This is a genomic window from Niveispirillum sp. (assembly GCF_017996735.1).
Taxonomy (GTDB): Bacteria; Pseudomonadota; Alphaproteobacteria; order Azospirillales; family Azospirillaceae; genus Niveispirillum.
Genome location: NZ_JAGOGJ010000008.1, coordinates 57,672 through 106,248, shown reverse-complemented (window position 1 = coordinate 106,248; position 48,577 = coordinate 57,672). Strand labels below are relative to the sequence as shown.

40 protein-coding genes (1 of these 40 running past the window's edge) are annotated in these 48,577 nt (G+C 65.7%); 15 read left to right on the top strand and 25 right to left on the bottom strand.

Annotation, left to right across the window (positions count from 1 at the left end; genetic code table 11):
• A partial coding sequence (locus tag KBA48_RS05215; protein WP_292903943.1) for an FAD-dependent oxidoreductase occupies positions 1-516 on the top strand: 516 nt, incomplete at its 5' end.
• A 122-nt stretch (positions 517-638) separates the two neighbouring features.
• A complete protein-coding gene (locus tag KBA48_RS05210; protein WP_292903942.1) occupies positions 639-1,382 on the top strand; it encodes a carotenoid 1,2-hydratase in 744 nt (247 codons plus the stop codon).
• On the opposite strand, the gene KBA48_RS05205 is transcribed toward KBA48_RS05210, so the two are convergent.
• The 10 genes from KBA48_RS05205 to KBA48_RS05160 all read right to left on the bottom strand — a co-directional run bounded on the left by KBA48_RS05205 (position 1,379) and on the right by KBA48_RS05160 (position 10,828).
• Positions 1,379-1,522, bottom strand: a complete 144-nt coding sequence (locus KBA48_RS05205) for a hypothetical protein (RefSeq protein WP_292903941.1) — start codon at positions 1,520-1,522, stop codon at positions 1,379-1,381. The genes KBA48_RS05210 and KBA48_RS05205 overlap by 4 nt on opposite strands.
• Positions 1,515-2,705 carry a phytoene/squalene synthase family protein gene (locus tag KBA48_RS05200; protein ID WP_292903940.1) on the bottom strand — a complete coding sequence of 397 codons (1,191 nt, stop codon included), beginning with the start codon at positions 2,703-2,705 and terminating at the stop codon, positions 1,515-1,517. The genes KBA48_RS05205 and KBA48_RS05200 overlap by 8 nt, the downstream gene beginning before the upstream one ends.
• Positions 2,702-4,264 (bottom strand): phytoene desaturase family protein, encoded by a 1,563-nt coding sequence (gene crtI, locus KBA48_RS05195; RefSeq protein ID WP_292903939.1) that lies wholly within the window; start codon positions 4,262-4,264, stop codon positions 2,702-2,704. The genes KBA48_RS05200 and crtI overlap by 4 nt, the downstream gene beginning before the upstream one ends.
• The gene (gene bchO, locus KBA48_RS05190) at positions 4,261-5,169 is read right to left on the bottom strand and encodes an alpha/beta fold hydrolase BchO (protein ID WP_292903938.1); all 909 of its coding nucleotides are present in this window, start codon (positions 5,167-5,169) and stop codon (positions 4,261-4,263) included. The genes crtI and bchO overlap by 4 nt, the downstream gene beginning before the upstream one ends.
• The gene (locus KBA48_RS05185) at positions 5,166-6,977 is read right to left on the bottom strand and encodes a VWA domain-containing protein (protein WP_292903937.1); all 1,812 of its coding nucleotides are present in this window, start codon (positions 6,975-6,977) and stop codon (positions 5,166-5,168) included. The genes bchO and KBA48_RS05185 overlap by 4 nt, the downstream gene beginning before the upstream one ends.
• Positions 6,964-7,998 (bottom strand): magnesium chelatase ATPase subunit I, encoded by a 1,035-nt coding sequence (bchI, locus tag KBA48_RS05180; RefSeq protein WP_292903936.1) that lies wholly within the window; start codon positions 7,996-7,998, stop codon positions 6,964-6,966. Before bchI ends, KBA48_RS05185 begins: the two co-directional genes overlap by 14 nt.
• 151 nt (positions 7,999-8,149) lie before the next feature.
• The gene (locus KBA48_RS05175; protein ID WP_292903935.1) at positions 8,150-8,719 is read right to left on the bottom strand and encodes a DUF4166 domain-containing protein; all 570 of its coding nucleotides are present in this window, start codon (positions 8,717-8,719) and stop codon (positions 8,150-8,152) included.
• 3 nt (positions 8,720-8,722) lie between these two features.
• Positions 8,723-9,193, bottom strand: coding sequence for a DUF2269 domain-containing protein (locus KBA48_RS05170; protein WP_292903934.1), 471 nt, complete (start codon positions 9,191-9,193; stop codon positions 8,723-8,725).
• Positions 9,186-10,484 (bottom strand): SDR family oxidoreductase, encoded by a 1,299-nt coding sequence (locus KBA48_RS05165; protein WP_292903933.1) that lies wholly within the window; start codon positions 10,482-10,484, stop codon positions 9,186-9,188. The genes KBA48_RS05170 and KBA48_RS05165 overlap by 8 nt, the downstream gene beginning before the upstream one ends.
• A complete protein-coding gene (locus tag KBA48_RS05160) occupies positions 10,484-10,828 on the bottom strand; it encodes a hypothetical protein (RefSeq protein ID WP_292903932.1) in 345 nt (114 codons plus the stop codon). Before KBA48_RS05160 ends, KBA48_RS05165 begins: the two co-directional genes overlap by 1 nt.
• A 180-nt stretch (positions 10,829-11,008) precedes the next feature.
• Between KBA48_RS05160 and KBA48_RS05155 the strand changes: the two genes are divergently transcribed.
• From KBA48_RS05155 to KBA48_RS05145, 3 genes are read left to right on the top strand one after another with little or no spacing between them, the layout of a single operon-like run.
• Positions 11,009-12,841 (top strand): sensor histidine kinase, encoded by a 1,833-nt coding sequence (locus KBA48_RS05155; RefSeq protein ID WP_292903931.1) that lies wholly within the window; start codon positions 11,009-11,011, stop codon positions 12,839-12,841.
• Positions 12,838-14,208, top strand: coding sequence for a sigma-54 dependent transcriptional regulator (locus KBA48_RS05150; RefSeq protein ID WP_292903930.1), 1,371 nt, complete (start codon positions 12,838-12,840; stop codon positions 14,206-14,208). The genes KBA48_RS05155 and KBA48_RS05150 overlap by 4 nt, the downstream gene beginning before the upstream one ends.
• Positions 14,205-14,651, top strand: coding sequence for a thiol-disulfide oxidoreductase DCC family protein (locus tag KBA48_RS05145; RefSeq protein WP_292903929.1), 447 nt, complete (start codon positions 14,205-14,207; stop codon positions 14,649-14,651). Before KBA48_RS05150 ends, KBA48_RS05145 begins: the two co-directional genes overlap by 4 nt.
• Positions 14,652-14,753: 102 nt before the next feature.
• On the opposite strand, the gene KBA48_RS05140 is transcribed toward KBA48_RS05145, so the two are convergent.
• The 4 genes from KBA48_RS05140 to KBA48_RS05125 form a co-directional block, all read right to left on the bottom strand.
• Entirely contained in the window at positions 14,754-16,919 is a 2,166-nt protein-coding gene (locus KBA48_RS05140) for a TonB-dependent receptor (protein WP_292903928.1), read from the bottom strand.
• Positions 16,920-17,163: 244 nt separating this feature from the next.
• Positions 17,164-18,753 (bottom strand): class I adenylate-forming enzyme family protein, encoded by a 1,590-nt coding sequence (locus tag KBA48_RS05135; protein WP_292903927.1) that lies wholly within the window; start codon positions 18,751-18,753, stop codon positions 17,164-17,166.
• Entirely contained in the window at positions 18,750-20,066 is a 1,317-nt protein-coding gene (locus KBA48_RS05130; RefSeq protein ID WP_292903926.1) for an MFS transporter, read from the bottom strand. The genes KBA48_RS05135 and KBA48_RS05130 overlap by 4 nt, the downstream gene beginning before the upstream one ends.
• A gap of 5 nt (positions 20,067-20,071) precedes the next feature.
• Positions 20,072-20,563 (bottom strand): MaoC family dehydratase, encoded by a 492-nt coding sequence (locus KBA48_RS05125; RefSeq protein ID WP_292903925.1) that lies wholly within the window; start codon positions 20,561-20,563, stop codon positions 20,072-20,074.
• Between the two features lie 100 nt (positions 20,564-20,663).
• Between KBA48_RS05125 and KBA48_RS05120 the strand changes: the two genes are divergently transcribed.
• From KBA48_RS05120 to KBA48_RS05110, 3 genes are read left to right on the top strand one after another with little or no spacing between them, the layout of a single operon-like run.
• A complete protein-coding gene (locus tag KBA48_RS05120; RefSeq protein WP_292903924.1) occupies positions 20,664-21,401 on the top strand; it encodes a TetR/AcrR family transcriptional regulator in 738 nt (245 codons plus the stop codon).
• Positions 21,398-22,228 (top strand): M55 family metallopeptidase, encoded by an 831-nt coding sequence (locus tag KBA48_RS05115; protein WP_292903923.1) that lies wholly within the window; start codon positions 21,398-21,400, stop codon positions 22,226-22,228. Before KBA48_RS05120 ends, KBA48_RS05115 begins: the two co-directional genes overlap by 4 nt.
• On the top strand, positions 22,225-23,364 hold the full coding sequence (locus KBA48_RS05110) for a DSD1 family PLP-dependent enzyme (protein ID WP_292903922.1): 1,140 nt from the start codon (positions 22,225-22,227) through the stop codon (positions 23,362-23,364). Before KBA48_RS05115 ends, KBA48_RS05110 begins: the two co-directional genes overlap by 4 nt.
• A 158-nt stretch (positions 23,365-23,522) precedes the next feature.
• Here KBA48_RS05110 and KBA48_RS05105 read toward each other — a convergent pair whose 3' ends face one another.
• Positions 23,523-24,983, bottom strand: a complete 1,461-nt coding sequence (locus tag KBA48_RS05105; protein ID WP_292903921.1) for a serine hydrolase — start codon at positions 24,981-24,983, stop codon at positions 23,523-23,525.
• Between the two features lie 151 nt (positions 24,984-25,134).
• Between KBA48_RS05105 and KBA48_RS05100 the strand changes: the two genes are divergently transcribed.
• The 5 genes from KBA48_RS05100 to KBA48_RS05080 all read left to right on the top strand — a co-directional run bounded on the left by KBA48_RS05100 (position 25,135) and on the right by KBA48_RS05080 (position 32,182).
• The gene (locus tag KBA48_RS05100; RefSeq protein ID WP_292903920.1) at positions 25,135-26,238 is read left to right on the top strand and encodes an FAD-binding oxidoreductase; all 1,104 of its coding nucleotides are present in this window, start codon (positions 25,135-25,137) and stop codon (positions 26,236-26,238) included.
• A 556-nt stretch (positions 26,239-26,794) separates the two neighbouring features.
• On the top strand, positions 26,795-29,194 hold the full coding sequence (locus KBA48_RS05095; RefSeq protein WP_292903919.1) for a TonB-dependent receptor: 2,400 nt from the start codon (positions 26,795-26,797) through the stop codon (positions 29,192-29,194).
• Positions 29,195-29,215: 21 nt separating this feature from the next.
• Positions 29,216-29,881, top strand: a complete 666-nt coding sequence (locus tag KBA48_RS05090) for a response regulator transcription factor (protein ID WP_292903918.1) — start codon at positions 29,216-29,218, stop codon at positions 29,879-29,881.
• A gap of 7 nt (positions 29,882-29,888) precedes the next feature.
• Positions 29,889-31,241, top strand: a complete 1,353-nt coding sequence (locus KBA48_RS05085) for an ATP-binding protein (RefSeq protein WP_292903917.1) — start codon at positions 29,889-29,891, stop codon at positions 31,239-31,241.
• 47 nt (positions 31,242-31,288) lie between these two features.
• Positions 31,289-32,182: a formyl transferase gene (locus KBA48_RS05080; protein ID WP_292903916.1), complete on the top strand. Its 894-nt coding sequence runs from the start codon at positions 31,289-31,291 to the stop codon at positions 32,180-32,182.
• On the opposite strand, the gene KBA48_RS05075 is transcribed toward KBA48_RS05080, so the two are convergent.
• The 5 genes from KBA48_RS05075 to KBA48_RS05055 all read right to left on the bottom strand — a co-directional run bounded on the left by KBA48_RS05075 (position 32,151) and on the right by KBA48_RS05055 (position 37,861).
• Entirely contained in the window at positions 32,151-33,239 is a 1,089-nt protein-coding gene (locus KBA48_RS05075; RefSeq protein ID WP_292903944.1) for a glycosyltransferase, read from the bottom strand. The two genes, KBA48_RS05080 and KBA48_RS05075, sit on opposite strands and share 32 nt — an antisense overlap.
• 5 nt (positions 33,240-33,244) lie before the next feature.
• The gene (locus tag KBA48_RS05070) at positions 33,245-34,555 is read right to left on the bottom strand and encodes a lipopolysaccharide biosynthesis protein (RefSeq protein WP_292903915.1); all 1,311 of its coding nucleotides are present in this window, start codon (positions 34,553-34,555) and stop codon (positions 33,245-33,247) included.
• Positions 34,552-34,680, bottom strand: a complete 129-nt coding sequence (locus tag KBA48_RS05065) for a hypothetical protein (protein ID WP_292903914.1) — start codon at positions 34,678-34,680, stop codon at positions 34,552-34,554. The genes KBA48_RS05070 and KBA48_RS05065 overlap by 4 nt, the downstream gene beginning before the upstream one ends.
• Complete coding sequence (locus KBA48_RS05060) at positions 34,677-35,870, bottom strand: CDP-glycerol glycerophosphotransferase family protein (protein ID WP_292903913.1); 1,194 nt, start codon at positions 35,868-35,870, stop codon at positions 34,677-34,679. Before KBA48_RS05060 ends, KBA48_RS05065 begins: the two co-directional genes overlap by 4 nt.
• A gap of 500 nt (positions 35,871-36,370) precedes the next feature.
• Positions 36,371-37,861 (bottom strand): M81 family metallopeptidase, encoded by a 1,491-nt coding sequence (locus tag KBA48_RS05055; protein ID WP_292903912.1) that lies wholly within the window; start codon positions 37,859-37,861, stop codon positions 36,371-36,373.
• Between the two features lie 110 nt (positions 37,862-37,971).
• Between KBA48_RS05055 and KBA48_RS05050 the strand changes: the two genes are divergently transcribed.
• Positions 37,972-39,840, top strand: coding sequence for a CocE/NonD family hydrolase (locus KBA48_RS05050; protein ID WP_292903911.1), 1,869 nt, complete (start codon positions 37,972-37,974; stop codon positions 39,838-39,840).
• Complete coding sequence (locus KBA48_RS05045; protein ID WP_292903910.1) at positions 39,840-41,177, top strand: MFS transporter; 1,338 nt, start codon at positions 39,840-39,842, stop codon at positions 41,175-41,177. Before KBA48_RS05050 ends, KBA48_RS05045 begins: the two co-directional genes overlap by 1 nt.
• A 51-nt stretch (positions 41,178-41,228) precedes the next feature.
• Here the strand turns inward: KBA48_RS05045 and atzF are convergent, their stop codons facing one another.
• The 5 genes in view from atzF to KBA48_RS05020 are tightly spaced (at most 20 nt apart) and all read right to left on the bottom strand, a layout consistent with a single transcriptional unit that may run on beyond the window.
• Positions 41,229-42,983 carry an allophanate hydrolase gene (atzF, locus tag KBA48_RS05040; RefSeq protein ID WP_292903909.1) on the bottom strand — a complete coding sequence of 585 codons (1,755 nt, stop codon included), beginning with the start codon at positions 42,981-42,983 and terminating at the stop codon, positions 41,229-41,231.
• Positions 42,983-46,507, bottom strand: coding sequence for an urea carboxylase (gene uca / locus KBA48_RS05035; protein WP_292903908.1), 3,525 nt, complete (start codon positions 46,505-46,507; stop codon positions 42,983-42,985). The genes atzF and uca overlap by 1 nt, the downstream gene beginning before the upstream one ends.
• Positions 46,508-46,527: 20 nt before the next feature.
• Positions 46,528-47,178 (bottom strand): urea amidolyase associated protein UAAP2, encoded by a 651-nt coding sequence (locus KBA48_RS05030; RefSeq protein WP_292903907.1) that lies wholly within the window; start codon positions 47,176-47,178, stop codon positions 46,528-46,530.
• 18 nt (positions 47,179-47,196) lie between these two features.
• Entirely contained in the window at positions 47,197-48,012 is an 816-nt protein-coding gene (locus KBA48_RS05025) for an urea amidolyase associated protein UAAP1 (protein ID WP_292903906.1), read from the bottom strand.
• A 12-nt stretch (positions 48,013-48,024) separates the two neighbouring features.
• Positions 48,025-48,577, bottom strand: partial view of an ABC transporter ATP-binding protein gene (locus KBA48_RS05020; RefSeq protein WP_292903905.1) — the 3' portion only. 278 nt of this gene lie beyond the right edge of the window; the window shows 553 of its 831 coding nt (coding positions 279-831); its start codon lies beyond the right edge, outside the window; it ends in the stop codon at positions 48,025-48,027.

Here is a 48,577-nt window from a genome sequence, read left to right as displayed (position 1 = left end):
GTTTATATCTGTGCCCAGGACCGGACCGATACTGGGGCAATGCGCGATCCGTGCGGTGATGGCGCGGGCGAACGGCTGTACAGCCTGATGAACATGCCGGCGGATGGCGACAGCCACGTCTATACGCAAAGCGAGATCGACCGATGCCTGTCCGCGATGGAACGCCGCGTTGCCCGGAACGGGCTGACGCTGACCTACGACCGGCGGGCCCTGTCGGTGACGACACCGGACTGGTTCCACCGGCTGTATCCCGGAACGGGTGGCGCCCTGTATGGGATGGCGTCCCACGGCGCGATGGCATCCTTCCGACGGCCGGCGGCGTCAGGCCCGATCCGGGGGCTGTATCTGGCGGGCGGCAGCGTGCATCCGGGGCCGGGAGTGCCGATGGCGGCCTTGTCGGGGAAGATTGCGGCGGAAAGGTTGATGGCGGACCGGGCTTCGATCGGCCGGTCCCATCCGGCGGTTATCACTGGTGGTATGCCGATGCGGTCAGTGACTGCGGACAATTCGCGCTGACCATCATCGCCTTCATCGGCTCCGTCTTCTCGCCCTATTATCACTGGTCGGGGCGGGGCCGGCCGGATGATCATGTAGCGTTCAACGTCGCGCTTTATTCACCATCGGGTTCCTTCTGGTGCATGACCGAGCGGGGCAGCACCAGCTTGCGGCGCGACGCGCATGGCCTTCGGATCGGGCGGAGCAGCCTGTCGATGCGCGCCGACCGGCTGCTGATCGACTTTTCCGAAACGGCCTTGCCCTGGCCGGGTCAGCGTCTGTGGCCCAAGGCGGTGTCGGGCCGGGTGGAAGTGATCCCCGATATCTGCGCTGACCGGCTGTTCTCGCTCGACCCTGCGGGACGGCATGTCTGGTCACCCCGCATGCCCCGCGCCAGGGCTACAATCACCTGTGACGCGCTGCCCGGTGGGGGATGGCAGGGCCGGGCCTATCACGACATGAATTACGGCGACCGCGCCCTTGAACAAGATTTTATCGGCTGGGACTGGGCCAGGGGCCATGAAGGTGTCGATGGCGATACCGTGATCCTGTATGACGCGCTTGCTTGCCAGGGAACCCGCCGCCGCCTTGCCCTGCGCTATGATGGCCGGCAGGGGCCGCAACCGCTGCACATGCCCGACCGCCAGGGTTTGCCGCGTGGCTTCTGGGGGGTGCGTGCCGGTATCGCCTGTGACCCTGCAACCACCCCGCGGCTGCTGCATCGACTGGAGGATTCGCCCTTCTACACGCGGTCGCGGGTGGAGACGGTTCTTGATGGCCGGCGGTTCGACATGATGCAGGAAACGTTGGACTGCCGGCGGCTGTCCCATCCGCTGGTGCGGCTGATGCTGCCCTTTCGCATGCCGCGCCGGGCGCTCCGGGGTTAGTCCTGGCCGTCGTCCGGCTTTTTCCGTTCGCGGTCCTGTCTCTCATACCGGCGCAGGTCCAGCCTTTGCCAGATGTAGAAGCCGACAGCCAGGGCAAAGACAAAGCCGGCTTCGATCAGGCCGAAATAATCCTCAAACAACGCGCCCCACCTTCTGCCACCGTTCCTGCCGTTGGGCCTGTCTTTCCGCCCGGTGGCGAAGCTGCAGGCGCAGCATGATCGAGGCCACATTTTCCAGGCTCGAGGATGGATAAGGATGCGGTGCCGCTGCCCGTGCCTGTTGGAAGGAAGCTGCCGCCGCCGTCACCAGACGCAGCACCGCGGGATCGGCCGGCGCGGTTTCCGCCGCGCGGGCGATATCGGCCGGCAGCAAGGCGGGCTGCACGGCCCGCACCACCAGGGCCAGCTTGCGGGGCAGGGTGGTGTGGGCGCGATGATTGACACTGTCAAACCCGTTACGCGCGATGCTGCGGCCAATATCCTGATAGGTCAGGGCGGCGGTACGGATGGCATGGTGGCAATTGGCGGGAAGCCGCGCGATCCCGGCATGGCCAAGCTGGTAATGATGGTCGGCGGCGGTCAGCAGACGCTGGACGACATGGCCAAGGGCGGGCGAAAAACGGGGGGCGGCCAGGAACGCCTCGGCGTCGATCCCCGCTTCCCGCAACCAGTCCAGCGGCAGGTAAAGCCTGCCATTGCGCGCATCCTCGCCAACGTCGCGGGCGATATTGGTCAATTGCATGGCCAGCCCCAGGTCGGCAGCCCGCGCCAGTGTCCAGGCGTCGCCTTCGTTCATGACCAGCGACATCATCAATCCCACGCTGGACGCCACCCGCGCGGCATAATCCTTCACCTCGCCGATCGTGTGGAACCGCCGCCCCTCCATGTCCATGGCGAACCCGTCGAGCAGGGCCAGCGGAATGGCCTTGGCGATGGCGTGTTTCTGCACGATCCGGGCAAAGGCCCGGTCACAGGCATAATCGCACGGTGCCCCGTCATAAAGCCGGTCCAGCCGATGGCGAAGCCTGTCCAGCGCGTCGGGACGCCGCGCCTGATCGTCGATCAGATCGTCGGAATGCCGGCAGAACGCATACAGCGCGTGCGCCGCCTGCCGGGTATGGCGGGGCAGCAGAAGCGAAGCGATGTGAAATGATTTCGACCCGCGCCGAATGGACGCGGTACAACTGTCCAGGTCGATCCCGGCGCCGGTGAACCCATAATTGAGGTCGATGGACCGCCCCGGCAGGGGCCGCGCCAGATGATATCCCTCGGGCGGTTCCCTGTTTGCCGCCCCGCCATCCGTTGCCGGCATCCATTCCGTCATGGTGGCGTGCTCCCCCTTTTGCGGCCGGCAAAGTCTCTGGCGTTGGGCACCAGGCCTGCGACGATGCGGGCCGATGACAGGACACCGGGCAGGCCCGCGCCGGGATGGGTGCCCGCCCCGCACAGGAACAGGTTGTCCAGTTCCTCGCTGCGGTTATGGGGCCGGAACCAGGCGCTTTGCAGCAGTTTCGGTTCCAGGGCGAAGGCGGCACCTTGCCATGACAGCAGCCGGTCACGGAAATCCAGCGGCGTCGCCAGGTGTGAGACGGTGATATGCCGCTCCAGATCGGGCAGGATGGTGCGCGACAGATGGGCCGCGATGCGCTGGCGATAGGTTTCCGCCATCTCCTGCCAATCCACGGACCCGCCCAGATTGGGAACCGGGCTCAGCACATAGAAGGCATCGCAACCATCGGGGGCCACGCCGGGGTCGACGGCACTGGGCCGGTGCAGATACAGGCTGAAATCATCGGCCAGCCGCTGCCGGTGGAATATATCGTCCAACAGGCCACGGTAACGCGGCCCGAACAGCATCGTATGGTGATGGACATCCTCATACCGACGGTTGGTCCCGAAATACCAGACGAACAGCCCCATGGAATAATCGCCCCGGGCGATCTTTGCGTCGGTCCAGCGCCGCCTTGGATGGTGGCGCAGCAGGCGTCCATAGGTGGTGGCCGGATCACCGTTTGAAATCACGATGTCGGCCGCGATCGTCTCGCCACTGGCAAGGCGCACGCCCGTGGCCCGTCGCCCCTGCGTCATGATCGTGTCGACCGTTTCGCCCAGACGGATCGTGCCGCCATTGCGGCGCACCAGATTGGCGATGCCCTGGACCAGGGCATTGGTCCCGCCCATGGCGTAATGCACGCCATACCGGCTCTCCAGATGGGCGATCAGACAGTAGAAGGAGGTGGCGGAATAGGGGTTGCCGCCGATCAGCAGCGGGTGGAAGGAAAAGATGGTGCGCAGCCGATCATTACGGAAATGCTTTGAAACGACCGAATGGACGGAGCGATAGCCGCCAAGCCGCGCCAGCGAGACCAGGGTGCGGGCGGTGAAGGTCAGGCTGTGAAAGGGGCGATGGGCCAGTTGCTCGAACGCGACCTCATAGATGCGCCGGCTTTCATCCATGAAACTGCGATATCCCCGCATATCGGCGGGGTCGAACCGCGCGACCTCCGCTTCCATCGCGGCCGGATCGCCCGAATAGTCGAACCAGGCCCCGTCATCGAAACGGATGCGGTAGAACGGGGAGCAGGGCCGCAGTTCCACATCATCCGACAGCCGCCCCCCGCAATCCCGCCATAATTCCTCGAACATCCAGGGCGCGGTGATGATGGTGGGGCCCGCATCGAAAACATACCCGTCCAGCCGGTGGGCGTAAGCTCGCCCGCCCGGTGCGTCCAGCGGGTCGATGATGGTCACGCCATAGCCGCGTGCGGCCAGAAGGGCGCCCGTGGACAGCCCCCCGACACCAGCCCCGATTACGATGGCCTGCGGTCGGGAAGGATCGGGGACCTGTGCCTCGGCCCTGGGGCGGGGGTGGATCATGTTCATGCGGCGTCCACCCTGCTGGATGGGCACGCGGCGACGGCGTCGGTGACCAGATTGCTGACCAGATCGGCCCGGCATTCATGCAGCAGGTGACCGCCGCGATCCGCCAGCGACAGGCGCGCCCCTGTGGTGCATTCCGCCGCGTGGCGGGAATCCCCGCATGGCACCATCGGGTCATCCTTCGCGGCGATCAGGGTCGGTGGGAGCGGCAGGGCGGCCAGCATCCGGTCGAACCGGCTCAGGTCCCAGGCGGCCATCATCCCGAGTGTACCTTGCACATGCCCCGCCGATGTCAGCAGCCGCCGATACAGTGCCGCACCCTTTTCATCAATGGCGGACCCGGTGGCGGTCAGCAGATTGTCCCCGAACCACCGCCCCCGCGCCGCCAGGGAGAAAATCTTCGCGGTAACAGGGGCGGCGAACAGCATCTTGGCCAGGGGAGAGAACAGCCTGTCACCCCGGATCGGCCGAAAGGCGCCGTTGATGGCGATGACCAGCGGACCCGTCTGTCGTCCGCTGGCGGCGGCCAGACTGACCGCCACGGCCGCCCCGGCGGAATGGCCGATGATGGCGGCCGGCGTCAGGCCCAGGATGGTGATCAGGGCCTGCACCGACCGGGTCATGCCGGTCAGCGACAGGTCCACGGGCCGGCGTGGCCGGCTGAAACCTTGACAGGGCAGGTCCAGGGCGACGACACGGTGCGCGCCGGCAAGGGGGGGCATCAGGTGCCGCCAGGAATGGCAGGATGCCCCCGCTCCATGCAGCAGCAACAGCAAGGGCGCCCCTTCCGGCCCCATTTCCTGAATATGCCAGCGCAGGTCGGCCGTATCGACAAAGCGGCTGGCCGCCCGATGGGGCCAGTCCTGTCCATCCCGATCCCAATCCAGCCAGGCCCTGCCCATCATCATGGCGGCGCCCTGTGCATCGTGGTCCGCACGATCTGCGACATGCGTGCGGCATCGGCCTGGCGCAGCAGGTGCAGTTCAGCCCCCAGCATCCCGGCCAGGCTTGTCACGCTGTCGCGTGGTCGTCGCGCAATGTCGATGCAGATGCAGGTCAGGCCATGTTCCCGGTACAGTCTGGCGATCCGTTCGGTCTGGCGTCCGGCCAGGGCCCGATCGGCGGTGCCATCCAGCGCGATATTGCCGCTGCCATCGGTCATCACCACCACGATGGGTGTGCTGCCCCGCCGGCGGGCGGACAGGGCCATCTCCAGCCCGCGCTCCAGCCCGGAGGCCAGCGGTGTGGGGCCGCCGCCGGGCATAGCCGACAGCCTCCGTTTGGCCGATACCAGCGACCGGGTTGGTGGCATCAGGATTTCCGCCGCCTTTCCGCGAAAGGCGATCAGCGAAACCTCGTCACGCCGGACATAACAATCGGCCAGCAATTGCTCGATCGCGCCCTTGGTTTCACCCAGCCGTTCCAGGGCCGTCGATCCCGACGCATCCACGATGAAGATGGCCGTGGAAGGTTGTTCATGCCGGCGCCGCCGATAGCGGAAATCCTCCTTATGGATACGCAGCCTTGCTGCATCGCCCGAACCACCCCGCAGCCGGGCGCGAAACCGCTGCCACGGGATGGCTGCCCGCAATGTCTCCAGCAGATCGGGTCGCGCGTCGAGGAAGGGCGGGCTGCTGCTGGTGGCGAAGGGTCGGCCCCGACGGGCGTTGCGTGCCGCGGCCCCGCCCTTGCCACTCTTCCGGCCGTGACGGGCGGCGCGTTCAACGCTGGCCAGCGAGAGCCCGTCGATACGGCCCTGTTCGACGGCGGCCAGCAATTCAGTCAGGCTGTCCAGTGCCTGTTCTGCCCCGTCCTCCCCCTCCTGCGGACCGGGGGGTGATGGCGCCCGGTTCTCTGCGGGTGGGGGCGGCGGTGCCGCCTGCTGGTCCGGTTTCGGCTGGGCCTGGGGTGGTTCGACGCCAATGCATAGTCGAAGCGCCGCAACCGCGTCCTCTGCCCCGACCGCGTCGCGCCCCGAGATCGCAGCATGGATGCGGGCGACCCGTGACAGGTGGTGCAGCGTGCGCAGCGACCGGTGACCGGCAGCCGTCGCGATGGCGCAGAGTGGCTCCAGCACTCCATCCGCAATTCCCACGGATTGCCAGTCGTCATGGGTCTGCGGCGGGACCGGCGGCACGACGCTGCTCCCCAGCGCCACGCCGTCCAGGTTGATATGCAGACCCAGCCGATCGGCCAAGGCCGTTGGCAGCGCCTCCTCCTGATCGGCGGCCTCATCCAAGGCGACGACGGTGAAGCGGCAGGGAACGCGCGTTACCGTTCTATCCGGGCCGGGTCGCAGGCTGGGGCAGACCTGTGTATCCATCGCCTCGGCAATCACCGCCGCCGCTCCCGGCTCCAGCCGTTCTGCCATCGGGATGACCAGCATGCCGCCATCGGCGGTGGCCAGGATGCCGCTGTCCCAGGCCATCCTGCCCTCGGCCAGCGATCGCGCAATATCCAGATGACCGCCCAATGTCGCCGCCGTGACCCCCGGCGGCAGCCGCACGCTGGGGCCTGAAAGCGTCAGTGACCGAAGATGCGCCAGAAAGCGGTCGCGTACGCCCGACGCGCGGGCGGTCAACCACAGGCCGCCGACCGCCGGCCCACCCGTCGCCAGGATCCGGGCCGCCGTCAAGGCCAGGTGCCACCGCTCCTCGCTCTGACGGTGCATGCTGTTGCACATCCCGTCGATATCGTCCGCCTCATGCATGGCCATGTCCGCCATCCAGGGCGGCCAGTGCCCGTTCAATGCGCGGCGTCGTTCCCGCCTCGTCCATCGGGTCGCGGCGCAGCCGGTGGCACAGCACCATGGGCGCAATCTCTTCGATATCCGTCCAGGTCACCGTCATGCGTCCGGCCAGCGCCGCCGCCGCGCGCCCGGCCCGCAGCAATGTCAGTTCGCCGCGCATGCCATCGATGCCCAGCCGCATGCAAAGCTGGGACATGCGGAACAGGATGGCGTCCGGCACCTCCACCTTTTTCACGATCTTGCGGGCGGCGACGACATTGTTGCGGATGGCGGCCTCATCCTTGGCCCGGTCGGCGACGAAACCATCCGGATTGGCTTCATAGGCATCCCGGCGGCGGATCACCTCGATCCGCATTTTCAGATCCATGATCGTGCGCACCTCGACCGACAGGCCGAAGCGGTCCAGCAACTGGGGTCTAAGGTCGCCTTCCTCGGGATTGCCACTGCCGACCAGCACGAAACGTGCGGCATGCCGGATGCTCAGCCCCTCACGCTCCACGACATTCACACCGGACGCCGCCGCGTCCAGCAGCAGGTCGACCAGATGATCCTCCAGCAGGTTGACCTCGTCTATGTAGAGGAAGCCACGATTGGCGGTGGCCAGCAGCCCCGGCTCAAACGCCCTTTCCCCCGCCACCAGCGCCTTTTCAATGTCAAGCGACCCGCACACCCGATCCTCGGTCACACCCAGGGGCAGGTCCACCATCGGCGTCCGGATCTTCACCGTTGCGGGCTTGGCCGCACCGGTTGCGCGGCAATTGGCGCAGGCGGGTTGGGGATCGCCCGGCAGGCAGTTATAGCGACAGCCGGCGCGCGTCTCGATCTTCGGTAAAAGCTCTGCCAGGGCGCGCACGGCAGTGGATTTTCCCGTGCCCCGGTCGCCCATGACCAGCACCCCGCCCAGCAACGGTTCCACCGCAGCCATCAGCAGTGCCTTCTTCATATCCTCCTGGCCGACGATGGCAGAGAACGGAAATGGGCTGGGCATGGGGTCTGTTCCGCTGTGGGAATGTGTCAACAAATATTGACACTATTTTGCGGCCAGATGAAGGGGAAATTGACACCTGGGTGATTGCGGGGTGAAGCGTCATGCGGACGAAGCGGTGGAATCTTACCGGCTTGTTGGGGGTCCCAATCGGTCAGGTTTTATCCGGCCCGGTTTCGTGCTTGCGCATGCGGCCCCGGTAATGGATCAGGCGGCCCAGCCAGGGCAGATCAATCGGAATATCGAACGTGAAATCCTGATCCGCCGCCCGCTCCACCGCTGCGCAACGCGGGGCCAGCCATTCCGGCATGGGCAGGCCCAGGAACCTGCAGCGTACCAATGTCAGATGCAGGGCGTCGGGTGTGGCATCAATGCGGAAGATATTGGTGATGATGCCCATCCGTTCGACCAGCAGGCCGGTATCCCGTCCTGAGCCCGGCATAAGGCTGCTGGCATAGCGGCGGTTGCCGAAGCGGCGACGCCAATGCTCCCACATAGGCGTACGATCGAAGATGACGGTCACCGGCACCTCGCGGCCGGGCTCGGGTAGGCCCATCAGGGTACAGATCAGCCGGGGCAGCAGGCCCGGCATCATATCGATCTGCGCCAGTCCCGACAGTTCCAGGCAGCCATGCCCGTCATGGACATGGCGGACGGCATCGGGCAGCAGGTCGATGGCAGGACCCAGCAAGTACCGAAAAAGGGGGGTGCCCTGTGTCGTCATGGCTCAGAACTCCGGTTTGGCAATCATCAGATAGAAGATGACCAACACGCCGATAAAGGCGGGCCAGCCCAGTGCGAACCAGATGGCGGCATAGCGGTGATAGAGGGGCGGCAGTGCCGTCCCTTCGGCCAGCGCCGCCTCGGCCATGCGCCGCATCCGGATCTGCAACCAGACCACCGGCAGCCAGCAGGCCCCCACGAGGAGATAGAGCAGGATGGCGGCCAGCAGCCAGCCGCTATCCATCGGATATCCCGTGATGCGCGACAGCCAGACGCCCGTAACCGGCTGTGCAATCACGGCCGGCGTCGTGAACAGCCAGTCGGCCCACACCACATTGCGGTTGACCACGGCGGCGGCGGACAGGTTGCCCGACCGGTTGGCCATCCAGCCATGGAAAGCCGTGCCCAGCCCCGTGCCGAACAGCAGCGTCGAACTGATGATATGGACATATTTCAGCAGGATGTAGTCATCCATTATCCGCCTCCATCGCCATCATGGCCAGCGTGGCGCCCGCGACGGCCAGATTCTTGGTGATCGCTCCGAACGGGTGCAGCCACAGGTCCGGCAGGTAAAGACTGATCAGGATTGTGTACCCCGTCATCAGGACCAGTTGTGCGGCCCCAACTGCCACCGGTCGCCAGCGGCACAGCAGGGCCAGCCCCAGCAACAGGTCCAGCACGGCGCCCGTGTAGAGCGCGATGGTGGCCGACAACCCCGTCAGGCCCAGTGGTGCCAGCAAGGCATAGCTGTCCGCTACGGGATAGAGACCCATCGACACGGTGCCGGTCCAGATCCAGATGGCTGCCAGCAGCAGGCGCAGCGGCATGGTCAGCGGCAACAACCGCGCCCGCCAGCGGTCCCCCGCCATGGCGGGATGCCGCGCCAGGGCGGCCGGCAAGGCGCGGGCCGGGCGACCCAGGATCGCGCGCATGGGACCATCATCGCCGACATTGCCGGCAGCCAGCATGGACAGGCTGTCGCGCGATGCCGGTCCCAGCCCGAACCGGTCCCCCAGTACTGCACCCAGGGTCAGCAAGGCATGCGGCAGGGGCAGGAATTGGGCGGGGCGCAGACCCAGCCAAGCGCGCAGAGTTTGCGTGACCCCATCCGTCGTCATCGGCTCCGGCCCCATCAGGTCCAGCCGGCGGGCAAAGGGCGGTGTATGGTGCAGCAGGCGGATGATCACGTCGATGACATCATCGATATGGATCGGTTGCACCCGCCAGATGCCAGGGCCGAGACGCAGGGGCAGGGGTGCGGCGGCCAGGGCGCATAGCATCTCCGTACTGGCCCCGCCGCGTCCGATGATCAGCGACGGGCGCAGGATGGCCCAGTCCAAGCGCTGGCCGGTAGGGTCCAGGGCAGCCAGATGATCGTCCGCCGCCTTCTTGCTTCGATGATAGCGGCTGGTTCCCGTTTCATCGGCACCCAGGGCCGAAAGCTGGATGACACGGCGGACGCCGACGGCCAGGCAGGCATCGAACAAGGCCTGGGCACCGCGTTCATGCACGGCCTCAAAAGCGCCGGCCCCATCGCGGATCAGGCCCGCCAGATTGACGACGGCGTCAATGCCGGTCAGCCTTGGCCGCCAATCTTCTGCGGTATCACGGGCCATGTCGCAGGTCAGGAAATCCATACCGGGAAACAGGCGTTGCAGCCGGCGGGGATCGCGACCGGCGGCGACGGGCGTGTCGCCCCCCTCGGTCAGCCGGGGCAGCAGGTGCCGGCCGACAAAGCCGCCGGCACCCACGATCAGAATGCGCATCACATCACCTCCCGTCGTGCCGGCAGATCGTTTGCACGCGGCGTGCGCGTCCAGATGGCATAGCCCATGCCCAGCAGCGCCGTCACGATGCCGCCCACGGAATAGAACACCACGCCGCGCAGGACCTGCACCACGTCGCCGTTCAGGTTGACAGCCGACACTGCCAGCATCGGCACCAGGATCACCATCGCCACGGACCAGATGGTCCAGAAGCGCGACCGCTGTTCAGTGCCGCACAGATCACCCAGTAGCACCAGCAACGGCCGCCACAAGGCCGCGGCGGCGATGGAGGAAAGGGCCAGCGTGATGAACCAGCCCACCAGGGTCAGGGAAAGCGAGGCCATGGCAAATCTCCGTTCCGTCGGTTTCGGCGCGCCCGGAAGGGTCACCCGGATACCATCAATGCGATTGGCATGCCATGTGCGTGACCCGCGCCGTGAAGGCCGGAATTCGGCGCGTTTGGCTTCAAATGGGAAGCAGCGGCGTTAACGGTGTGAACAGTTCCTGCTAGGATGCTGTCAACGATGTTTACAGAAACCATGCCCCCCGTTCTGTTCTATGTCGGCGCACTGGCGCTGTCGGCGCTGGCTGGCGTCGGACTGGCCCTGTTGTTGCTGTTGAAGGCTGCACCGGTGCCCGGCGCGCGGCTGCTGGCCTTGTTCCTGATCGGCGTGGCGGCATGGAGCGGCGGGCAGGCGCTGCCGCCGCTGGTTGGGCCGGCCAGCGATGGGATGGTCGGCGTGCTGCTGGCGCTGGCCCCGCTGCCGTCGGCCGTTTTCGTGCATCTGGTACTGTCCTTCGTCCGGTGCGGCGCCACGGGGCCATCGGCATGCGTTGCCTATGGGCTGGCGGTGGCGACGAGCGTGCTGGGCCTTGTCAGTGATCCGGGGCAGGTGGTTGCGTGGCGCGATTTTCGCGGTGTCTTCATCCCGAATGCCACGGGTTGGGCAGTGGCCGGTGTCTGCGGTCTGTTATCCGTGGTGGGCCATCTGCGGTTGGCCAAGGGCTGGCTGGAACTGACCGGGCAGAGGCGCCGGCAGGCGGCGGCCATCTGTGCCGCCAGCCTGATCGGACTGGCCAGCCTGACGGGCTTTGCGTTCCCGGCGCTGGGCATTGACGCCTTTCCCTGGCCGGTACTGGGTTTGCCGCTTTATTCGCTGGCGCTGGTCTATGGCATCCTGCGCTACCAGTTGATGGATGTGAACCTGTGGGCGCGGCGGATGCTGGTCTGGCTGGGTCTGATGGGGTTGATGGCGGCGGCCACCACGCTTGTGATGGCCTTTCCGCTGGCGGCCGGCACTGCGTTCGCAGGGGTTGAGATCTGGCTGCTGATGACGGGCATGACCTTCGCGGCGCTGGCGATCTTGACGCCGCTGCGCAAGGTGGCCGACCGGCTGGTCTTTCCCGGCGGGGAGGTTTCGGCGGCGGACCTGGAAACCTGGCGCGAAGATCTGGCGCAGCCTGCCGATTGGCGGGGATTGCTGGATTGCGCCTCCCGGTTGATCAGCTTGCATCTGGGCTTGCCCGTCGCGGTGCGGCTGGAGATGGCGGATGGCCCTGTCCCAGCCCTGCTTCTGTCGCGGGATGCGCGGGGGTGGCGATGCCACCTTGCGGGCTGGGACCACGCCCCGCCCGGGCCCCGCCACGCCGCCGGCCTGTTCGCGGGTTGTCTGGCCGATGCGGCGGGTCGGCTGGATCGGGCCGAGGCCTTGGCCCGGGCGGAGCGGGAGCGCCAGCAGGAGGCGCGGCTGGCCGAACTGGGCCAACTGGCGGCCACCGTGGCGCATGACCTGCGCAATCCGTTGAACATCATCGCCATGGCGGCCACGGGCGCGCCGCCGGCGGTGCGGGCAGAGATCGCGGAGCAGGTCGGCCGCATGGAGATGCTGGTCCGCGACGTGATGGACTATGCCGGCAGCACCCGGTTGGAACCGCAGACCCTCTCGGTGGCGGACGCGGTTGCACTGGCCTTGTCCGGTCTGCCGGGTGTGAAGGTGGAGGCTGAGATCGATCCAGCCTTGTCCATCCGGGCCGACCCGCGCCGCCTGCGGCAGGTGCTGGTCAATCTGCTGGAGAATGCCGCCGCCCATGGCCAGCGTCTGGCTGTGATGGCCGAACGGGTGGCGGACGGGGTGCGCATCCATGTCTGTGATGATGGGCCGGGCATACCGGCGGAAATCGGCGACCGGCTGTTCCAGCCCTTCGTGTCGCGCCGGCCGGGCGGCACGGGTCTGGGACTGGCCATTGTCGCCCGCATCATGGACGCCCATGGCGGATCAGTGGCGTTGGGCGCCTGGCCGGGCTGGTCCACCTGCCTGACCCTGACTTTTCCCGACCGCCTGGAGAACCGGATATGACCCCGTCACGCATCCTTCTGGTTGATGATGAACCGGCCTTCCAGCGCCTGGGTGCCGCCTGGCTGCGCGATGCGGGGCATGAGGTGGAGGTGGCGGGCGATGCGGCGGCGGCGGAAGCCGCCTTCCGACGGCAACCTGCAGATCTGGTCCTGCTGGACCTGTCCATGCCGCCGTATCACGATCCTGTGGCGGGCCTGGAACTGATCTCCCGCTTTGCCCCCGCGCCCGTGGTGGTGACCACCGGCCATGCCGACCATGCGATGGCTCTTAAGGCGGTGGAGCGTGGGGCCTGGGATTTCCTGGGCAAACCGCTGGACCCCGACCTGCTGCGCGTCGTGGTTGACCGGGGGCTGGAGCGCGGGCGGCTGCTGGCGGAATTGCGGCGCCTGCGCGCGGCGACGGGGGGCACGGACGATCTGGGCCTCGTCGGCGCCAGTGTCGCGCTTGCCCGTCTGCGCGATCTGGTTCGGCGCATCGCGCCGACCCAGCTTCCGGTTCTGGTGCTGGGCCCCAGCGGGACCGGCAAGGAACTGGTGGCCCGTGCCCTGCACGATAGCGGCCCGCGTCGCGATCAGCCCTTTGTCACCGTGCATTGCGGTGCCATTCCCGCCGAACTGCTGGAAAGCGAGCTGTTCGGCCATCTGAAGGGCAGCTTTACCGGCGCCCATGCCGACCGTCCCGGTCTGGTGGAAACGGCCCATCGCGGCACCCTGTTCCTGGATGAGGTGGGGGAGATGCCACCGGCCATGCAGGTGAAGCTGCTGCGCTTTTTGCAGGAAGGCACCTATCAGCCGGTGGGGGGGCGCGAACAGCGCAAGGCCGATGTCCGCACCGTCGCCGCCACCCATCGCGACCTGGAGGCGATGGTGCAGGAAGGGACGTTCCGCGAGGACCTTTATTACCGGCTGAAAGGCATGGTGCTGCGCACCCCGCCCTTGTCGGAACGGCCGGAGGATGTGCCCGTGCTGGCCACCCTGTTCCTGCGCCGGGTATCGGGGCGGGGTGCCCGCTTTACGCCGGATGCGCTGGACTGGCTGGGCGGTCGCGACTGGCGCGGCAATGTGCGGGAGTTGCGGGCCCTGGTCGAATGCGCCGCCGCCCTGGCGGGGCCGGCAACGGCGGATGAGCTTTTGCTCGACGCAGCGGATCTGGGTTTCGCCGCCGGGGAGGAGGCCGAGGCCCCGGCCATGGATGCCGCCGCGCCGGCCAGCCGCCGCACGCTGGATCAGGAGGTGGTGGCGCTGGAACGCCGGCTGATCACCCAGGCGCTGGAAGAGGTGGGGCACAATCACACCCACGCGGCCCGGCTTTTGGGCCTGTCGCGCGTGGGTCTGTTGAAGAAGATGGACAGGATGGGCCTGCGATGAACGATGTGAACCATGACACACCCGACCCTGCCATTCTGGAACGGCTGCTGCGCGGGCCGACCTGCCTGTTCGACGGCGTGTGCAACCTGTGCAACGGTTCGGTGCGCTTCATCCTGGCGACAGAGGCGGACCATGAAATCCTGTTCGCGGCGGTACAGTCGGTGGCGGGCAGGGCCGTGCTGGCGGCCATTGGCATGCCGCACCTCACCAACAGCTTCGTCTATATCGATGATGGCGTGGCCTCCCTGCGGTCGACGGCCGCTTTCCGTCTGGCCCGCCGATTGCGGGCACCATGGTCATGGACCAGACTGTTCGGGGTTCTCCCGATAGGGCTGACGGATTGGCTTTATGATCGGCTTGCCGACAATCGTTACCGCCTGTTCGGCAAGCGCGACCTGTGCCTGGTGCCGTCACCGGACCAGTCCCGGCGTTTCCTCAATTGAACCTGTCGTCCATCCCGCACCCTCTGTTTCCGGCGGCACGGGATGGACAATTTACAAGACAGACTGATTTCGACCGTTGGTGTGATCGTGATCGGGTCCTTGTCAGAACTGGAACGACAGTTCCATCCCGTAGGTCCGGGGTGTGCCCAATGCGTGCACGACCTGACCGGCCAGGACGGCGCCTTCGAACCGGTTGATGGCGTAGGTCTCCTTGGTCAGGTTGCGGCCCCACAGGGTCAGCCGCCAGTCACCCGTCTCCGGCCCGATGCCGACGCGGGCGTTCAGCAAGGTCAGGGACGGGTCGCCGAACCGGTTGTTCGATGCGAAATAGATGCGGCTGCGATGGCTGACCTCGCCCCGCAGATAAAGTTCCAGATCACCCGACAGCGGCTGCGTCCATTCCGCCGCCGCGCTGAACGTATGGGCCGGAGCCAGGGCCAGATGGTTGCCGGTATAATCGGCCCCCGTCGCCGTGGCATTGGGGTAGGAGGTGAAGGTGGCATCCACATAGCCATAATTGGCCGTCACCTGCAGTTCCGGCAGGGGAATGGCGGTCAGTTCCAGTTCCACGCCCTTGCTTTCCACCTTGGCGGCATTGGCCGTCTGGAAGCGGGAAATGCCGCCCGGCGTGGTGACAAGCTGGTTCTGTTGCAGGTCACGGTAATCCATGAAGAAGACCGAGGCGTTGAAGCGCAGACGCCGGTTCAGGAACTCGCTTTTGACGCCGATCTCATAATTGTCCACATTTTCCGGGCGATAGCCCGCATCGTCCGTGGCCGTGATCGAATAGATGTTGAAGCCGCCCGACTTGTAGCCCTGGCTGTAGCCGGCATAGGTCAGCAGATCATCCTGGGGCCGCCATTCCAGGGTCAGCGAGGGGGAGATCTTGTCTTCATCCCCCTTGATCAGTCGGCGCGGGATCGATCCGGCCACGGCGCCGAACGGATCGCCATCCTGCCGGAAATCGACCTTCTTCTCTTCATAGGTGTAACGCAGGCCGCCGGCGATATTGACGCTGTCGGCCAGGCGCCAGGTGGCGCGGCCGAAGGCGGCGTAGCTCCTGGTGTTGACATCGGCATAGATCGAAATGGGCTGCCGTGTCGGATAGATGCCGAGATCGGTGCCCACCTGCACCTTGGAAAGGGTGTCAAGCTGCTGGTCGAAATAGAAGGCGCCGACCACATAGCTGAACCGTTCCGCCGCATCGCTGGCAAAGCGCACTTCCTGGGAGAACTGGCTCTGCTTCTCCTTGATGCCCGTGTCCAGCATGTCGAGAACGGTGTAATCGTTCTCCTGGATATTGTCCCATTTATAGCCGCGACCGGCCGTGATGGCGGTCAGCGTCCCGGCTTCGGCCCGCCAGTTCAGTTCCGCCGACGCCCCATAAACGTCGCGCCGCTGGGTGGTGTCGGTGGATTGGTTGACCAGGCGGTCATAGGGATCGGCATCGGCCAGTGGCGTGCCGGCCATGACGCCGTTGCTCAGCACGTCATAGGCGCCGGCATTGGTGCGGTCGCGCGACGCATCGGCGCGCAGCGTCAGGTCAAAATCCCCGCCCTGGTCATAGACCAGGGTCAGGCGCCCGCCGATGCCATTGACATCGTCCAGGTCGGTGCCGGTGGCAAGGTTCTCCACCAGACCGTCGCGCTTGTCCATCGACGCGGAGATGGAGGCGAACAGCGTATCGGTCAGCGCGCCGGAGGTGACGGCATTGGCGCGTACCGCACTGTAATTGCCGAACGACAGGCTGCCCGCCGTGCGTGGCGTCGCCGTCGGCTTGCGCGTGATGAAGTTGACGGCGCCGGCCACGGTGTTACGGCCGTACAGCGTCCCCTGCGGGCCGCGCAGCGCCTCGATCCGGTCCAGATCGAACAGGTTGGAATTGATGGTGGCGGCGCGGCCCATATAGACGCCGTCGACATAGACGCCCACGCTCTGGTCCAGGCCGGGATTGTTCAGATCGGCCGAAATGCCGCGAATGGTGATGGAGGTGGTGCGCAGGTCACGCGGCCCGATATAGATGTTGGGCAGGGCGCTGGACACATCCTCCAGCCGGCCGATGCCGGCATCCTTCAGGTCGCTGCCCGTCAGGGCGCTGATCGACACGGCGGTGTCCTGGATGCTTTCGGCCCGGCGCTGGGCCGTGACCACGATCTCCTCCAGCACGATGCCCGTCATTTCCGTCTGCTGTGCAGCCGCCGGCAGGGCGGCATGGAAGGCAATGGCCGCGCAGGACAGGCCGATGCCGCGCATCACTCGTCTGTTCATCTGTGATCCCCCAGGAATAGGTGAAGCTCCCGACAGCGCATGTCCGCCGGCACGGGGCCGGGCGGTGATGGTTGTTCCATCCGCGCCGTTGCCTTGATCGAATGCCGAACCGCGTTCTCAGTCAAGAAAAAATGAGTGTGATCTCATTTTTGTAAATTTGGTGTGAAAAACCCGCCTTGATGAAGGCGTGCCAAAGCATCCGGCGCGTGATTGGTGCGCGCCGGATGCTTTTCAGGGCTGGTGTTCAACCGCTGGCGGACATGGTCAGCGCCTGCTGTTTCAGCGCCGCCTTGTCGATCTTGCCGATGGGCAGCAGCGGCATCGCGTCCAGCGGAATGATTCGTTTCGGCAGCTTGTAATTGGCCAGCCGGTCACGCAGGAATGCCTGCATCGCCGTCAGGTCCATAGGGGTGGACAGGGTGATATAGGCGATGCCCACCTCCTGCCAGACCGGGTCCGGAATGGCGACGATGGCGGCCTCCGTCACGCCGGGACAGGCAAGCAGCACGGCCTCCACCTCCCGTGGATAGACATTGTAGCCGCCTGATTTGTACATCTCCTTGATGCGTCCCACGATGCGGTAGCGCCCATCGGGACGCCGCACCGCCAGATCGCCGGTGCGAAAGAAACCATCGGCGGTGAATGCCTCTGCCGTGGCCTCCGGCCGTCGCCAGTAACCCAGGAAGTTCAGGGGTGACCGCGTCTGCACCTCCCCCGGTTCGCCATCCGGCACAGGCTGGCCATCGGTATTGGCAAGCCGGATCTCCACCCCTTCAAAGGCGTGCCCGACGCAGTTGGCCAGCAAGTCGGCATCGGTGACGGGGCCCAGGGCGGTTACGGCGCTGGTCGTTTCTGTCATGCCGTAATTGGTGGCCATTCGAGGCTGCACATTGGCCAGCCGGGCGATGGTGGCAGCATCCATGGCCGCCCCGCCCCAGACGATAAGCTCGACGCAAGACAGGTCGGTTCTGGCAAAGTCCGGATGGTCCAGCAGCATGGGAAAGGTGCTGGGCACCGATCCCCACAGTGTGATGCGCTCCGCCTGCATCAGGCGCAGGCATTCGCCCGTATCAAACTTCTCCATGAAGACCAGGGTACCACCGGCCACCAGGCAGGGCAGGGTACAGTCGGCCACGCAGCCGACATGGTTGATGGGGAAATAATTGATGACGCGCAGCGGGTCCAGCGGCCAAAGCCGGTTCTGACCCAGGCTGAAGCGGGCCAGCCCCTCATGATGCAGCAGCGCACCCTTGGGCCGACCCGTCGAACCGGATGTATAAACGATCAGGCAGGGATCGCGCCCGCCACAGCCGTCGCGCGCCCGGATCAGGGGCGCATCCGTCACCCCCTCGCCTGCGGCCAGGAAATCCGCAATGCTGACCGCGCCCGGCATCGGGCCGTCCGCGTCATGCAGGACCAGATGCGTTACGGTCGGGCAGGATGCCGTCAGCGCCATCAATTCCGTCTCGTACCGCCGCTCCCCGATGCGTTGCCGGCCCAGCAGCACGCGCGGTTCGGCGTCGGTCACGACATGCCGCAACTCATCCAACTGATAGCGCGGGTTGAGCCCGACCCAGATGGCGCCAATGGAGGCGGTGGCCAGGAAATCGACGAGAAATTGCGGATGGGGGGGGAGCAGGCTGGCGACGCGATCGCCCTTTGTAACGCCGGCCGCCAGCAGGGCGCGGGCCAGCCCTTCGACCTGTGCGGCCAGGGTGGCATAGGTGGTGGCGACGCCGTCCAGCTTCATCGCGATGGCGTCGGGCTGCTGGTTTGCCTGCCAGGTCGCGTAATCGCTGATCCGGGGCAGCAACGGGGGCAGGGGGCGGGTCATCTTGGGATTGTTCCGGTCTGGGCAGGGGATGCGTCGTCCGCGCCGGGACGCAGCAGAAAAAGCGACAGGGCGCCGAACAGGAAGGTGGCGGCCAGGATCAACGGGGCCAGCCTTCCGGCGATCTCCCCCCCGGCCAGCGACAGCAGCAGGCCCGTGACCAGTGGCGCCAGCGCCAGGCCCAGCTTTTCCGCTGCCGTCCACAGGCCCATCAGGGCGCCTTCCTCTGCTGCTCCCTGACGGGCGCGGTCATGGATCAGGTGGCTGATCATGGTGTAGGGCAGCACCTGCTGTCCCGCAAAGGCGGGACCGGCCAGGGCGAAGCCGGCCAGGATCAGCGGCCAGCCAGCCGACAGCCAGACCCCGCCGGCGATGAGGGTACTGGCCACCAGATAGGTCAGGATCGATGCGCGCAGCACAGGCCCGTCTCCCCACCGTCGCCCGGCGCGGGCCAGCAGCGGGGCGGCCAGACTGCCGGCCGCCAGCATGAGGCCCAGCGCCGTGCCGATATCCCCCTCCCCCCGCTCCAGGGGGCCGGTGATGAAATAGGGGGTGGCAGCCGACGGTAGCGACGCCGCCGTCAGCATCAGGATGTAGGCGGCCAGCAACCGGCGGAACGGCCGGTCGCGCCAGACCTGCCGGAAGGGGGGCAGGAGGGGGCCGGTTCTGGCACGTTTCCCCTGGTCCGGCCGGTCGCGTCCGCGCAGGAACAGCAGCGGGCACAGCATGAACAGGGCGCAGGCCCCGCCGATCCACAGCGCCATGCCGGCATAGCCCTGGCGCCCGCCGCCCAGATGAGCGACCAGCACCGGCGCCAGCCCGGCCCCGGCCAGCACCCCGATCATCACCACCGCCATGCGCCATCCGACCAGCCGTGCCCGTTCATCGGCGCGCGGGGCGAATTCCGCCGGCAGGGCCACATAGGGCACGGCGAAGAAGGCATAGAATGCCACCAGCAGCAGATAGGCCCCACCCACCCAGGCGATCACGCCGCCCTGTGGCAGGTCGGGCGGCGAGAACAGCCCGATAAAGGCCAGCGCCGTGCCCAGTGCGCCCAGCAGCAGGAACGGCCGCCGCCGGCCCCAGCGGCTGTTGGTGCCGTCCGACCAGCCACCCACGAACGGGTCCCAGAACAGGGCCAGCGCCTTGGGCACAAAGACCAGAAGGGCGGCCACACCCGGCGGGATCGCCAGGATCTGGGTACAGAAATAAAGCAGCAGGACGGAGGGCACGGTGGAGAAGATGCCGGTGCCCAGGGAGCCGGCGGCGTAAAGGCCGATCTCCCTACCCCGGAAACGGGTCTGTGCCGGCGACATGGGGATCATTCCTGTTCCGGACCGACATGCATCGACAGCCATTCGGCCACCAGGGCGGGCCGATCCTGCCCTTCGATTTCCACCTCGCAGGCCATGACGGTCTGCCAGCGTCCCTGCTTGTCGAAACCCGCCTCCGTCACCTTGAAATGGCCCCGAACCCGCTCGCCACAACGCACGGGGGCGACGAAACGCAGGCGGTTGAAGCCGTAATTCAGGAAATGCCCGGCCTCGCGCTGGTCCACATGCGGGGCGGTGCCCGCCGCGTCATGCAGCATATGGGTCAGCAGCGCCAATGTCAGGAACCCGAAAGCGATGGTACCGCCATAGGGGCCGTTGGCGCGGGCCCAATCCGGATCGACATGCATGGGATCGGGGTCCAGCGTGGTCCGGCCAAACTGGCTGATCATCTCCTGGGTGATGGTGATCCAGGCAGAAGGGCCCAGTTCGGCGCCCGGCATCAGGAAGCCGGGCCCGGCATTTAAGGGGGCGTCGTTCATCACGGTCTCATTGTGGCTTGAATTTTTATGAGATTGGCCTCATTTATTTCAGGTGTCAATCATGAAGGATTGCCGGAACGCGCGCCGGCAAAGAAAAATTATGACCGTATCCTATATAGAGTATCTGGAATCGGCCTATCGCGACGATCCGCCCAAGCAGAAAGGGCAGAGAACGCGAGAGAGAATCAAGATTGCCACAGCAAAGGCCCTTGAAAGGAAGGGCTATCACGCGATGCGTGTCACCGACGTCACGGAAATTGCCGAGATTGCGGAGGGTTCATTTTATATATACTTCAAGGACAAGACGGAAGTCACACTGACCGTCCTCACGGATTTGTTGAACAATTTCTTCAAGCTGGAGGCTCCGCGCGACGGGGGCAGCCGGTCTGCTTTTCAGTCGATCCAACTGGCCAACCGCCGATGGATTGCCGTCTGCCGGGCCAATGCCGGGCTGATGCGCTGTATCCTGCAGGTGGGGGACGAGGCGCCGGAATTTTCCCGCTTGTCGCAGGCGGCCAACAGCACCTGGTATCGCCGCATCGCCGAAGGCGTGCGCCGCCGACGGGGGGAGGAGACGGGTAATGCCATGCTGGCGGCGTATTTCCTGGGCGGCATGATGGACGAGCTGGTACGGCGGCTGGTGATCTATCCCGATCCGGAATTGCATGAATTGCTGACGGGTCTGGGCATGGATGATGACGCGGTGGCCGACGCGGTCAGCCTGATCTGGCTGCGCGTGCTGCACCCCGACCAGGCGCCGCGCGGCGCGTTGCCCGAGGCGGTGACGCGCTTTGCCGACTGGTTGGCCCCGGCCGCCATTGGCAGGAATCCGTCATGAGATTTTACATCTCCGCTGATATCGAAGGTATCTGCGGCGTGGTCAGCCGCGAGCATACCCGCCCCGGCGGCTTCGAGTATGAGGCCGCGCGCGACTGGATGACCCAGAGCACCATCGCGGTGTGTGAGGCAGCGCGGGAGGCGGGCGCGACCGAACTGGTGGTCAGTGACAGCCATGGCAACGGCCAGAATATCCGGATGGAGGCGCTGCCCGATTATGTCCAGCTTGTGCGGTCCTGGCCCCGGCCGCTGGGCATGATGCAGGGGATCGAGATCGGGCCCTTCGATGGCTGCTTCCTGGTGGGCTATCATGCCGGTGGCAGCAATCCCGGCGGTGTGTTGTCGCATACGATGAGCAGCGAGTTCATCCACGAAATCCGCCTGAACGGGACTGTGGCCAGCGAAGCCGTGATCAGTGCCGCCCTGGCCGGTGCTTATGGTGTGCCCGTGCTGATGGTGGCCAGCGACGATGTCGGCGTGGCGGAGATGCGGTCCGAACTGGGCGACCATCTGGCCGCAGCGACACTGAAACAGGCCTATGGCAGCTATTCGGCGCTGAACCCCTCGCTGTCCGTGGCGCTTGCCCGCCTGCGCATGGCAACGACGGAGGCGGTGGCCCTGGCGGGAAAGGTCGAACCCTACCGCATCGACGGGCCGGTGGAACTGGAGATCGACCTGCGCACCCGCTTCGTGGCCGAATGGCTGTCCTATCTGCCGGCGGTGGAAAGGCGTGGCGCCTATACGATCCGGTACCGGGCCGTCGATATCCTGGCCGTGTCGCGGTTCCTGATGTTCCTGGCCTTTGCCCGCATGGCGACCTCACCATGACCGGTTCGATCGACAGTACGCTTGTCGGGCGGCCGGGATCGCGTCGATTGTTGAGCAGCCCGGCCCTGGTCCTGGATCTGGACAGGTTGGAGGACAATATCCGGGCTATGGCTGAAATGGCGCGGTTGCAGGGTGTGGCCCTGCGTCCCCATGCCAAGACCCATAAAAGTGCCGAGATCGCGCGCCGGCAGATCGCGGCGGGTGCCGCGGGCCAATGCTGCGCCAAACTGGCGGAGGCAGAGGCCCTGGCCGATCACGGCATCGCGGGCCTGCTGCTGACCTCCCCCGTGGTGACGGAGCGGGGGATCGCACGGCTGATGGCGCTTCTGCACCGGGCGCCGGACACGATGGTCGTCGCCGACAATCCGGACAATGTCGCAGCATTGGCCGATGCCGCGGCGGCGGTCGGCCTGCGCCTGGGGGTGCTGGTCGATCTGGATGTCGGGTTGAACCGGACGGGTGTCACCTCTGTCGCGGATGGCCTGGATCTGGCCCGGCGGGTTGCCGCCGCGCCATCGCTCCATTTCCGGGGCGTTCAGGCCTATGCCGGCCATGCCATGCATGTGGCCGGACGGGTGGAGCGGCGGCGGGTGCTGGCCGATGCACTGTCCCTGACGGGTGATCTCTGCACGGAACTGACGGCGGCGGGGTTGGCGCCGGCGATCGTGACCGGTGGCGGCACCGGCAGTTTTGATCTGGACCCGTCCTTCCGGGTGCTGACGGAGCTGCAGGTCGGTTCCTACATCTTCATGGACCGTGAATATGCCGATATCTGGACACAGAAGGGGGAGCCGGTGCCGTTCCAATCCGCCCTGTTCGTGCAGACCAGTGTGATCAGCGCCAATATTCCCGGCCAATGCACCACCGATGCCGGCTGCAAGGCCTTCGCGACGGAGGCGGGGCCGCCCGTCATCATCGATGGTGCGCCCGATGGTGCCCGCTACGCCTTCTTCGGTGATGAACAGGGGCGGGTGACGTTTGCCCGGCCGGGCGATCATCTGCCCGTCGGTGCCGTGCTGACCTGTATGCCCCCGCATTGTGACCCGACGGTCAATCTTTATGACCATATGCATGTCGTGCGCGGGGACATGCTGGTCGATATCTGGCCCGTCACGGGGCGCGGCCGCTCACAATAACCGCGCGTTATGCGGCGTCCCTGTGATCGTGACCGATCACAGGGCTTCAATCGCCAGCGCCACCATCCGGCGGTTCGGCTACGCGGCACGCGCCCCTGCACGGCGGCGGCCGCCGCCGTGCAGGGGCGCGATGGCGTTCACTGCACTGCCCTGCTCCCCTACAGAATCGACGCCGTGAACACGCTGCCATAATAGAACATCTGCACCTGCCGCCGCGCACCCTTGCCCAGGAAACGGAAGCGGTGTTCGTCGTCCAGGGCGGACACGAACAGGTCCCCGCCCTGGTAGCGCAGAGGCAGCCCTTCCGCATCTTCCGCCTGGCTGCCGAACACGGCGTACAGGGCGCCATCGCGGAAGAAGAAGCGCAACTGATCGACGGCGAAGCGGATCTCCCCCACCGCGTACCGGCCGCTGAAGCGCCCGGCCTCCTTCTCCGTCAGTGTCTTGTCCGTGGTGACGGGTTGCGGCAGGCCCAGCACCGCCCGCGCCACCTTCTGCTCCACGGAGACAACGGAAAGCGGGCTGCCCTGCAGGTTGGTCAGGATGATGATGGTCACGTCATCGTCGGGATAATAGGCATATTGGGAGGAGAAGCCGAAAATATCGCCGGGATGGCCCAGCTTGCGGTGGCCTTCGAATTCCGTGACGGCCAGACAGCCAAGAGAATAGGGCAGCAGCGTGCCGCTGGACAGCCGTTCCCGCCGCAAGATCAGCTCGCGCACCACCGGCACGGTCGGCCCGTCGCCAAATACCCCGCGGCGGTAGCGCAGCATGTCATCCACCGTCGACAGCACTGCACCGGCGGCGAACGGCATCAGCGGATCATAGCGCGGGGCATTGCGCAGCCCATCCTTGCCCGGCATATAGCCATGGGCGCGCCCCTTGATCAAAGTGCTCCAGCCCGCCATGGAACTGTGCGCCATGCCGAACGGCGTGAACAGATGCCGGGCCAGATATTCCTCATAGGACAGGCTGGATGCCTTCTCGATCACCAGCCCCAGCAGGTAGATGCCGGAATTGGTGTAGCTCCAGCGCGTACCGGGCGTGAATTGCAGGGGCAGGTCCTTGAAGGCGGCCACCACCTCCTCCCGCGTGAAGGGTTTCTGGCTGTAGAGCGGGAAGCCCGGCGCCTCCAGATATCCCACCAGACCCGACCGATGGTCGGCCAGTTGCCGCAGGGGCAAGGCGGCGACCGGCGGCGGCAGGCCATCGACATAGCGCCCGACCGGGTCATCCAGCCCCAGCGTACCCGCCGCGACCAGTTGCATCAGGGCAAGGCCCGTCATGGTCTTGGTCACCGACCCGATGGGAAAGACATGGTCCGGCGTCGCGGCCACGGCGTTTTCCACATCGGCCAGACCGAAGGCCCGGCGATAGACCACCTGACCCGCCTTCTCCACCGCCACGACCATGGCGGGGAAGCCGCCCTTGCCCATGGCCGTGCCGATGATGGCGTCGATGGCGGCGGACGGGTCGGCCGACGCGGCCAACGCCGCCGGGGCGGCCTGTGCTGCGGCCGGGACAAGGCCGGCCAGGGTCGATGCCCCCGCCAGACCCAGCAGGCCACGGCGCGACAGGGAAGGGGAGAGAGGGGCGGGCGACAGCGGTTTCATCGTCATTTTCTCGACTTTTCTGGCGGCCCCGCTTCGCAAGGGGCTTGCGTGGATGAAATAACTGAGTATGAGATCATATTTAATTTATGGCTTTGTCAAGCCGCTCCTGCATGCTGCTGGAACGGTCCCCACCCTCTTCCCAGAGCAAGCGACCATCATGAGCCTTCTTACCTGCGATTTTCTGGTTATCGGTGCCGGGATGGCCGGCCTGTCGGCGGCGGCGCACCTGTCCAGCCATGGCAGCACCCTTGTGCTGGAACAGGAGGAGCATCCAGGCTACCACGCCACGGGCCGGTCGGCGGCGATCTTCGTGGACAGTTACGGGGTCGGCCCGATCCGCACCCTGACATCCCATAGCCGCCGGCTGTTCGAGAGCGGGTCTCTGCCGGGGCTGGATCTGGGCCTGCTGACCCCGCGCGGCCTGCTCTATGTCACCTTCGATGATGACCTGCATCCGGTCTTTGCCGACCTGGATTATCTGCCGCGCCTGAGCCCGGCGGAGGTGGTGGCCCTGGCCCCGATCCTGAAGCGGGAGCGGGTGTGCGGCGCCTTTTATGAGGCCACGGCCCTGGACATGGATGTCCATGGCATGCAGACCGCCTATCTGCGGCACCTGCGGCGGCAGGGCGGAACCCTGATCACCGGCGCCGGGGTTCATGCCGCGCGGCGGCTGGGCGGCGTGTGGCAGGTGGAGACAAAGGAAGGCAGCGTCCAGGCCCCCATCATCGTCAATGCCGCCGGGGCCTGGGCCGGAACCGTGGCCGGCCTGTTCGGCGCCGCCGATCCCGGTCTTGTGCCCAAGCGACGCAGTGCGGCCATCATCGACGGGCCGGCCGGGGCGGATGTCACCGGCTGGCCCATGGTGGCGGACATGGCCGGGCGCTTCTATTTCAAGCCCGAAGGCGGCAAGCTGATGCTGTCCCCGGCAGAGGCGGAGCCGACACCCCCGTCTGACGCCTATGCCGACGACATGCAGATCGCCATCGCGGCCGACCATTTCCAGACCGTGACGGGTCTGGACGTCACCCGTGTGCAACGGAACTGGGCCGGCCTGCGCACCTTCGCCCCCGACGAACAACCCGTCATCGGCTTCGACCCCACCGTGCCGGGCCTGTTCTGGCTGGCCGGCCAGGGCGGATTCGGCATCCAGACCGCCCCCGCCGCAGCGGCCCTGACGGCGGCGCTGGTGACAGGGACCGACGCGGGGTTCGAGGTTGCGGGCTGGCTGCCGTCAGTGTCGCCGGCGCGGTTCGGGGGGTGAGGGGCGGGAGAGGATTCCGGTAAGTGCCCGATCCGGTCACTGCGAATTCGGAGGAGCCCGGTGCAAGCGCCCCGAAAGGCGGCCGCCCGTGCAACCATGTGCAACATGAAACGGGTGTGTGTTTCAGAGCGCTGTCGATGGCAACTCCGAATGCGGGCTGCCGATGCAACCAAATGAAACATAATTCAGGGGTATATTTCAGAGCGGCGGTTTAGACAACTCCGAATGCGCGCGATTCCCTGGACGCGGAACGGTCGCGCCTGAGGTGAGGGTATAGCGGTGGCGTTGAGGAGTTGATTATAGCATGAGGCTCGTGGAAAGTCAGCAGATGGCTGAAAGGGTTAGTTTGCGCGCCCTGGCGCCATTCATAACGGCTGCAACGCGCCTCATGGCGGTCATTGCCGTTGCAACGGCCGCCACCCAGAAGCCGCCAGGAGCAAGGCTGAGTCTGCTGGCCTTTGCGTGACTGCGCAGCTTCTGTGTGCGTCGCAAGTTTCGCGACAGACTCGATTGTTAGATTGGCCTCCGATGACCATCACCGTCTGAGGAACCAGTTATGCTGCACAGAGCTCTGCCTCTTACCGCTCTCGTACTACAGGTATCCGTTGCGCCTCCGGCGCATGCCCAAGCGCAGCAAGAGGCCGCGGGTGCTGTTCGCGGACGCATCTTGGATTCGGTGACGGGACGGGCGGTGCCGACGGCAACTGTACGGCTCATGCGCAATCAACAGGTTCAAAGCACGGTCGAAACCGGTTCCGCCGGGGAGTTTTCATTCGATCAGGTGCCGGAAGGTGTGTATTCGGTTGAGGTGGAAGAGCAGGGCTACGTAAAGGCCGTGCAGGCGGATGTGCGGGTCGTGCTTCGCAGGGTGGCGGCCGTCGAATTCTCGCTGCTACGCGGGAGCGACCAGGTGATCGAGGAAATCGTTGTCTCGGCGCGAGCGACATCTGGCGATCCGCGGGCCACGCCAAACACCGTACTGCTGGAGCGTGAAGAGATCCGGCGCAATCCCGGCAGTGCCGGCGACGTGTTCCGGGCGCTGGACGTTCTGCCGGGCGTCGTCGCGACCGGTGAGTTCTCAAACTTCACCGTGCGCGGCAACGGGCCTCGGGACAACCTGATCCTCATCGATGGCATCCCGTTCGATAAGGTTGCGCATTTCGATGAGTCCCTCGGGGATGAAGAGATCAATGGCGGTGGGCGGTATTCGATCTTCGCGACGAACATCATCGGCAACGCCAAGTTTTCGCCGGGCGGCTGGCGGGCGTCCGAAGGCGGCAAGAATGGCTCGCTGCTCGAACTCGGGATCGCGGAGGGCAATCCTGAGAGTTCCACGACCGGCGTCCGCCTCGACATTATCGGTGTGGAGGCGGATTATGATGGGCCAAGCTACGTGTCCGATAACACAAGCCTGTTGCTATCGGCCCGCCGGTTCGATTTCAGCACCTTGTTCAAAGCGATCGGGGAGAATGACATCGGCAAGCTGCGCATGACTGATTTCATCGGAAAATCCGTCACCAAGCTGAATGACGATCATCGTCTCGAGCTGCTTGCGATTTACGCTGGCGAGGATACCAAGCGCACGGTCGAAAATGCACTTGAGTCTGAGAATTTCGAGGACGCTGATATCGGCAAGACGAAGCAACACAGCACGTTGCTCGGCGTGACCTGGCGATGGACGCCCGGTGAGGCCGGGCAGTTGCGCAATACGCTCTATTACCGTGACAGCGACCTGAAGAGCAATCAGGGTGAGGCATTTCCAGATCTCGGGGGTTCCGACCCGACACCGGCGACGACGCCTGTCCGCGAGAACATACTGAACGTCAAGGAGAGAGAGACGGAGATCGGCTGGCGCGGCGATTTCAGTACGCTGCTCAGTTCGCAGGGACTCTTCTCCGCCGGCGCGCGGGTCGCTCGCGTGGACCTCAACTTCGACCATCGCCTCTCCGGCGACTGGATACGCTATGTATATGATCAGTCGGACTTTCGTTCTGACCCGACACAGCGATATATCGTGCTGACGCCAGGAGAATTCAACTCAAAATTGAACACAACGAAAACGCAGATTGCCGCTTATACCGACTATGCCTGGACCTTCGGCGATTTCACAGCGACCCCCGGAATTCGCTATGAGCGCGATGGTTTTTCCGGAAAATCTGTCGTCGCCCCGCGCATGCTGTTGAGTTGGCAAGCGGATGCGGTCACCCGCGTTTGGACGGGAGGTGGCGTGTTTTATCAGGCGCCGCGTTATCTCGATATCGCGGCAGACCCGTCAAATCTCAAGCTGAAGCACGAACGCTCCACACAGTGGTCGGCGGGCATTTCCCGGCATCTGCGCGACGACCTGTATGTTTCGGCCGAAGGCTATTATCAGTGGCTCGACGATCTGATCGTGTTCGATGATCGGACCTTGAACGCGGCCACGAATATCGGCAAAGGCTCCGCGGCAGGCCTGGATCTGATGCTGACCAAGCGCATGAGCGAAGAGTGGAGCGCTTCAGCGACCTACTCATTATCGCGCGCCCGCCGCGATGATAAACTCGGCGAAGGGAAATATGCAGCCGATTGGGATCGGCGAAATGCGTTCGGTATCGTCGGCGCCTGGCAGCCGAGTGATCGATGGACATTCTCGGGGAAATGGAAATATGCTTCTGGCCGGCCTACCGATGCGTTTGTCGTGCACAGCAATGTGTTGGGGGGTGCCGGCCCCGTGCGCTACTCGAAGGAGCTGACGCGCACCAACACGGAGCGTCTGCCGGCCTATCATGCGCTGAGCCTGCGCGTGGATTACCAGCGTCGCTTCGGCCCGGTCAGCCTGGTTGCTTATCTCGACATTCTGAACGTCTATGGCCGCAAGAACGGCAACGCTTATGAGTGGAATGAGCGTCGCGGCGAGAATGTTATCGAAGGACTTGACGAGCCACTGCCCACGATCGGGCTCAGAATCGAATACTGACTTCAGCCGATAAGCCGACCCATGAGATTGCTCATCATCGAAGATAATCAGCGCCTCTGCCAGGCCATCACCGAGGGCCTGCGGTCGCAAGGATTCGCGGTCGATGCCGCCGGTTCAGCGTACGATGGACTGGGGGTCTGGCAGGCCGCCAGCTACGATGCCGTCGTGCTCGATCTCATGCTCTCGGATGGAAACGGCCTGAAGGTGCTGAAGGAAATGCGTGACCAGGGCAACATGACACCCGTGCTGATCCTCACCGCGCTCGGGTCGATCGAGGATCGCGTGCGCGGTCTGGATTGCGGCGCGGACGATTATCTTGTCAAACCCTTCGCAATGCAGGAGCTCATCGCCCGGCTGCGCGCCCTGCTGCGTCGTCCGGGCGCAGCATTGGGGCGCATGCTGACGCTCGGCAGCGTGAAGCTCGATACGTCTGCCCGCATCGCCACCGTTGCCGACGCGCCGCTTGATCTGACACGGTCGGAGCTGATTGTGCTGGAGGCGTTGTTGCGCAATCAGGGACGGGTGATCTCGAAGGAGAGGCTGGGCGAATGTCTGTACGATTTCGAACAGGAGCGCAGCGCGAACTCGGTGGAAACACAAGTACACAGGTTACGTAAGAAACTCGCTTCTGCCGGCGCGGATGTGTCGCTGCGGACCTTGCGTGGTCTGGGCTATCTTGCTTCCTGATCGTAACATGAGCCGTGCCCCGTCCCTGCTTCGTGCCCTCGTGTTTCGGCTGACCATCGTGGTGATGCTGGCGCTGGTCGGCACCTACGCGATGTTGTACTTCGAGTTTCGCGATGGTTTGATGGGGCTGGAAGGGCAGAGTATTGCCGTCCAGGTGCAGGACCTGCGTGCGTCGATCGTGTCGGAGACCGATCCACCGCGTCTCGCGTTGCCACCGTCCCTGCAGGAGTTCTACGCCCAGCCGGATACATTGAACGGTTATCAATTGCTGCGCGCAGATGGCACTTTGCTGGAGTCAGGTGGTTTCTCTGCTCACTATCTGCCCTTGCCGGTCGCAGAAGACCGCGGGCAGGTCGTCATGCAGTGGGAAACGGACCCGGTATCGGGCAACCGCGTCCTGGCGGCCGCGCTCAAAATCGATGATCGGCAGAGCCGGTACTGGTTGCGCGTGGTGCGGAACCTCGAAGATGAAGAGAGCTTGGTCGCCCAGCTCATGCTCGGCGCTTTAGACGAACTGTTTCCACCCATTGCCCTGCTGCTGATCGCTGCGGTTGGCGTTGTGGTGGTGACGGTATTGTCATCGCTTCGTCCCTTGCGCGCCGTTTCGCATCAGGCGGCGGCACTGTCGCTGAGCCGTCTGGACGAGCGGCTGCACGCCCGGAACCTTCCTCGGGAGCTCGTCCCGCTGGTTCAGGCTGTCAATTCCTCGCTCGATCAGCTTGAAGCAGATTACCGCGTGCAGCGGGAATTCACCGCAAACGCCGCGCATGAGCTGCGCACCCCGCTGGCGACATTGCGCGCACGGCTGGAGTCTCGTTTTTCGGCGCAGGAGTTATGCGATGTTACGTTGGAAATCGAACAGCTCTCGCGGCTTCTTGAGCAACTGCTTTGTCTCGCACGGTTGGATTCGCAGGAACAACTCCAGTTTGCCGCGTTCGATGCCCACGCCGTGGCAATGGAAGTGGCGCGGGAACTGGCACCTTTCGCGCTCGAAACAGAGCACTATGTGACCGCCGCGACGCCGGATGCTTGCGTGCCTGCGCACGGGAATGCAACGCTGACACGCCTTGTCTTTCGCAACCTGATCGAGAACGCGATCCAGTATACGCCTCCGGGCACGTCCATCATGCTGTCGGCAGATTCTGCCATCGTGATTATTGCCGATGATGGGCCCGGCATTGCCGCGCCCGCCGCGGCTTCCCTGTTCGAGCGGTTCCGACGCGGCCCCAGTGCCTCGGGTCCTGGTGCTGGCCTTGGGCTTGCCATCGCGAGGTGCATTATGGAACGGCAAGGCGGACGCCTGTCACACGACACGACCGCGCCCCGTGGAGCGCGCTTCGTGGTGGAGTTTTCCAAATGAGGATCACGTCCTGAACGGATCGCCGGCAACCCGTAGGGCGAGGCAACATGCCGAGGCGCAAGGATATATGGCGGTGCGGGCTGCTGACGCTGCCGGTTGGGGAGGTTCTGGCCGGTGAGCTGTCGCACGCGCCGATGCAATGGCTGCCGGAGGAGCCGGCCTTTCGTTTTCTGGCCGATCCCTTTCCCTGGCGGGGACGCAATCATCTGCACATCTTTGCGGAACGCTATGATTATGCCACGCGGCACGGGACCATCGACCTGCTGACTCTGGACGAGGGCTTCCGGGTGATCGACCGGCGCCCCTGCCTGCGGGAGGATTGGCACCTCTCCTATCCCCAGGTTTTCGACGCCGACGGCGCCACCTGGATGCTGCCGGAGGCGTACCGGTCAGGCGGCCTCACTCTTTACCGAATGGGGGATGGCCCCGCGGACTGGGTGCGGGAAACCGAAATACGGCTTGATTGTGTGCCGGTGGACACCACGCCGCTCCGGCATGACGGGCGCTGGTGGCTGTTCTATTCCCCCGCAGACAGCAAGGCCACGAAGCTGGGCCACCTGCATGTCGCCTGGTCGGAGCGGCTGACGGGCCCCTGGCATCCGCATTCGGGCAATCCCGTACGGATCGACCGCACTTCTTCCCGCCCCGGCGGCACCGCCATGGTGCTGAACGGGCGGATTATGCTGCCGGTGCAGGATTGCACCCGCACCTATGGCGGGGCCATCCGGCCGCTCTGGATCGACCGGCTGGATGAGACGGGGTTTGCCGCCCGTGCGGGGGAGCCGCTGGAACTGCCGATGTCGGCGGGCCTCTATCGTGACGGCATGCATACGCTGAGCAGCGGCGGCGGCGTCACCCTGATCGATGTGAAGCATATCGACCGGTCCCTGGCGGGCCTGTGGCTGGACCTCAAACGGAGCCTGAAGCGATCCTTTGCATGATGGCAAGGCCCGCTGCCCGGAACCGGTCCGGGGAGAAGCGGTCCAGGATGCGGTCCCGCGCCGCCTCTCCCATGGCCTGCAACCCGCCGGGATCGAACAGCAGAAGTGCCAGCTTGCGAGCCAGCGCGTTGGCATCACCCGGCGGTACGGTATGGCCCGTGACCCCTTCGCAAATGGAATGCGGAATTTCGCCGACGGCGGAGGCCAGCACGGGCAGGCCGGCGGCCATGGCCTCGTGTGCGGCGATGCAGAAACCTTCCGACCGGGAGGGCTGGAGATAGAGATGCAGACCGGCCAGGAAGTCGCCGGGCCGTTCCAGATATCCGGGCAACAGGATCTCAGCGATCCTGGCTTGCCGTGCCAAGGCTTCCAGCCGCGCACGTTCCTCCCCCTCGCCGGCCAGGGTCAGGCGGACGGGGTAGGGCAGGCGGAAGCCCTGGGAATGCAACCGCGCCAGTGCTTCGATCAGGATGTCGTAGCCTTTCACGGGGTGCAGGCGGCCCAGGCTGCCCAGGTGCAGCACCTGTCCCGGCTGCCAGGGGGTGGCAAGCGGCTGCTGCGGGTTTGCGGCGAAGATGGGCCAGGTCATCAGCCGGTCTTCACCCACGCCCAGCCTTGTCCGGGTCAGTGCTGACACCGACGCCGAATCCCCCACCCAGAGCTGGGCGCGCGATTGCAGCATCCGCATCAGCCGCCGGTTCCACGGTGTCAGGAAGGCAGCATGCTGCCAGCAGATGACGGGCAGGCCCAGATGCGGCCCTACCAGCAGTCCCAGGATGGTGGCGCGGCTCAACGAGGTCCAGAGATGGGTGGCGCCCCAGGCCTGCACCTGCATGTGCAGCCAGCGGGCCGCCTGCCAATGGTCTTCCGTTCCGCCCTCGCGCACCAGCGGGTCCAGCCCCGCCTCCTGCATAGGGGGCAGGGCACGCCCGTCCCGGCGGGTCAGGGCGAAGACGCGAACCTCCGCCCCCGCCTCGCGCATGACACGCGTTACGAAAGGCACAGGCAAGGCCGCCCCGCCACCCTCCACGGAATTGATGACATAGGCGATGCGCATCGCGGTCACGGGGTGCCGCTCCTTCTCCAGGCCAGGACCAGTAGCAGCAGGCTGGCGGCCAATGACTGGGCCACGGCCTGTATCCCCGCACCCGCCAGGCCGAACAGATGCAGCAGCGGCGGCAGGGCGGGCAGGAGCAGCAGGCTGACCGTCAGGTTCGCCGCCATCGACCAGCCGGGCTTGCCCAGCGCCGTCAGGGCGGCGCTGCAGGGCGGGCCAGCCATGGCCAGGGCACGGGCGATGACCAGCACCACCATCAATCCGGCGGCATCGGCAAAGGCCGGCCCCGCGATCAAGCCGACAAGCTGGTCGGCGAACAGCCAGACGATCAGGATCACGGGCAGACAGGCGCCGACCGCGATGGCCACCACCCGGCCCAGGGTCCGGCTCAGCCCCGACCCGTCCTGGCCGCTGGCCGCCATGCGGGCCAGTTCGGGATAGGCGGTGTTGCCCAGGATCTGCGCCGGCTGCGCGATCAGGACCGTGGCGCGCTGTGCCACGGAGAACAGGCCCGCGGCAGCCGGTCCCAGCATCCAGCCCACCACCAGCGGTGCCACCCGCCCGGCCAGCTCCGTCAGGGTGACGTCGGCATTGCTGGCCATCAGGAAGCGCCAGATGCCGGGATTGTCGGCGACGGCGTCGCCCTGTTCGGGTCGATGCAGGTCGGCTCCCAGATGGCGCCGCGCCTGCCACAGGCCCAGCGCCCACAGGGCCGCGAACTCGCACAGGGCCGCCAGCAGCCAGGCCACCAGGAACCCTTCCAGGCCCCAGCCGGCCAGGGCGGCGATGCCAGCCCCCGCCATACGCACACAAGGTGCGACCAGATTATGCAGGCCCAGCAGGTCGAACCGGTTCAGCAGCTGCAGATATCCCGCCGGCGTGGAACGCACGGAGCCCAGCACGGCCAGACTGTAGGGCAGGGTCAGGATGATCGCGGACTCCGGCCAGCCCAGGCGGGGACCCACCAGCGGCGCGCAAGCTGCAGCAACCAAAATGGCGGCCAGCCCACCCAGCAGTTCCACACGCGCCCCGAACCGCAGCAACCGGGACAGGCGGTGCCGGTCATCCGCCCGCTGCGCCTCCGCGCCATAGCGGACCACGGCCTGCCAGGAGGGGAACTCCACGATACCGCAGACCGTCGTGATGTAGGTGTGGATCAGCACCAGCACGCCGTAATCATGGGGTCCCAGGGCACGGGTGGCGATGACCAGATAGGCCAGGCTGATCAGCCCCGCCCCGGCCTTGCCGCCCAATACCATCCCGAGGCCGCCGAAAATGCGGCGCAGTACGCCGGACGGGGGCAAGGCCGGGCTCATGTCCAATCCTTTGCCCGCAACGCGACTGAATAGGCATTGCGGCGCTCCAGCCGGTGATGCGGCGTGGCACGGTACAGCAACGCTTCATTGAAGAAGGCCGGCAGGATGGTGAGCACGGCCATCATGCCGACAGGCTGGGCCGGTGCTGCGGGGTTTGGAAAGTGCCACCGGCGATCTTGGCCAGGATTTCTGCCGCGCGCTGCGACGATGGCCTGTCCGTCAGATCGAAACTGCGCGCGTACATCTTCGCCTGTGTCGCACGGTACTGACATTCATGGCTGTCCATGGCGTGTTTCAGGCCCTGTGCCAGTTCGGCCGGCGACTTGATCACGGGTCCGGCCTGCCAATGGGCATAGTTGGCGTCATACCGCCAGTCGACCCTATGACTGTTCAGGAACAGGCAGGGGCGGGGGTGCCGGAGGAACTCGTAGATCTGGCTGCTGACGTCGCCCAGATAAAGGTCGGCCATCATCGTATAGCTCATATCGGTGGAGGCGCGGCTGCCCAGGTCGATATGGATGTTGGGGGCACGCAGGTACCGTTCTTCGATATGGCCGGGCTTGTCGATGCGCAGCTTGTCGATGGTTAGCACGAACTTGCGTTCGAACAGCATGACGTGCGGGGCGAAGATCAGTTGATAGTCCGGGTTGTCGAGGAAAAAATCCAGCACCTGACGCCCATGCTTGAACCAGGAGGAAAGGTGGGTGGAGCAATGGGGATTGTAGAGCACGACAGGGGCCCGCGAGCGGACGGGGAAGACCGTCACGGATGGATCGACCGTGTCGAACTTGGGGTAACCCACAATGCTGATCTGCTCTGCCGGTACCCCGGCTTCTGTTATCAGCCGTTCCCGGATCTTGGGTCCGGAACAGAACACATGGTCAAAGCCCGCCGAGGCCTTGTCGAAGCCGATGGCGCGGTCTCCGGCCCCGTGGCGCGTATGGATGATCTTCAGGTTCTTCAGCCCATAGAGGCTTTTCAGGGCCAGCGACGTCTTTTCCGCCACGACCAGCACGTCCAGGCTTCTGAAAAAGTCCAGATTGTCGCCATAGATCAGCAGCTTGCGCGATGGCACCAGGCTTTCCAGGACGCCTGACAGAATTTGGGAACGGGTGCGCAGGCCGAGATCGACATGCGTGATGCGCTTGCCAATCTCATGTCCGCCGAGGCGCAGAACCTCCCGGCGGATACGCTCATTTGTCGTCGCGATAAGGATGTCGCCATCGAAACCGCCTTGGGCCAGCGCCAGGGCGATGGGAAGGCTATGTGCGACCTGATGTATCTGGTCATGGTTGAAAAGAAAACCAACACGCATGGTCGCTCTCCGATGCCAACGCATTTGTGACAGCCATGTGTAGAAAGGTTCACGATGGCTGGGTCATCGGAAGCCAACCTAACAATCGAGCCTGTCGCGAAACTTGCGTCGCCCGCGAAAGCCGAAGAGAGCTCAAAGTTTGCCATGCATAGATCAGCAGAAGTGGCCCTGGGAAATTTGACAGAGTGTAAAGATGGCATTCGTCTATAAGCTGACCAGCAACCTTTGGGTCGCGCAGATCCTGCTGGGTCATACCCAAGATCGAGCCCAAGGTTCGTTATGTGAGCGTCGAAGTCGAAGACGTACTTCAACTGGCGGAGACGACGGAGATATAGCGGGTGCGCAAGAGATTGCGGGCGGGAACGTCGGGAATTCCAGATTTGCCGCCATAAACCCGCCCGTCTGCTTCCGGCCCCCTTTCTGCCCTATGTCGACATTGCAGGAATTGCCCCCTTTTATGCCTCTGTACACGGCGTCGGATTCGTCCCCATCGCGCCCCCTCACCCCCTTCCCCCCACCATCCAAGGCTCCCGCCCCATCGCATCCAGGGGCCAGCGCGGGCGGATGATTTTGCGGTAGGGATAGGCGGCCAGATCAGTCTGCAGGCTGCCCGGCCCGTCCAGATACAGGACTTGCCGGGCCAGGGGGGCGAAGCCGGCGTGGAAATGTTGGCTGGACTTTACCACGATCAGGTCCTTGTCGTGCAAGGTCACGCCCAGGCCCGTGAACAGGTCGGGGCCGCGTGCCTGGTCGCGCTCGCTGACCAGTACGATGTCGATGCCATGGCCGTGTAGGGCGACGGCGGCGCCCAGGGGGAAGGCTTCGCCGGCGAAATCCTGGGTCGCGGCCGGGTCCAGTCCAACCACCGTCACCACCATATCCACCGGCGCGCCGGATAACGGCCCCGTCTTGCCGCCGATGCGCAGGGCCAGTCGTGCGCCCAGGCCCGCCTCCATGGCGATCGCGACGGCTTGCGGGTCCCAGAGCGGGCCGATACAGGTCCGGCCCACACCGCGCGCCAGCAGGCTGGCCAGCACGAAGGTGCTGTCGCCGGCCGCCCCGCCGCCGGGATTGTCGGCGCTGTCGGCCAGCACATAAGGGCCGGTGCCGGTATCCGCCGCGCGCAGGGCCAGGGCCCTTTCCAGCGACACGCCGCCGTTGGGCGTGTCCATGGCGATGGTGCGGGCGCGCGTGGCCAGGGCCTGGGCCAACCGGTCCGCCGCCGGCCGGTTATTGTCGGTGATCACCAGGGCGCGGGTGCCGAAATCCGCCCCGTCGCCCCAGGGGAAGCTGTGGATCAGGGAGACGCTGATTGCCTGGCCGCTGCGCTCCATCGCCTGCATCTCCGCCACCAGGGCCCGCACCTCGGGCCGGGACGTGTGGAAGATGCCGATGGTGCCGCTATCCCACAGGGCGGCGACGGGCCGGATGTGGCCGGCCCGCGTGGCCAGCAGCAAATCCCACACCTCCTCCGCCCGTTCGCGGAAATCGGTATGGGGATATTCCTTATACGCGATCAGGATGTCGGCCGCCCGCACCATGGCGGGGGAGACATGGGCGTGCGGGTCGATCATCGCACCGATGGCGCAGTCCGCACCCACCAGCGCCCGGATCCGGGCCAGAAGGTCGCCCTCGCAATCATCATACCCGTCGGCCATCATGGCGCCATGCAGATGCACTGCGACCATGTCCACGGGCAGGGCGGCCGACAGGGCGGACAGGATGGCCTCGCGCAGGGCCTCATAGGCGACGCGGGTCACCAGCCCGCCCGGATGCGCCCCGGCCGTCGGCCCCTCCACCAGCTCCACCACCCCCTCCGCCGCCCGCCGCCGCCCGCCCAGCAGCAGTGATTCCGGAAAGGGCGGGGCCGTGTCGTCACTGCGCCCCGGCACGCTGAAACGGCCGGAGAAACTGCGCAAGCCCGTGGGAAGCGGCGCGAAGACATTGGTTTCCTGCGCCAGGCCGGTGACGAAAGCCCTCAGCGTCATCATTGTTCCCCTTGCCAATTTATAAAAATGAGATCAACCTCATTTATTGTAGGGGCTGCGACGGAAATGTCAAAGCCGCCTGAAGAAGCAATCAAGCCAGGGGAACAGGGACGATGAGGCGATGGAGGTCATCCGGCGGCCAGGAGAGCATCAGCCGGCGGCGGATGGTGCAGGGCGCGGTGCTGGCGGCGGTGCTGACCATGTCGGTACCGGTTCCGGCGATGGCCGCGGGAACCGTGGCGGAACGGCCGGCGGGCTGGTCCGACCGCTCCTATTATCTGGCCATGCCGGACGGTGTGGAACTGGCCGTCAGCCTGTGGTTTCCCAAGGCGATGGTCGCCGGCAGCCGCCACCCGGCGATGTTGATCCAGACCCGTTATGGCAGGGCCGGGCTGTTCCTGTACGGGGAAGGTGGGCGCTATGCGCGTCTGCTGGATGAGGGCTATGTGGTGGCCGTGGTCGATACGCGGGGTTCCACCTCCTCTGCCGGTGACCGTCTGGTCGAACTGGGACCGGAAGAGGTGCGCGACATGGACAGCCTGATCACGCATCTGCGGGAGCAGCCCTGGTCCGATGGGCAGGTGTTCGCCACGGGCGTGTCCTATATGGCCGATACCGCCGATCTGGCGACGGCATCGCCGGCCGGCCTGTCCGGCGCCGTCATCCGGCAGAGCGATTTCGACGCCTATCTCAACCTGTTCATGCCGGGCGGCATCTCCAACGATTTCATGATGGAGCTGTGGGGCGGCGATACGCTGCTGCGTGATTATGGCAGGTCGCTGGACCCAAAGGCGCCGTTGGACTGTATGGCGCGGGCGGCGGATTGCGCCAAGCTGTGGCCCCGGCTGCAACCCACCGACGAAGATGCGGATTTCAGCCGCATGCGCGCCGCCATGGCGGTCCGGCGCCACTGGAAGCCTGACGATTACCGCGCGGCCGAATTCCGCGACGACAAGGGCACCAACGGCTATTCCATGTTCTCCAGCAGCCCGGCCTCCCGCCTGACCGCCATCGCGCGGCAGAAGGTGCCGGTGCAGTACTGGGCAAGCTGGATGGATGCGGGCACGGCCGACGGCACCTTGGCCCGCTATCGCTCGCTGCCCGGTGTGCCGATGGAGGTCTGGATCACGGCCAACAGCCATCGGGGCGACCACCTGTCCGACCCGTTCCTGCCCGATGATGCCACGCCACGGCCCGGTCCCGATGCGCAATGGCAGATGATGACCCGGTTCCTGGCCGACAGGCGGGCCGGCAAGCCGGTGAGCCGCGCCATCCATTATTATGTGCTGGGGGCCGGCACCTATCGCACGACGGCGGACTGGCCACCGGCGGATGTGAAGCGGACCCTTTTTCACTTCGCGCCGGGCAACAGCCTGACACGCGATCCCGTGACCAGCGGGGGGAGCGACAGCTACACCGTCGATGCGTCCGCGACAACGGGACAGGCCACACGCTGGACCACGCAGATCGGGGCGCCGGCCGCCTATGGCGACCGTGCGGCGGCGGATGCCAGGCTGCTGACCTATACAAGCGCGCCGTTCGAGCAGGATATGGAACTGGTGGGCACGCCGTCCGTCCGCCTGTTTATGGCCAGCCGCACAGGCGACCCGGCCTTTTTCGCCTATCTCAGCGATGTGGCGCCGGATGGGCGGGTCACCTATCTGACGGAGGGGCTGTTCCGTGCCCTGCACCGCAAACCAGCCCCGCCGGGCGACCTGCCCTATGCCCAGTCCGCACCGGCGGTAACCTATGACCGCGCCGACGCGGCCCCGCTGTTGCCGGGCCAGATGGTGGAGGTGGCGTTCCCCACCTTCCCGGTGGCGGCCCTGATCGCCAAGGGCCACCGGCTGCGGGTCAGTCTGGCCGGGGCCGATGCCGGCACCTTCCGCCAGCATGGTGCGGGGGATGTCTGGACCATCGCCCGCACGCCAGCCCAGCCCAGCAGCCTGTCCGTCGATCTGCGTCCCTGGAGCGCGCCCTGATGAGTGCAGTGACCTTGAACGACCGGGCGCCCGACGGCGCCTGGCCATCTCCGCTGCTGGCCTGGTGGACGCTGCTGGTGTTTTTCATCGTGGCGGTGCTGTCCTATTCCGACCGTCTGGTGCTGTCGCTGCTGGTCGATCCCATCCGGGCCGACCTGAAGCTGTTGGATACGGAGGTGGCGCTGGTCCAGGGTCTGGCCTTCGCCATGATCTATTCCGTGGCCAGCCTGCCCTTTGGCCGTCTGGCCGACATGATGGCCCGGCGGATGGTGATCGTGGCCGGGGTGATCATGTGGAGCCTGTGTACGGCGGCCTGTGCCTATGCCGACGGGTTCGGCACCCTGTTTGCCGCCCGGATTGGCGTGGGCATCGGCGAGGCGGCGTTCGCGCCCGCCGCCGTGTCCATGATCGCCGATCTGTTTCCGCCGCACCGGCGCGGGCTGGCCATCGGCTGTCTGCTGACCGGTATGGCGGTGGGCAGCGGTGCGGCCATCGTCATCGGTGGCGGCCTGCTGGAATATGCCAATGGCGGCGGTCTGGCGGCGCTGCCGCTGCTGGGGCCGTGGCTAGGCGGGGTGGCGCCCTGGCGGTCGGTGCTGCTGGTGCTGGGTCTGGCCGGTATCGGCCCTGTGCTTCTGCTGCTGACCTTGCGCGAACCGCAACGGCGCCGGCACGGTGACGAGCCGACCCACCTTCCCGATCTGAAATCGGTGCTGGCGCAGTTCCGCCTGCGGGCCGGGGTGCTGCTGCCGCTCTATCTGGCCGTGTCCTTGATCTCGGCTGGGGATTTTGCCATCCAGAACTGGTTTCCGGCCCTGCTCAGCCGCCGCTTCGGCTATTCGCCGGGGGATATCGCGGCCACGGCGGGCACCGTCTCCATTCTGATCGGCGGGCTTGGCACCATTGCCGGCGGCCTGTTGAGTGACCGGCATGCGGGGCGTGGCGGTAACCGGGGGCGGTTGTCGGTCGCCATGCTGGCATTGCTGGTCGGGCTGGGGGGCGGCTGTATCGCGCTGGCCGGCAGCGGCGGCGTCGCCATCGCGCTGTTTGCCGTCTGCATCTTCAATTCCTCGATCGGCAGCGCGGTGGGCATCACCGTTCTGCAAAACGTGGTGCCCAATCAGATGCGCGGCGTGGGCACGGCCCTGGTTTCCTTCTGCAATGTCATCATGGGGCTGGCCGTGGGCACTGCGCTTCCGGCGCTGCTGACGGACTATCTGTTCCGCGACCCGCAGAAGGTGGGCTGGTCGATGTCCATCGTCGCCCTGACCTCCGGCATCGCCGCATTGCTGATGCTGCGCCGGGCGCGAAACGGGATGGTGCCGGATGGCCGCTAAGGGACCGCGTCCTTCCATCCCGCCGTTCCGCGTTTCCCGGCAATGTTGCCATCAGGACATGCTGGCGCGATAGGAACGCCAGCCGCCGAAGCCGGTGATCTCCGTCGCCCCGTGCAGGGCATGGGTTTCGCACAGGAAGCAGGTGACCTGCCGTCCATCGTCCAGCGTCACCTTGCCCACGCCCAGGGGGGCGGGGATGCGGGCGACAAAATTGCCGAAGGCGGCGGGTGGCAGGGCCCATTCCTCCGCCACGATGCCGGGACCTTCAAAACCGGGATTGCGCACCAGACCGGGTTTCGGCGGCACCGTTCCGGCCAGCGCGTAGAAGCGATAATCGGGGGCTGTGCGTACATCGGCCAGCTTGAGACCGCCGACAGAGGTCAGTTCGTGGTTCAGCGGCATGCCGGACAGGTGGGCGCCCACCACCACGATGGGCAGCCAGTCGGCGGGAACGGTTGGCATGATCTCTCCCTTGCCATGCAGGCGGCTGGCCAGCACGGCCAGACCATTGTCGGTGAAGGCGGGGCCGACCAGCGTGACGCCGAACGGCAGTCCATCGGGCCGGAACCCGGCGGGCACGGCCACGGCGGCGCAGTCCAGCAGGTTCACGAAATTGGTATAGCGGCCCAGATTGCTGTTGAGGCGCACGGGATCGGCCTGCATCTCTGCAACCGTATAGATGGTGGGCGTGGTGGGCAGCAGCAGCAGGTCGACATCACACCAAAGCCGGGCAATTTCCTGGGCATAGAAGGCCAGGGCATATTGCCCGACAAAGGCCTCCACGGCGGATTTGCCGACGGCCCCTTCGATGATGCTGCGTACCGTGGGGTCCATGGCGTCGGCCTGACCCTCGACAAATTCCTCAATCGCGGCCAGACGTTCGGCCACCCAAGGCCCGCCATAGAGCAGATGGGCGCATTCGCGCAGCGGCTTGTAATCGAACGGCACCGCCGTGCCGCCCAGGGAGGCCAACCGCTCTACGGCCGCGTCATAGAGCGCCCCTGCCGCCGTATCGCCCAGGAACTCCTTCTCCGTCCCCGTCAAAACCCCGAAGCGGAAGCCCGACAGGCGCAGGGGGCGGGTCTGCACGGGCCGTGAGAACGGATCGGCCGCATCGAACCCTTCGGCCACATGGCGGACCAGATCGCCATCCGCCACATCGTGGGACAGGACCGTGATGCAATCCTGTGACCGGCAGGCAGGCACCAGACCGCTGGTGGATAGCAGGCCCTTGCTGGGCTTGATCCCCACCAGATCGTTGAAGGCGGCCGGAACCCGGCCGGATCCGGCCGTATCAGTGCCCAGCGCAAAGGCCACCTGACCCCGCGCCACGGCGACAGCGGAGCCGGAACTGGACCCGCCGGAGATATAGTCCGCGTTGAACACACAGCGCGGGGCCCCATAGGGGCTGCGCGTGCCGTTCAGGCCGGTGGCGAACTGGTCCAGGTTGGTCTTGCCCACCAGGATGGCCCCGGCGGCCCGCAGCCTGGCCACGACGGTACTGTCGGCTCCTGGGTTGTAGGCAAAGGCCGGGCAGGCGGCGGTGGTGGGCAGGCCGGCGGCGTCGATATTATCCTTGGCCGCAAAGGGGATGCCCCAAAGAGGTTTGGACGGATCATAGCCGGCAGCCGCCAAGGCCGCCGCTTCCGCCCGAAGCTGTTCGGCGGGCACCACGCTGATCCAGGCGGCGGGATCGGGATTGGCGGCAAGCCGTTCCAACACCGCCTCGATCACCGTCACGGGGCTGGCCGCGCCGCTGCGGTACAGGTCGGTCAGGGTCTGGATGGTCAGCTTTTCGGGCAACATCAGGCAATATCCTCCAGAATGGCGACGGTCTGACCGGCATTGACGGTGCGGCCCGGCTTTACGGTCACTTCCCGTATCCGCCCCGCCACTGTCGCCTTGACCTCCATCTCCATCTTCATGCTCTCCAGAATCAGGATGGTATCACCGGCGGCCACATTCTGCCCGGGCTCCACCATGATCTTCCAGACGTTGCCTGTCACACCCGTTTCGATACCGGAACAACCATCGGGCAGGGCGGTGGCTTCCGCCGCCGGGCCGCCATCGTCGCTGACAAAACTGTCCAGTCCCTTGGCTTTCCAATCTTCCCGCTCCGCCTCGAACGCCGCCTGCTGACGGGTTTTGAAGGCGTCGATGCTGTCGGCATTATCGGCCTGGAACCGCAGATGTTCGGCGTAATCGAGTGTCGTTTCCTCAATCCTTATCGGATAGCGGCCATGGGGGAACGCCTCGCGGGCCTCCGCCAGTTCCTGTTCCGTTACGGGAAAGAAACGAATTTGGTCGAAGAAGCGCAGCAGCCAGGGGCAGCCCTGCTGGAACGGGGCCGTCGCCCGCCAGGAGTTCCAGACCTGGATGGTGCGCCCGAACAATTGATAGCCGCCCGGTCCCTCCATCCCGTAAATGCACATATAGGCGCCGCCGATGCCGACGGCATTTTCAGGGGTCCAGGTGCGGGCGGGATTGTATTTGGTCGTCACCAGCCGGTGGCGCGGGTCCAGCGGGGTGGCAACGGGTGCGCCCAGATAGACGTCACCCAGGCCATAGACAAGGTAGGAGGCGTCGAAGACGATGCGCTTCACATCCTCCTGGCTGTCCAAGCCGTTGATACGGCGGATGAATTCGATATTGTCGGGGCACCAGGGGGCATCGGCCCGCACCAGTTCCTGATACTTGGTCATGGCCAGCCGGACCTGGGGATCGTTCCAGGACAAAGGCAGATGCACGATGCGGCTGGGTACCTTGGCCTGTTCGATACTGCCCAGGCCCGCCTCGATCTCCGCCAGCACAGCCAACAGCGTGGATAGCTTTAACATTCCGCTGTCGTAATGAACCTGAAGCGAACGGATGCCGGGTGTCAGGTCGATGATGCCGGGCAGGGCGCGGGCACGCAGGGCCGTGACCAGCAGATGCACGCGCAGCCGCAGGCCCAGATCCAGCGCCATCGGTCCATATTCGACCAGCAGATAATCATCCCCCGCGCGGCGATAGATGACGGGCACCGGGCCGTCGATGCGCGACAGGATGGGGGAGGGCAGCGTGGCGTGGGTGATGATGGCGGGCGCGCTGGGCGGTGTTACCGCGACAGGCACGAACCGCACCTTGTCGCCGGGCCGCAACTGCCCGACCTTCCACAAATCCTCCTTGGCGACGACCACGGGGCAGACAAAACCGCCCAGGCTGGGGCCGTCGGGGCCCAGGATGATCGGCATGTCGCCCGTGAAGTCCACGGCCCCGATGGCATAGGCATTGTCATGGATGTTGGACGGGTGCAGCCCGGCCTCCCCCCCATCGGCCCGCGCCCATTTCGGGCGGGGACCGATCAGGCGGACGCCTGTGCGGGCGGAATTGAAATGCACCTCATAGGTCGCGGCGAACAGGTCGGCGATGTCGTCTTCCCGGAAAAAGTCGGGCGCGCCGTGCGGGCCATAATGGACGGACAAGTGCCATTCGTTGGAGAGCATGGGAAGGGCGGGCATTTCCGCTGGTCCCACGGGCAGCCCCGCCAGCGCCAGCGTGTCACCCGCCTTCAGGCAGCCTGTGGCATGGCCGCCAAATCGGCCCAGCGCGAAGGTTGCCTTTGAGCCCAGATAGCTGGGCGCATCAAAACCACCGGCGACGGCCAGATAGGTGCGCTGTCCGGCCCCCTGAATACGGCCCAGCGCCAGGGTCTGCCCGGCCTTTACGACCACCGGCACGCCATACGCCACGCCCACGCCATCCAGCGTCGCCGCCATCACGGCCCCGGTCAGGGCGATGGTCGCATCGGTGTTGAAGCGCAGGGTGGGGCCGGTCAGCGTGCATTCCAGCGCCGCCGTCCCTTCCGCATTGCCCAGCAACCGGTTGGCCAGACGGAAGCTCTTGTCATCCATCGGCCCCGATGGCGGCACGCCCACATCCCAATAGCCCAGCCGTCCCGGCCAATCCTGGATGGAGGTCTGGGCACCCGGTGCCAGCACCTCCACCGTCGCGGGGGTAAAGGCAAAATCTTTCAGGACAGAGGTGGCAACCTTGCCCTGACGGAAAATATCCGACCCGATGATGGCGGACAGGTAGGACAGGTTGGTCTCGATCCCCGCCACGCGGCTTTCGGCCAGCGCCGCCGACAGCTTGTCGATGGCCGCATCGCGGCTGTCGGCATGCACGATCAGCTTGGCCAGCATCGGATCGTAATTGGCCGTCACCTCCGTACCGGTCGCGACCCAGCCATCGACGCGGATGTCGGTGGGGAAGGTCACCTCGGTCAGAAGGCCCGTGGAGGGGCGGAAGTCGGCGGCCGCGTTTTCGGCATAAAGCCGGACCTCGATGGCGGCCCCGTGGGGGACCAAGCTGTCCTGGGCGGGCAGGGTGAAATCACCGGCGGCCTGCCGCACCATCCATTCGACCAGATCTACGCCGAACACGGCTTCCGTCACCGGATGTTCGACTTGCAGCCGTGTATTCACCTCCAGGAAATAGACCTGGGCGCGGGCCACGTCATAGATGAACTCCACCGTCCCGGCAGAGGCGTATTTCACCGACTGGCCAAGGGCGATGGCGGCATCGCGCAGGTGCAGGCGCACCGCGTCGGGCAGGCCGGGGGCGGGTGTCTCCTCCACCACCTTCTGATTGCGACGCTGAAGCGAGCAGTCACGCTCGCCCAGGGCCACGACCCCGCCCTTGCCATCGCCGAAAATCTGCACCTCGACATGCCGCGCCTCGGCCACGAACCGTTCCAGGTAGACACGCGCGTCGCCAAAGCTGCTGGTGGCCATGCGTTGCACGGCGGCGAACTTGGCCGCCAGTTCGTCGGCGCTGTGGCAAAGCTGCATGCCGATGCCGCCGCCACCCGCCGTACTTTTCAGCATCACGGGGAAGCCGATTTCGGCGGCGGCGGTCTGTGCCGCCTCCACATTCTCCAGGATGTCGGTACCGGGCAGCAGGGGCACACCGGCGGCCTTGGCCAGGGCGCGGGCCGTGTGTTTCAGGCCGAAGCCCTGCAGATGCTCCACACGCGGGCCGATGAAACTGATGCCCGCTGCGTTCAGCCGTTCCACAAACCCGGCATTTTCCGACAGGAAGCCATAGCCGGGATGGACGGCCTGCGCCCCCGTCGCCTTGCAGGCGGCGATGACGGCGTCGATATCCAGATAGGACTGCTTGGCCGGCGACGGGCCGATATGCACCGCCTCATCCGCCGACAGGACGGGCAGGGTGAAACGGTCGGCGTCGGAATAGACGGCGACCGACGCGATACCCATGCGCCGCAGGGTTTTGACCACCCGCGCGCAAATCTCGCCACGATTGGCGATCAGGACCTTGGTGAACATGGATGTGCCCCCGATTGCCGTCAGTCAGCCCAGACCAGCACCCGGATGGGCGTGGGGTCGAAACCGTTGCAGGGATTGTTCACCTGGGGACAGTTGGAGATGACGCAGAGCAGATCCTGATGCGCCACCATCTCCACATAATCCCCGCCCGATGACACGCCATCGGCAATGGCCAGCGTGCCGTCAGGGTCGATGGGCACATTCATGAAGAAATTGATGTTGGGCACGATATCGCGCTTGCCCATGCCGTGGCGGGACACGGCGATCAGGAAATTTTCCCGACAGGCGTGCATGTATTTGGTCTGGTGGCCAAAGCGCACCGTATTGCTTTCGCAGGAACAGGCCCCGGCAGAGGTGTCATGGCTGCCGCTGGTATCAGCAATGACCGTCGCAAGCGGGTTGCCCCGGTTGGAATAGAGCACCGATCCCGGCCCGATATAGGGCGCGCCCTGGGCCAGCACGGTGTCCTGGGCGCTGTAGCGTTCGGTATGGTCGGCCAGACTGTAGAACAGGGTGTCGACGGCCTGACAGCCCTCGCTGTCGATGATGCGGAAAACCTGGCCCTTACGCACGATCCCGGACCAGGGATGTTCGGCGGGCACGACCTCATCATGGATGGCGTTGCCCATGTCACGGTTGGACAGGACCGGGGTGAAGCTGCTGTTGCTCATGTTAATTTCCTCCCCCGATCAGGCCGACAAATAGGCGTCGGTATTGATGAAACCGCGCACAGCCTCTGCCGTCGCGGTCCGGCACAGATCGTCGGGACCGGCGGCGGGTGCATTGTGGATGGTCAGTTCCACGGGCACCGGCGATACCTTCGGCGCCAGCGGGTGGGGGGTGTTCGACACGGCCAGGATCAGATCCATTTCCGCCCGCAGGGACACGAAGTCACCCGGCGTGACCGCAGCGGCATCAAAGCTGAAGCGGCCATCGGCATTGACGGTGACGGGCGCGAAAAATGTGATGCAGGGGGGAATGTCGCGCTGGGTCAGGCCATGTTTGCCCACCGCCAGGATAAAATTGTCCCGCGCATTGCGCACGCCGCTGTCGGCGCCATAGGTGCGGGCGACGGAGGCCGGGGTCGATCCGCCCACCACCGTGTCGTGCCGGCCGCTGCAATCCTCCACAATCGACAGCAGGACCCGGCCCATGTCGGAGAACAGGACCCGGCCCTTGCGCAGTTCCGCCGTCCACTGGATCTTGATCGTGTCGGCATGGTTATAGCGCTCGGAAGGATCCGCCAGGTTCCAGGTCAGCAGCGATACGCCGGGGGTTGCCTCCGGATTGGCGATGCGAAGCACCTGACCCCGGCGGATGATGCCGGTCCAGTACCAGCCACCGGGCAGCGTTTCGGACAGTTTCACCGCATCGGCGCCGGGCGGTGCCGAATCGCGCGGGGTCGGCGGGGGCAGGACCAGCGGGGCGTGGCCGGCACCGGCGGCTTTCAGTTCAAGATAGCGGGCGCGGTTGGCGGCGATCTGTTCTGGGGTCTGGCGGGGCATCTTGCACCCTCCTTACGCGGCGTCGGCCGGGTCGTCCCGGTCCGGTTGCCCGTCGACAGTGGCCGGGTCGTCCCGGCGGGGCGGATTGGGGTCTTTGCCGAAGCCTGGATTGCCCGCCACGCGGCGGGGCCAGACCTCGATATCGTTGGTGATGCTGGCGCCGTAACGCAGCCGCTCTTCCGGCAGGTTGCGGCGGCGGTCAAAGGCGATGACGCGGGTGCCCAGGTGGAACGCCTCCGACAGGTCGTGAGTGACCATGACCACACTCATCGGATGTTCGTGCCACAGCTTGCGCATCAGCTTGTGCACGTCACCCCGGATACCGGGGTCCAGCGCGCCGAACGGTTCATCCAGCAGCAGCACCTTCGGCTTGGCGATAAGGGCCTGGGCCAGGGCCAGACGCTGCTGCATGCCGCCGGAAAGCTGGGCGGGATATTTATCCAGTGCGTGCGACAGGCCGACGGCGTCCAGCAATTTGGCGGCCTCTTCCTTCGCCTGCCGCCGCGCCGTGCCGAACAACCGGCCCAGCACGCCACCACCCTTCAGTTCCGCGCCCAGCAGCACA

Excerpts from the sequence above, each read along its gene's own strand:
- KBA48_RS05065 (WP_292903914.1), bottom strand. The coding sequence starts at position 34,680 with ATGATGGCCGTGCTCACCATCCTGCCGGCCTTCTTCAATGAAGCGTTG.
- bchO (WP_292903938.1), bottom strand. The coding sequence starts at position 5,169 with ATGATGATGGGCAGGGCCTGGCTGGATTGGGATCGGGATGGACAGGAC.
- KBA48_RS05130 (WP_292903926.1), bottom strand. The coding sequence starts at position 20,066 with ATGTCGCCGGCACAGACCCGTTTCCGGGGTAGGGAGATCGGCCTTTAC.
- atzF (WP_292903909.1), bottom strand. The coding sequence starts at position 42,983 with ATGTTGCCCGAAAAGCTGACCATCCAGACCCTGACCGACCTGTACCGC.
- KBA48_RS05025 (WP_292903906.1), bottom strand. The coding sequence starts at position 48,012 with ATGCCCCGCCAGACCCCAGAACAGATCGCCGCCAACCGCGCCCGCTAT.
- KBA48_RS05175 (WP_292903935.1), bottom strand. The coding sequence starts at position 8,719 with ATGACGACACAGGGCACCCCCCTTTTTCGGTACTTGCTGGGTCCTGCC.
- KBA48_RS05145 (WP_292903929.1), top strand. The coding sequence starts at position 14,205 with ATGAACGATGTGAACCATGACACACCCGACCCTGCCATTCTGGAACGG.
- KBA48_RS05140 (WP_292903928.1), bottom strand. The coding sequence starts at position 16,919 with ATGAACAGACGAGTGATGCGCGGCATCGGCCTGTCCTGCGCGGCCATT.
- uca (WP_292903908.1), bottom strand. The coding sequence starts at position 46,507 with ATGTTCACCAAGGTCCTGATCGCCAATCGTGGCGAGATTTGCGCGCGG.
- KBA48_RS05050 (WP_292903911.1), top strand. The coding sequence starts at position 37,972 with ATGAGGCGATGGAGGTCATCCGGCGGCCAGGAGAGCATCAGCCGGCGG.
- KBA48_RS05060 (WP_292903913.1), bottom strand. The coding sequence starts at position 35,870 with ATGCGTGTTGGTTTTCTTTTCAACCATGACCAGATACATCAGGTCGCA.
- KBA48_RS05075 (WP_292903944.1), bottom strand. The coding sequence starts at position 33,239 with ATGCGCATCGCCTATGTCATCAATTCCGTGGAGGGTGGCGGGGCGGCC.
- KBA48_RS05110 (WP_292903922.1), top strand. The coding sequence starts at position 22,225 with ATGACCGGTTCGATCGACAGTACGCTTGTCGGGCGGCCGGGATCGCGT.
- KBA48_RS05105 (WP_292903921.1), bottom strand. The coding sequence starts at position 24,983 with ATGACGATGAAACCGCTGTCGCCCGCCCCTCTCTCCCCTTCCCTGTCG.
- KBA48_RS05200 (WP_292903940.1), bottom strand. The coding sequence starts at position 2,705 with ATGACGGAATGGATGCCGGCAACGGATGGCGGGGCGGCAAACAGGGAA.
- KBA48_RS05115 (WP_292903923.1), top strand. The coding sequence starts at position 21,398 with ATGAGATTTTACATCTCCGCTGATATCGAAGGTATCTGCGGCGTGGTC.
- KBA48_RS05095 (WP_292903919.1), top strand. The coding sequence starts at position 26,795 with ATGCTGCACAGAGCTCTGCCTCTTACCGCTCTCGTACTACAGGTATCC.
- KBA48_RS05210 (WP_292903942.1), top strand. The coding sequence starts at position 639 with ATGACCGAGCGGGGCAGCACCAGCTTGCGGCGCGACGCGCATGGCCTT.
- KBA48_RS05170 (WP_292903934.1), bottom strand. The coding sequence starts at position 9,193 with ATGGATGACTACATCCTGCTGAAATATGTCCATATCATCAGTTCGACG.
- KBA48_RS05125 (WP_292903925.1), bottom strand. The coding sequence starts at position 20,563 with ATGAACGACGCCCCCTTAAATGCCGGGCCCGGCTTCCTGATGCCGGGC.
- KBA48_RS05120 (WP_292903924.1), top strand. The coding sequence starts at position 20,664 with ATGACCGTATCCTATATAGAGTATCTGGAATCGGCCTATCGCGACGAT.
- KBA48_RS05030 (WP_292903907.1), bottom strand. The coding sequence starts at position 47,178 with ATGAGCAACAGCAGCTTCACCCCGGTCCTGTCCAACCGTGACATGGGC.
- KBA48_RS05160 (WP_292903932.1), bottom strand. The coding sequence starts at position 10,828 with ATGGCCTCGCTTTCCCTGACCCTGGTGGGCTGGTTCATCACGCTGGCC.
- KBA48_RS05100 (WP_292903920.1), top strand. The coding sequence starts at position 25,135 with ATGAGCCTTCTTACCTGCGATTTTCTGGTTATCGGTGCCGGGATGGCC.
- bchI (WP_292903936.1), bottom strand. The coding sequence starts at position 7,998 with ATGCCCAGCCCATTTCCGTTCTCTGCCATCGTCGGCCAGGAGGATATG.
- crtI (WP_292903939.1), bottom strand. The coding sequence starts at position 4,264 with ATGAACATGATCCACCCCCGCCCCAGGGCCGAGGCACAGGTCCCCGAT.
- KBA48_RS05070 (WP_292903915.1), bottom strand. The coding sequence starts at position 34,555 with ATGAGCCCGGCCTTGCCCCCGTCCGGCGTACTGCGCCGCATTTTCGGC.
- KBA48_RS05045 (WP_292903910.1), top strand. The coding sequence starts at position 39,840 with ATGAGTGCAGTGACCTTGAACGACCGGGCGCCCGACGGCGCCTGGCCA.
- KBA48_RS05155 (WP_292903931.1), top strand. The coding sequence starts at position 11,009 with ATGTTTACAGAAACCATGCCCCCCGTTCTGTTCTATGTCGGCGCACTG.
- KBA48_RS05150 (WP_292903930.1), top strand. The coding sequence starts at position 12,838 with ATGACCCCGTCACGCATCCTTCTGGTTGATGATGAACCGGCCTTCCAG.
- KBA48_RS05185 (WP_292903937.1), bottom strand. The coding sequence starts at position 6,977 with ATGGCCATGCATGAGGCGGACGATATCGACGGGATGTGCAACAGCATG.
- KBA48_RS05085 (WP_292903917.1), top strand. The coding sequence starts at position 29,889 with ATGAGCCGTGCCCCGTCCCTGCTTCGTGCCCTCGTGTTTCGGCTGACC.
- KBA48_RS05135 (WP_292903927.1), bottom strand. The coding sequence starts at position 18,753 with ATGACCCGCCCCCTGCCCCCGTTGCTGCCCCGGATCAGCGATTACGCG.
- KBA48_RS05090 (WP_292903918.1), top strand. The coding sequence starts at position 29,216 with ATGAGATTGCTCATCATCGAAGATAATCAGCGCCTCTGCCAGGCCATC.
- KBA48_RS05080 (WP_292903916.1), top strand. The coding sequence starts at position 31,289 with ATGCCGAGGCGCAAGGATATATGGCGGTGCGGGCTGCTGACGCTGCCG.
- KBA48_RS05055 (WP_292903912.1), bottom strand. The coding sequence starts at position 37,861 with ATGATGACGCTGAGGGCTTTCGTCACCGGCCTGGCGCAGGAAACCAAT.
- KBA48_RS05165 (WP_292903933.1), bottom strand. The coding sequence starts at position 10,484 with ATGCGCATTCTGATCGTGGGTGCCGGCGGCTTTGTCGGCCGGCACCTG.